Source organism: Acidimicrobiales bacterium (assembly GCA_041394185.1).
In the GTDB taxonomy this organism is placed as follows: Bacteria; Actinomycetota; Acidimicrobiia; order Acidimicrobiales; family Poriferisodalaceae; genus JAAETH01.
Genome location: JAWKIQ010000001.1, coordinates 1,265,467 through 1,322,945, shown reverse-complemented (window position 1 = coordinate 1,322,945; position 57,479 = coordinate 1,265,467). Strand labels below are relative to the sequence as shown.

The 57,479-nt window shown below is 66.1% G+C and carries 55 protein-coding genes (2 of these 55 only partly in view); 32 read left to right on the top strand and 23 right to left on the bottom strand.

The annotated features are described in order from the left end of the window. The 3 genes from R2770_06220 to R2770_06210 all read left to right on the top strand — a co-directional run. Window positions 1-233 carry the 3' portion of a TIGR01777 family oxidoreductase gene (locus R2770_06220; GenBank protein ID MEZ5280049.1) on the top strand. It extends 649 nt beyond the left edge of the window, so only the last 233 of its 882 coding nucleotides appear in the window; its start codon lies off the left edge, out of view; the stop codon is at window positions 231-233. A gap of 109 nt (window positions 234-342) precedes the next feature. Beyond that, window positions 343-1,311: a hypothetical protein gene (locus R2770_06215; protein ID MEZ5280048.1), complete on the top strand. Its 969-nt coding sequence runs from the start codon at window positions 343-345 to the stop codon at window positions 1,309-1,311. Between the two features lie 98 nt (window positions 1,312-1,409). After that, window positions 1,410-7,163 (top strand): SdrD B-like domain-containing protein, encoded by a 5,754-nt coding sequence (locus R2770_06210; GenBank protein ID MEZ5280047.1) that lies wholly within the window; start codon window positions 1,410-1,412, stop codon window positions 7,161-7,163. Window positions 7,164-7,181: 18 nt separating this feature from the next. On the opposite strand, the gene R2770_06205 is transcribed toward R2770_06210, so the two are convergent. Then, entirely contained in the window at window positions 7,182-7,880 is a 699-nt protein-coding gene (locus R2770_06205) for a hypothetical protein (protein MEZ5280046.1), read from the bottom strand. A 108-nt stretch (window positions 7,881-7,988) separates the two neighbouring features. On the opposite strand from R2770_06205, the gene R2770_06200 reads away from it, so the two are divergent. Continuing rightward, complete coding sequence (locus R2770_06200) at window positions 7,989-8,465, top strand: peptidylprolyl isomerase (protein MEZ5280045.1); 477 nt, start codon at window positions 7,989-7,991, stop codon at window positions 8,463-8,465. Next, window positions 8,462-10,084: a cation:proton antiporter gene (locus R2770_06195; protein MEZ5280044.1), complete on the top strand. Its 1,623-nt coding sequence runs from the start codon at window positions 8,462-8,464 to the stop codon at window positions 10,082-10,084. The genes R2770_06200 and R2770_06195 overlap by 4 nt, the downstream gene beginning before the upstream one ends. On the opposite strand, the gene R2770_06190 is transcribed toward R2770_06195, so the two are convergent. From R2770_06190 to R2770_06180, 3 genes are all read right to left on the bottom strand, one after another. Then, window positions 10,077-10,379 carry a helix-turn-helix domain-containing protein gene (locus R2770_06190; GenBank protein ID MEZ5280043.1) on the bottom strand — a complete coding sequence of 101 codons (303 nt, stop codon included), beginning with the start codon at window positions 10,377-10,379 and terminating at the stop codon, window positions 10,077-10,079. The two genes, R2770_06195 and R2770_06190, sit on opposite strands and share 8 nt — an antisense overlap. Window positions 10,380-10,417: 38 nt before the next feature. Next, window positions 10,418-10,915, bottom strand: coding sequence for a YbaK/EbsC family protein (locus tag R2770_06185; protein ID MEZ5280042.1), 498 nt, complete (start codon window positions 10,913-10,915; stop codon window positions 10,418-10,420). A gap of 108 nt (window positions 10,916-11,023) precedes the next feature. Further along, the gene (locus tag R2770_06180; protein MEZ5280041.1) at window positions 11,024-12,295 is read right to left on the bottom strand and encodes a lytic murein transglycosylase; all 1,272 of its coding nucleotides are present in this window, start codon (window positions 12,293-12,295) and stop codon (window positions 11,024-11,026) included. A gap of 122 nt (window positions 12,296-12,417) precedes the next feature. On the opposite strand from R2770_06180, the gene R2770_06175 reads away from it, so the two are divergent. After that, window positions 12,418-13,293, top strand: coding sequence for a crotonase/enoyl-CoA hydratase family protein (locus R2770_06175; protein MEZ5280040.1), 876 nt, complete (start codon window positions 12,418-12,420; stop codon window positions 13,291-13,293). Window positions 13,294-13,312: 19 nt separating this feature from the next. Here the strand turns inward: R2770_06175 and R2770_06170 are convergent, their stop codons facing one another. Further along, window positions 13,313-14,050 carry a GDSL-type esterase/lipase family protein gene (locus R2770_06170; protein ID MEZ5280039.1) on the bottom strand — a complete coding sequence of 246 codons (738 nt, stop codon included), beginning with the start codon at window positions 14,048-14,050 and terminating at the stop codon, window positions 13,313-13,315. A 61-nt stretch (window positions 14,051-14,111) separates the two neighbouring features. On the opposite strand from R2770_06170, the gene R2770_06165 reads away from it, so the two are divergent. The 4 genes from R2770_06165 to R2770_06150 are packed head-to-tail and all read left to right on the top strand — an operon-like array spanning window position 14,112 to window position 17,996. Continuing rightward, on the top strand, window positions 14,112-14,876 hold the full coding sequence (locus R2770_06165; GenBank protein MEZ5280038.1) for an inositol monophosphatase family protein: 765 nt from the start codon (window positions 14,112-14,114) through the stop codon (window positions 14,874-14,876). Then, window positions 14,873-16,069 (top strand): AI-2E family transporter, encoded by a 1,197-nt coding sequence (locus tag R2770_06160; protein ID MEZ5280037.1) that lies wholly within the window; start codon window positions 14,873-14,875, stop codon window positions 16,067-16,069. The genes R2770_06165 and R2770_06160 overlap by 4 nt, the downstream gene beginning before the upstream one ends. After that, window positions 16,069-16,860 (top strand): SDR family NAD(P)-dependent oxidoreductase, encoded by a 792-nt coding sequence (locus R2770_06155; GenBank protein ID MEZ5280036.1) that lies wholly within the window; start codon window positions 16,069-16,071, stop codon window positions 16,858-16,860. The genes R2770_06160 and R2770_06155 overlap by 1 nt, the downstream gene beginning before the upstream one ends. A 44-nt stretch (window positions 16,861-16,904) precedes the next feature. Continuing rightward, window positions 16,905-17,996: a hypothetical protein gene (locus R2770_06150; GenBank protein ID MEZ5280035.1), complete on the top strand. Its 1,092-nt coding sequence runs from the start codon at window positions 16,905-16,907 to the stop codon at window positions 17,994-17,996. On the opposite strand, the gene R2770_06145 is transcribed toward R2770_06150, so the two are convergent. Beyond that, window positions 17,962-18,861 carry an HTTM domain-containing protein gene (locus R2770_06145; GenBank protein MEZ5280034.1) on the bottom strand — a complete coding sequence of 300 codons (900 nt, stop codon included), beginning with the start codon at window positions 18,859-18,861 and terminating at the stop codon, window positions 17,962-17,964. The genes R2770_06150 and R2770_06145 overlap by 35 nt on opposite strands. After that, a complete protein-coding gene (locus tag R2770_06140) occupies window positions 18,858-19,262 on the bottom strand; it encodes a hypothetical protein (protein MEZ5280033.1) in 405 nt (134 codons plus the stop codon). The genes R2770_06145 and R2770_06140 overlap by 4 nt, the downstream gene beginning before the upstream one ends. Window positions 19,263-19,373: 111 nt before the next feature. Here R2770_06140 and R2770_06135 point away from each other — a divergent pair, with 111 nt between their 5' ends. Together R2770_06135 and R2770_06130 are read left to right on the top strand one after the other, a co-directional pair. Next, entirely contained in the window at window positions 19,374-20,576 is a 1,203-nt protein-coding gene (locus R2770_06135) for a hypothetical protein (GenBank protein MEZ5280032.1), read from the top strand. After that, on the top strand, window positions 20,573-21,139 hold the full coding sequence (locus R2770_06130) for a MarC family protein (protein MEZ5280031.1): 567 nt from the start codon (window positions 20,573-20,575) through the stop codon (window positions 21,137-21,139). The genes R2770_06135 and R2770_06130 overlap by 4 nt, the downstream gene beginning before the upstream one ends. A 27-nt stretch (window positions 21,140-21,166) precedes the next feature. Here the strand turns inward: R2770_06130 and R2770_06125 are convergent, their stop codons facing one another. From R2770_06125 to R2770_06110, 4 genes are read right to left on the bottom strand one after another with little or no spacing between them, the layout of a single operon-like run. Then, the gene (locus R2770_06125; protein MEZ5280030.1) at window positions 21,167-21,739 is read right to left on the bottom strand and encodes a DUF4031 domain-containing protein; all 573 of its coding nucleotides are present in this window, start codon (window positions 21,737-21,739) and stop codon (window positions 21,167-21,169) included. After that, a complete protein-coding gene (locus R2770_06120) occupies window positions 21,736-22,542 on the bottom strand; it encodes an SDR family oxidoreductase (GenBank protein MEZ5280029.1) in 807 nt (268 codons plus the stop codon). The genes R2770_06125 and R2770_06120 overlap by 4 nt, the downstream gene beginning before the upstream one ends. Before the next feature lie 53 nt (window positions 22,543-22,595). Further along, window positions 22,596-23,660, bottom strand: coding sequence for an ATP-dependent DNA ligase (locus tag R2770_06115; GenBank protein ID MEZ5280028.1), 1,065 nt, complete (start codon window positions 23,658-23,660; stop codon window positions 22,596-22,598). Window positions 23,661-23,664: 4 nt separating this feature from the next. Further along, window positions 23,665-24,738 (bottom strand): DUF3524 domain-containing protein, encoded by a 1,074-nt coding sequence (locus tag R2770_06110; GenBank protein MEZ5280027.1) that lies wholly within the window; start codon window positions 24,736-24,738, stop codon window positions 23,665-23,667. Between the two features lie 112 nt (window positions 24,739-24,850). On the opposite strand from R2770_06110, the gene R2770_06105 reads away from it, so the two are divergent. Together R2770_06105 and R2770_06100 are read left to right on the top strand one after the other, a co-directional pair. Beyond that, complete coding sequence (locus R2770_06105; protein MEZ5280026.1) at window positions 24,851-25,651, top strand: hypothetical protein; 801 nt, start codon at window positions 24,851-24,853, stop codon at window positions 25,649-25,651. Continuing rightward, window positions 25,648-26,193, top strand: coding sequence for a M23 family metallopeptidase (locus R2770_06100; protein MEZ5280025.1), 546 nt, complete (start codon window positions 25,648-25,650; stop codon window positions 26,191-26,193). The genes R2770_06105 and R2770_06100 overlap by 4 nt, the downstream gene beginning before the upstream one ends. A 10-nt stretch (window positions 26,194-26,203) precedes the next feature. On the opposite strand, the gene R2770_06095 is transcribed toward R2770_06100, so the two are convergent. Both R2770_06095 and R2770_06090 read right to left on the bottom strand, forming a co-directional pair. Further along, window positions 26,204-26,791, bottom strand: coding sequence for a hypothetical protein (locus R2770_06095; protein ID MEZ5280024.1), 588 nt, complete (start codon window positions 26,789-26,791; stop codon window positions 26,204-26,206). Window positions 26,792-26,836: 45 nt separating this feature from the next. Next, window positions 26,837-27,580, bottom strand: coding sequence for a lysophospholipid acyltransferase family protein (locus tag R2770_06090; GenBank protein MEZ5280023.1), 744 nt, complete (start codon window positions 27,578-27,580; stop codon window positions 26,837-26,839). Window positions 27,581-27,765: 185 nt separating this feature from the next. Between R2770_06090 and R2770_06085 the strand changes: the two genes are divergently transcribed. The 6 genes from R2770_06085 to R2770_06060 are packed head-to-tail and all read left to right on the top strand — an operon-like array spanning window position 27,766 to window position 33,696. Further along, on the top strand, window positions 27,766-28,209 hold the full coding sequence (locus R2770_06085) for a hypothetical protein (protein ID MEZ5280022.1): 444 nt from the start codon (window positions 27,766-27,768) through the stop codon (window positions 28,207-28,209). Window positions 28,210-28,244: 35 nt separating this feature from the next. Next, window positions 28,245-28,667: a helix-turn-helix domain-containing protein gene (locus tag R2770_06080; GenBank protein ID MEZ5280021.1), complete on the top strand. Its 423-nt coding sequence runs from the start codon at window positions 28,245-28,247 to the stop codon at window positions 28,665-28,667. Further along, window positions 28,664-30,124 carry an HAD-IB family hydrolase gene (locus tag R2770_06075; protein MEZ5280020.1) on the top strand — a complete coding sequence of 487 codons (1,461 nt, stop codon included), beginning with the start codon at window positions 28,664-28,666 and terminating at the stop codon, window positions 30,122-30,124. Before R2770_06080 ends, R2770_06075 begins: the two co-directional genes overlap by 4 nt. Then, window positions 30,121-31,572, top strand: a complete 1,452-nt coding sequence (locus tag R2770_06070) for a wax ester/triacylglycerol synthase family O-acyltransferase (protein MEZ5280019.1) — start codon at window positions 30,121-30,123, stop codon at window positions 31,570-31,572. Before R2770_06075 ends, R2770_06070 begins: the two co-directional genes overlap by 4 nt. 11 nt (window positions 31,573-31,583) lie before the next feature. Next, entirely contained in the window at window positions 31,584-33,065 is a 1,482-nt protein-coding gene (locus R2770_06065; protein ID MEZ5280018.1) for an AMP-binding protein, read from the top strand. A gap of 58 nt (window positions 33,066-33,123) precedes the next feature. Then, window positions 33,124-33,696: a phosphoribosyltransferase family protein gene (locus R2770_06060; GenBank protein ID MEZ5280017.1), complete on the top strand. Its 573-nt coding sequence runs from the start codon at window positions 33,124-33,126 to the stop codon at window positions 33,694-33,696. On the opposite strand, the gene R2770_06055 is transcribed toward R2770_06060, so the two are convergent. Further along, the gene (locus R2770_06055; protein ID MEZ5280016.1) at window positions 33,693-34,616 is read right to left on the bottom strand and encodes a sugar kinase; all 924 of its coding nucleotides are present in this window, start codon (window positions 34,614-34,616) and stop codon (window positions 33,693-33,695) included. The two genes, R2770_06060 and R2770_06055, sit on opposite strands and share 4 nt — an antisense overlap. Before the next feature lie 25 nt (window positions 34,617-34,641). Between R2770_06055 and R2770_06050 the strand changes: the two genes are divergently transcribed. Continuing rightward, complete coding sequence (locus R2770_06050) at window positions 34,642-35,892, top strand: aminotransferase class V-fold PLP-dependent enzyme (GenBank protein MEZ5280015.1); 1,251 nt, start codon at window positions 34,642-34,644, stop codon at window positions 35,890-35,892. Further along, window positions 35,892-36,350, top strand: a complete 459-nt coding sequence (locus tag R2770_06045; GenBank protein ID MEZ5280014.1) for a GNAT family N-acetyltransferase — start codon at window positions 35,892-35,894, stop codon at window positions 36,348-36,350. Before R2770_06050 ends, R2770_06045 begins: the two co-directional genes overlap by 1 nt. 121 nt (window positions 36,351-36,471) lie before the next feature. Here the strand turns inward: R2770_06045 and hrpA are convergent, their stop codons facing one another. After that, window positions 36,472-40,209: an ATP-dependent RNA helicase HrpA gene (gene hrpA / locus R2770_06040; GenBank protein MEZ5280013.1), complete on the bottom strand. Its 3,738-nt coding sequence runs from the start codon at window positions 40,207-40,209 to the stop codon at window positions 36,472-36,474. Window positions 40,210-40,300: 91 nt separating this feature from the next. Here hrpA and R2770_06035 point away from each other — a divergent pair, with 91 nt between their 5' ends. Next, on the top strand, window positions 40,301-41,614 hold the full coding sequence (locus R2770_06035; GenBank protein ID MEZ5280012.1) for an LLM class flavin-dependent oxidoreductase: 1,314 nt from the start codon (window positions 40,301-40,303) through the stop codon (window positions 41,612-41,614). Further along, entirely contained in the window at window positions 41,614-42,408 is a 795-nt protein-coding gene (locus tag R2770_06030; GenBank protein MEZ5280011.1) for an alpha/beta hydrolase, read from the top strand. The genes R2770_06035 and R2770_06030 overlap by 1 nt, the downstream gene beginning before the upstream one ends. On the opposite strand, the gene R2770_06025 is transcribed toward R2770_06030, so the two are convergent. Continuing rightward, entirely contained in the window at window positions 42,401-43,075 is a 675-nt protein-coding gene (locus R2770_06025) for an alpha/beta fold hydrolase (protein ID MEZ5280010.1), read from the bottom strand. The two genes, R2770_06030 and R2770_06025, sit on opposite strands and share 8 nt — an antisense overlap. A 77-nt stretch (window positions 43,076-43,152) precedes the next feature. On the opposite strand from R2770_06025, the gene R2770_06020 reads away from it, so the two are divergent. From R2770_06020 to R2770_06000, 5 genes are read left to right on the top strand one after another with little or no spacing between them, the layout of a single operon-like run. Continuing rightward, window positions 43,153-44,187 (top strand): Gfo/Idh/MocA family oxidoreductase, encoded by a 1,035-nt coding sequence (locus R2770_06020; GenBank protein MEZ5280009.1) that lies wholly within the window; start codon window positions 43,153-43,155, stop codon window positions 44,185-44,187. Continuing rightward, window positions 44,177-45,031 (top strand): hypothetical protein, encoded by an 855-nt coding sequence (locus R2770_06015; GenBank protein MEZ5280008.1) that lies wholly within the window; start codon window positions 44,177-44,179, stop codon window positions 45,029-45,031. Before R2770_06020 ends, R2770_06015 begins: the two co-directional genes overlap by 11 nt. Further along, on the top strand, window positions 45,028-45,660 hold the full coding sequence (locus R2770_06010) for a hypothetical protein (GenBank protein ID MEZ5280007.1): 633 nt from the start codon (window positions 45,028-45,030) through the stop codon (window positions 45,658-45,660). Before R2770_06015 ends, R2770_06010 begins: the two co-directional genes overlap by 4 nt. Then, entirely contained in the window at window positions 45,657-46,619 is a 963-nt protein-coding gene (locus tag R2770_06005) for an AAA family ATPase (protein MEZ5280006.1), read from the top strand. Before R2770_06010 ends, R2770_06005 begins: the two co-directional genes overlap by 4 nt. 44 nt (window positions 46,620-46,663) lie before the next feature. Further along, on the top strand, window positions 46,664-48,502 hold the full coding sequence (locus R2770_06000) for a DUF58 domain-containing protein (GenBank protein MEZ5280005.1): 1,839 nt from the start codon (window positions 46,664-46,666) through the stop codon (window positions 48,500-48,502). Here R2770_06000 and R2770_05995 read toward each other — a convergent pair. Further along, window positions 48,489-49,433, bottom strand: coding sequence for a hypothetical protein (locus R2770_05995; protein ID MEZ5280004.1), 945 nt, complete (start codon window positions 49,431-49,433; stop codon window positions 48,489-48,491). The genes R2770_06000 and R2770_05995 overlap by 14 nt on opposite strands. Next, window positions 49,430-50,329: a fumarylacetoacetate hydrolase family protein gene (locus tag R2770_05990; protein ID MEZ5280003.1), complete on the bottom strand. Its 900-nt coding sequence runs from the start codon at window positions 50,327-50,329 to the stop codon at window positions 49,430-49,432. Before R2770_05990 ends, R2770_05995 begins: the two co-directional genes overlap by 4 nt. 165 nt (window positions 50,330-50,494) lie before the next feature. Between R2770_05990 and R2770_05985 the strand changes: the two genes are divergently transcribed. Beyond that, window positions 50,495-51,007 carry a GGDEF domain-containing protein gene (locus R2770_05985; protein ID MEZ5280002.1) on the top strand — a complete coding sequence of 171 codons (513 nt, stop codon included), beginning with the start codon at window positions 50,495-50,497 and terminating at the stop codon, window positions 51,005-51,007. Window positions 51,008-51,026: 19 nt separating this feature from the next. Here the strand turns inward: R2770_05985 and R2770_05980 are convergent, their stop codons facing one another. The 5 genes from R2770_05980 to R2770_05960 form a co-directional block, all read right to left on the bottom strand. Further along, a complete protein-coding gene (locus R2770_05980; protein MEZ5280001.1) occupies window positions 51,027-52,613 on the bottom strand; it encodes a gamma-glutamyltransferase in 1,587 nt (528 codons plus the stop codon). 162 nt (window positions 52,614-52,775) lie between these two features. Next, window positions 52,776-53,366, bottom strand: a complete 591-nt coding sequence (locus tag R2770_05975; GenBank protein ID MEZ5280000.1) for a hypothetical protein — start codon at window positions 53,364-53,366, stop codon at window positions 52,776-52,778. A gap of 113 nt (window positions 53,367-53,479) precedes the next feature. Further along, window positions 53,480-53,773, bottom strand: coding sequence for an HU family DNA-binding protein (locus R2770_05970; GenBank protein MEZ5279999.1), 294 nt, complete (start codon window positions 53,771-53,773; stop codon window positions 53,480-53,482). 129 nt (window positions 53,774-53,902) lie between these two features. Continuing rightward, on the bottom strand, window positions 53,903-54,673 hold the full coding sequence (locus R2770_05965; GenBank protein ID MEZ5279998.1) for a glycerophosphodiester phosphodiesterase: 771 nt from the start codon (window positions 54,671-54,673) through the stop codon (window positions 53,903-53,905). Continuing rightward, window positions 54,670-55,578, bottom strand: a complete 909-nt coding sequence (locus R2770_05960; GenBank protein MEZ5279997.1) for an ABC transporter substrate-binding protein — start codon at window positions 55,576-55,578, stop codon at window positions 54,670-54,672. Before R2770_05960 ends, R2770_05965 begins: the two co-directional genes overlap by 4 nt. A gap of 62 nt (window positions 55,579-55,640) precedes the next feature. Between R2770_05960 and R2770_05955 the strand changes: the two genes are divergently transcribed. After that, window positions 55,641-57,218, top strand: coding sequence for an AMP-binding protein (locus tag R2770_05955; GenBank protein ID MEZ5279996.1), 1,578 nt, complete (start codon window positions 55,641-55,643; stop codon window positions 57,216-57,218). An 85-nt stretch (window positions 57,219-57,303) separates the two neighbouring features. Next, window positions 57,304-57,479, top strand: partial view of an alpha-glucan family phosphorylase gene (gene glgP, locus R2770_05950; protein ID MEZ5279995.1) — the 5' end (the start) only. The gene runs 1,987 nt beyond the window's last position; the window shows 176 of its 2,163 coding nt (coding positions 1-176); it begins with the start codon at window positions 57,304-57,306; its stop codon lies beyond the right edge, outside the window.

The window sequence follows — 57,479 nt, the reverse complement described above, 5'->3', positions numbered from 1 at the left end:
TGACCTCTCCCAACGCAGCCTCGCAGTACGAGATCGCCAAAGAACTCGCCAGCCAGCTCGGCCGGCCGTCGTTCGTGCCCACTCCGCGGTTCGCGCTCGAGCTGCTGATGGGCCAGATGGCCGAGGAGCTGATCTTTCAGTCGTGTGCCGCCTCGCCCAGTGTCTTGCTAGGCGACGGATTCGTGTTCGGCGAGCCCGACTTGGCCTCGGGGATAGCCTCGGCTCTCGACTGAGAAACAGCCAACCCAGAGCCGCCCGATTCAGAAAGCGTTATCTGATGGGTTGCTGATGCCGACTGGATACTCGTGAGTCCGCCCTGCGGGCGACACGAGAGGCATTGCAATGAAACAGCTCGGGAAATCCAAACGCTTCACGGCGTTCGGGCTCCTGGTGTCGGCGGCATTGGTGGGCGGTGCCTGCACCGGGGGCAGTTCGAACGAAGCGTCGCCACCAACGTCCAGTCCTGGCGAAACGGGGTCGTCCGCGCCCACAAGCACAGCGCCCGACGACTCAGCGCCCGCCAGTCTGCCCCGCGCCGATGATGTCGAGGCAGGCACAAGCAGCGTAGAGCTGCTGTTTCCCGACGTTCTACTGCTCTCCGACGGCGGATCCATCCGCCAGATCCGAGGCGACGACGAGACGACGTTGGCACGTGTCGAACCCCTGCAGCCGGGGGCAGATCCCGCCGACTCCGAAACATTCGGCCGCTTCGACAGCGGTGGTGCGCGCACGGTCTTCGCCGAGCTGACTTCGTCGGGTTCGACGCGAATAGTCCGCATCGGATCGGACGGATCGAAGACTTCGCTGGGGCCGGGGCAAATGCCGTCCACAGACGCCGATGCCAGCTTGGTGGCCTTTGTGCGCGGCTCATCGCTGGTGTTGGCTTCGGGCGATGGCGTAGAGGTGGCTTCGGTCGAGGTCGCGGACGACATCATCGACACCGACTTTCGCTCCGACGGTTCGGCCGTCGCTGTCGCCATCCCTGGGCAGATCCTGGTGTTCGATGTGACGCACACCTCGATCGGCGAGTCGACTTCGGTTCAAGTGTCAGGCGACGTCACGGCGGTGGCCTGGCGGGACGCACAGACCCTGAGCGTCGGCACTGGAGGCCCCGCGTCGGGCCTGATCGTTCTGGATGCGTCGGGTCGATCGGCGTCGGTGCTGGACCTCCCCGCCGAGGTGGCCGATGTCGACTGGTCACCCGACGGGTCGGCAGCGTTGGTCACCTCGACAACCGGTGAGCTGTGGTGGACGGTCGGGGGAGCGTGGGGTCCCGTGGACGCCCCGTTCGCCAATGCGGCGATCTGGTGACGGCTTCGCAACGAACTTGCAATGACGAATTGGCTCAAGCGGCAGGGCTCGCGGGGCCGACCCTCGGAGCGAACCCCTGCAACAGGACTCGAATGACGATGTCTAGCAAAACGACAACCAAACAGACTTCTCCCATCACCCACAAGCTGTGGGCGCTGGTGGTCGGCTGTGTGCTGGCCAGCGGCTTTGCTGTCGCGCCATCATCTGCCCAGACGGGCCAGATCAGGTCTCAGGGTGTGCAGGATCCGTTGACGATCCAGCAGATCGTCTTGAACGACAACGGGGTCTACCGGGCCCAGAACAGCCCCGCCACGTCGGTGGTCGACGCCGACGACGATCCGGTCGAGATAGTCAGCATCACCGTCAACGACGGCGGACAACTGCGGGTACTCGACGACATCAACCTCGGCCCGGTAACCATCGAGGACATCAACGTTCCTGCCAACCAGAGCGGCTACTGGGTGTATGAGAACGGAACCACAACGGCACGGTCGTCTTCGGGGTTTGCCAGCGCCCTCGCCAGAAACCTGGTCAGTGCCGACCTGCGCGACTACCAGATAACCGATCACGTCAACGTGACCTGGCCGGGCGACTGGGACGCGATGTACGGTGCCCCGTTCCACAACGACGACTTCGTGATCGTGGCCGAGCGTTGGGGCAACTCGGACATGGAGCTGGGCGCGCTGGATAAAAACGGCGAGCTGATCGCCGGTTCCAGTCGCATATCGGTTGCTGCAGGTGGGTATACCTGGAACACGGGGTACGCGCCGGGTAACCGCCCCGATCAGCCGATGTGGATGTCGGTGTTCGACATCGAGGCATTCGGGGTCGACACCGAGACCACACCCATCTTCGGCTTCCGCTACTTCAACGGTGGTGAGGCCGACATCAAGATCTGGGGCGCCAGCTACGAGCCCTTCACCGTTGCCTGCCCCCCTGGTGCGCCGATCAACGACGTGCCCGCAGCCCAGACCGGCCAGTGGACCCGGGTCAACTCGACGACCTATCGCGCCCCGTTCGGCGAGACCTTTGTGACCGCCCGCATCACCGGTGTGGCCCAGATGCAGACCGCGGTGATGGACCGGCTGGACACCAGCGACTACTCGATCTCCACGGTTCGCGATGCCGACGCTCTCGAGGTCATTCACTGGTTCCCGAACGACGCAACCCTGACCTTCGAGTTCGACGATCCGGTGGTGCAACCGTCGATACACCTCGCCCGCATTGGCGGCTATTCGGGTTGGGGCGACACGGTGTGGGCTCACAGTTCGCGCGTCAACCTCGGCGGCGGGCTCACCTGGACCGAAACGGCGGCCAATGGTCCGCATTTCGAAACCACCTCCACCAGGGTGTGGCGAACCACCGGGACGCTTCTGGACCCGGCGCTGCGCACCGGCAACGTAGGGGCCTGGAACTGGGGCATGGCCGGCGGCTCGGTGGAAATCTCCGGAACCGTCAGCTCGATTCCCCTCACCCTGACGGCCTTGGGCTTCGCCTTCGAGGATGGCACCGGTGACGGAATCGAGTACGTGCTGACCAAGCCCGCAGTCGAGGGCTGCGGCGGCATCAGCGACGTATCGGCGACCAAGACCGCCAACAGCCGCCGCGTCAGCCTGGGCGGAGAGATCGAGTGGAATCTCGACACCGTTGCCACCGGCACCGCCGATGTCGAAGAGCTCGTGGTCGTCGACACGATTCCAGACGGCCTCGACGCGAAGCTGCTGCGCACCGGCCGTTGGACGCCATCGGCGCCCAGGGCTCGGTTCTCGGTTCGGGTCGATGGTGCATGGACCACACTGGCCACCGTCACCGGCACCGCGGATGCGTCCTACGCTTTGCCGTACGGGGTCGATCAGGTGAAGGTCGAGTACCTCGACAACGTTCCGACCGACTTCGAGGTGACCACTCCGGCTTCGATCGTCACCGAGGTGGTCAGCGCGGCTGCCGGAGGCCAGGTTCCAGCCGTGTGTTACGCGTTCGAACGCAACGGTCTCGGCCTGGCGGCAATACCGGCCGACATCGACAACCTCCAAGCGGCCGACATCGTGCCGCTGACCCGCAACTACAAGACCAGCGCAGCCGCCTTCTGGCCGCTCAAGCAAGACATCGTCGTGTGGGCCGAGGCCGGCGGCAAGTCGGGCAACGCAATGTACGTTGTCGACCCACAGACGGGTGCCGAGACGGTCGTAACCGAGGCCTTCGGTGGTCAGTTCGCAGGCTTCAAGGGTGTCGAAGGTGCAGCCTTCGAGGTGCTCGCCGGGGGTGAAGAGGCCCTGTGGGTCATCGTCGAGACAAGTGATCACTACATCTACCGGATCGACCCCGAAACAGGTGCTCCCATCGCAGGAAGCACCATCGGCCCGATCTCTGGGCCGCTCGACAAGCCATCGAGCATCGCCGTCGACCCCGACTCGCACACGATGTACGTGACCGAGGCGTCTGGCACCCGCAGGCTGGGCACCGTCGACCGCACCACTGGCGCGACGACGGCGCTGCACGTGCTGACGGGCAACCCCGACGTCGGAGGCCTCGACTTCGGCAACGACGGGCTGCTGTACGCAGAGCGCGAAAGCGGATCCGACGTCGAATTGATCGCGATAGCGCTGGGCGACGGCTCGCTGTCGGCAGCGGCGCTGCCCGTAACCGGGTTCGGCGACGTCGACGCCATCGCGTGCAACGGCGGCACGAAGCACTTCCACGAACTCGACCGGTCGGTCGAGAACTGCGCGACCTGGTCGGCCACCGACATGTCGACTCGGGCCGAATGCGAACGAGTCGAGGTAGAGGAGGTCAAGGCGTTCCCGTTCCTGCAGGTCTGGAACGAGACCGGTTCGGCCGCACCTGGCGAACACCTGTCGTTCAAGGTGCGGGTCGAGAATCTCGACTCGGCTGCACAGCCCTATGTCGAGCCGTTCGTCGGCGTTCTGCTGCCAGCTGGGCTCGAGTATGTCGGCTGGGCACCGATAAGCATGGCCACTGCTCCCTTCATCACGGTGATCGAAGACCACAACTCGACCGGCCGCACGCTGGTTCGGTTCGACTTCGACGGCACGTCTTTCGCCCCGGGTGATCTGTTCGATCTGAGGCTGATCACCAACGTCGCCGACGGCGCTCAGGCTGCTACGAAGCCCATCGAGTTCGCCACGGCGACCAACGACACCGCGTACCCGATCGAGTGTGTCGGCGACACCGCAGCCGATGTCACCGACATCGACACCGACGGCATATTGGCCGAGGCGCTGTGCGTTGCCAGCGCGCAGTTCGAAATCGATTCGCTGTTCTCGATAGAGGCAACCGCCATGTCGAGGGGCACCGACGGGCTCGAATTCGTCGACTACGACGGCGCCACGTCGCCTGATGGCGACTTCGCCAATCTCGAAGACGTCTCGACGGCTCTGAACACCAGCCTGCTGACATTGCCAGATCTGGACACGGGCAAGCGCGCCGACGGCTCGTCGATCGCACTTGGTGAAGACGATCCAGAGTGGACGGTTTCCAACAACCGCAACTCGAACCAGAGCCCCGCCGAGGCCGTGGGGCAGTGTGCGACGGGCTTCCCGGCGGCTCCGGCGGTTCCGCTTTGGGACAGAGACTGCGACTCACGCGATAGCCGGTGGTTCCAGCGCAGCTTCGTGCTGTCGGCCACCAGCGAGCCGGGTGAGCTGGTTCTGGAGGCCAACGCATGGCTCAACGGCGAGTTCACCTTCTATGTCAACGGTGTCAGGCAGAACCAGTCGGGCTCGGGCTTCGACAACCAGCTGGTGTTGACGGGGCCGTTCCAGGCCGGCGTCAACTTGGTCGAGGTCGAGGCCGACGGAAACAGCAACGACCACTCGCTGGCCATCGACTTCACCTGGGCCCGCGTCAGCGACATCGTCACCAGCGGCAGCCGACGGGTCGACCTGAACGAGTCGGCGTCTCACACCCAGTCGTCTACTTATACACCCAGCCTGGGCGGCGCGGCGTCGAACGCCGGTGACGGGAACTCCAACGGCAACTACTGGAATGGCTCGGTCACTCACACCGGTTCGACGTCGAACCAGTGGTGGCAGGCCGACCTGCACACGGTGGCAGCGATCGACGAGATCACCATCTGGAACCGCACCGACTGCTGCGCCTCGCGCATCGCGAACGCTGCTCTGTTCTTGTCGGAGGTGCCGTTCACCAGCAGCACCATCAGCGGCATGCGCAGCCAGAGCGGCGTGGTCGAGCTTCCGATCGACTCGGCAGCCCTGGTCAGCGGCAGCACAACCGTGTCGGCCAACGGCACCCTGGCCCGCTACGTGAGGGTGGCTCTCAACGGCCAGTACCTGCACATGGCCGAGGTCGACATCTACGGCCACATCGTCGAGGTTCCAGACGTGTTGGCAGTCGACGACGACTGGACGGTGTCAGACACGCTGAACGGACCGAGGCGCCCAGCGGTGCACGCTCCCTTCAGCGCAACGTGCTTCACGCCGTGGAACGAGATGCCGGGCAACGCCGAACCGATCTGGGCCGATGATTGCCGCAACGTCGGTACGACCTTCCTGCATCGTGACATAGAGATCACCGCCGACGACGACCCGTCGACGTTGATCGGCATGTTGAGCTACGTCGTCGACAACCAGGTGACCGAGGTGTTCGTCAACGGCGTGCGCCAGGGCGTCTCTGGCTCGGGCTGGTCGGTCATGAACACCGCCGAACTCGAGGGTCCGTTCATCACAGGCACCAACACCATCACCATCCAGGCGACCAACCTGGACGGTTCCGGTGCCGTTGCGGCCGCGCTCGATTGGCGCCGTCCAGCGGTGGGTTGCCCCGACGACGAGGGTTTCACCAGCCGACCCTGTATCGCTCAGGTCGAGTCGCACGAAGAGGCCACCCTCAGGTTCGACCTCGACAACGTCGGCAACACCGGCGGTGGCGGAGCGGTCATCTACGGCAACTTGCCGTTCTTCGGCGATACCACACTGATCAGCGGTGAGGCCCGCAACTCGGACTTCGCTCCGACGCTGACCGACGCGGTGCAGATCATCAGCCAGCCGGCGTCGGCGTCAGTGACGGTGCAGTACTCGACCTCTACCAACCCTTGTCGGCCCGAGGTGGGCGGCCAGGCGCCAGGTACGTCGTGGCCCACCGGCTGCGACATGGACTGGGGCGACGCACCAGCCGATCTGTCCGAGGTGAAGGCGGTGCGGATCGTGGTCGACACACCCACCGGATCGTCGTGGGTGGGCGGCGAGTCGCTGCGAATCGAGATGGATGTCCGGGCCGCACAGGGCTCGTTCAACCGTGACGAATATGCGTGGATGTCGTGGGCCTATCAGCTCGAGCTGGCCAACGGCACCAAGCTGACCCCTGTCGAGGGGCTTCCCGCCGGCTTGGTGATTCCGCAGTCCGACAACGGCATAGGCGACTGGATCTGGCTCGACGCAAACCGCGACGGCATCCAGGACCCCACCGAAGAGGGTGTCAACGGAATCGAGATCGAGCTCTACGACGTCGATCGCAACCTGGTTGCCTGGACTACCTCGCAGAACCTCGACAACGATTCTGCGAAGCCGGGCTACTACTGGTTCGGCGACCTCGAACCGGGCCAGTACTTCATCAAGCTGGTGAAGGTTCCGATCTCGTGGAACACCATGAGCCCAGACATCGGTGACGACTCGGTAGACAGCGACATCGACCCTCTCACCAACGAGAGCACCCTGATCACCGTCGATCAAAACGGCTTGATTCGCACCGTCGACGTGGGCTTCTTCATCCCACAGGGGCCCATCGTTTGCGAAGACTCGACCGATGCCTTCGATCCGACCGACACCAACGTCGACAGGCGTGAGGTTCCGGACGCCTCGGAATGCCCGAACTGATTCGATCGCTGCGCCAGGTCAGCAGCCCGGGTATTCGACCTCGGGCAGCTGACCGGTGCGGTAGCGAATCACGACCCCCTCGGCGTTGGTCTCGAAGATGATGCGCAGGTTCGCGTCCTTCTCGTCCACCGGCACATAGGCGAGGTCCTCGCCGCCGGACGACGCGTTGGGCGTGGCCTCGATCTTGTCACCGAACAGGGCCAGGATTTCGTCCTTGGTCGAGCCGATGCCGGCGCCCGAGCGGGTGGTGATGACGCTCGGCGACTCGATGTCGATCCGCGACACCCGACCGTAGGTCACTACGAAGCTGACGCCCGGCGGGCCCCCCGGCGCGGTGTGATAGCGACAGGTCTCGTCACCGGGCACATCGGGCATCGGTTCGAGGGCGACTCCGAGCTTCTCGGCGACGACCTCGACCGTGTCGCCGACGTATACGGGCCCCAGCCCGATGGTTGACACCCTGGCAGACTCGGTCAGCTCGGCACCCTGACCACGCTGAGGTGCGGTGGTGGTGCTGGCGACCGGTGCCTCGGTGCTGGTGGTCGTGGTCTCGACCGGCGCTGCAGTGGTGGTCGACTCCGCAGCTTCGGCGGCGGTTGTCGTGGTCGTCGAGGTCTCGATGACCGTCGAGCCCGAGTCGTCCGAATCACCGCAGCCCACAAGCGCGGCCGTGGCGACAAAAGTTCCTGCGACCAGAAGTAGTTGACGTCCCCTCATTGCCACGAGGGTACGAAACGCCGGGCCGCGATAGGGCGCGGGCCTACATCAGATCCCCAGATCGGGGCGATGTCCACGAAACAGCCGATTGCCTGCCACCATGTAGCAATGTCAAAACCCCCCGAATTCAACGTCGACCTCAACATTCTGTACGAGGTGACGCTGTCTACGCCCAAGGGCGAGATCGTCATGGAGCTCGACCCGCAGCTGGCGCCCGCCACCGTCAACAACTTCATCAACCTGGCGCGCGACGGCTACTACACCGGGCTGACCTTTCATCGCGTCGTCCCGTCGTTTGTGGTCCAGGGCGGATGCCCCGACGGCACCGGCAGGGGTGGGCCCGGCTATCGCTTCGCAGACGAGCCGGTGAAGGCCGAGTACACACTCGGAGCAGTAGCCATGGCCAACGCAGGCCCCAATACCAACGGCAGCCAGTTCTTCATCTGCATCGACGACTGCACCCGCAAGCTGGACAAGCTGTACAACCTGTTCGGCTACGTGACGTCCGGCATGGACGTCGCATTGGCGATATCGGTCGGTGACACCATGGACTCGGTAGTGGTCGAGGAGAAGGCCAGGCCGTGACCGACGGCCTCGCAGCATTTGCGCTGCTGGCCTGGCTCGCCTACTTGGCGAGCCGCGTGCTCGCCCGTCGCAACCTTCCCGAGCTGATCGGCTTCCTGCTGGTCGGAGCGGTGCTTGGCCCTTCGGCCCTGGGGCTGGTGAGCGAAGAAGATCTCGTCAGGCTGCAGCCCGTAACCGAGATCGCTCTGGCCGTATTGATGTTCGTCATCGGCGAGCGGGCCTCGGCCAGGGCGCTGAAGGCCGCCCGGTGGTCGGTCACCGCAGGCGTGGCCCAGTTCGTGCTGTCGGGGTTCGGGGTGTTCTTCGCCGCCGAGTGGGCCGGAGCCGAGCGCTCGGTCGCGCTGATGCTGGCAGCCTTGGCCGGCGCCGGCGCCCCTCTGACAATCGCGCACGTGGTCAGTTCGGCCAAGGTCTCCTCGCCCTACACACGCGGCCTCGTCTCGACGCACGCTGTCTCGGACGCCCTTGCAACCACGACGTTTGCGGCGATACTGCCAGTGGCGACCCTTTTGACCAACGAGGACGCCAGCGTGTGGTCGGCAGCGGCCGACTTCGTTCAGCTGGGCATCGGGGGAGCGCTCATCGGTGTCGTGGGTGGCCTGCTCATCGCCCGGTTGGGGCATCAGATCGAGACCTCGGGCGAGTTGTTGCTGTTCGTCGGCGTGCACCTGCTGCTCGGCTGGGCCGTGTCGCAACAGGTCGAGATATCGCTTCCGCTGGCAGCCCTGGTCGCCGGTGCAACCGCGGCGTCGGTGTCGCCGGTGTCGTTCACCCAACGGCTGTTTCGCACCATCAAGTCGATCGAGCAGCCCCTGTATCTGTTGTTCTTCGCTCTGGCGGGCGCTTCGATCCATCTCGAGGATGTACCCGAAGTCGGCGTCATCGGCCTTGCCTACATTGTGGTGAGGGTCATCGCCAAGGTGGCCGGCGCCCTCATCGGCGGGCCTGTCGGCGGCCTCGGGTGGCGGGCGTCGCTGCGCCTGGGCGTCGATCTGACCCCGCAGGCGGGTGTGGCTGTGGGTTTGGCGGTCTTGGCATCTGAGGCCATCCCAGGGCCTGGCGTAGAGGCTGCCACGGTCGTTTTGGGCAGCGTTGTCCTGTTCGAGCTGATCGGGCCCCTGCTGGTGATGCGCAACCTGGGCCTCGAGAAGCGCAGCACCACGGACGATTCCAACACATCGGTTCCCGAGGTCAACTTCGACGAGGTGCCCGAAAAGGTGTTGGTGGCTGCACCGTCGGCCGTCGATCCGCCCGAGTGGTTGTTGAACGCCGCGGCTCGCTGGCACGCCAAGGTGTACCTGCTGGTGCCCGGTGACGACGAGAGTAAACACGTCGAGCGTGTGGAACGTCTGACCGAAGCTGGGGGATGCGAGTTCGAGTTCGTGGCCCTGACGTCCGAATCGTTCACCGGTGCAGTGGTGAGAGCCCAGGCCTCGACCGGTGCCGACCTGGTCGTGCTGTTCGGCACCCGCCAGCTGGGCAGCACCAGCCGCCTCGCTCTGATGCCCGCAGAACGCATCGCCCGCCAGCTGGCGGTTCCGGTGTTGACGTTTCCGGTACCCGAAGCCGGCCCTCCAGAGCCCGAACCCGGGGCTGGCAGATTCTGGCCGTTCAGCTGACAGGACCACCCGGCCCTGAGGCGCCCCGCGTGGCGGTGGCCGCTGCAAGAGAGTCGGCGACGGTGTAGCCACGCGTGGTCAGCTCCCACGCCTCGAAGTCGTCTTGTTGAACCAATCCGGCCTCGTCCAGCTCGACCAGGCGTCGGGACAACACGCTGGGCGACATGTTGTCGCACCGCTTGCGCAGTTCGTTGAACCCCAGCGCTCCGCCCGACAATTCGAACACGATACGAGGGCCCCAGCGCCTGCCTAGCGCGTCCAAGAGGTCCAGCTGGGCGCGGTCTGGAACCGTCATTGCGCCAAGCTAGCCCGAGGCGCGCGGTGGTGTGGGGCTCAGATAGGGGTGGCCAGCTGCCACACCACGGCGGCGCTGGCCTGAGCGAGGTCCTTCGACCCGATCTCGAAGATGGTGTCCGGCCTGCCGGCGGCTGCGAACACGGTGTCGTGCTCGAGCAGGGTGCGGTCCATGAACACGGGTAGGTCGGTTCCGAAGGGAGCAACGCCGCCGATGGCGAAGCCCGTTGCGCTGCGCACCTCGTCTGCGGTTGCCCTCTGAACACGCCCGCCGCCGGATGCCGCCGCAAGAGCGGCTTCGTCGAGCTGGTTGACGCCGCTCACGAGCACCAGCACAGGTTGGCCACCGACCTTGAAGACGAGGCTCTTGACGATACGCGACACGTCGACGCCGACGGCCTGAGCGGCATCGTCTGCGGTGTGGGTGGTGGAAGCTTGCACAAGTGGGGTGATGGCCACACCACGTTCGGCTGCAGCCCTCACCACACGCTCGACAGATGACTCGGTCTCGGGCATGGCCTTGGCACGATAGGTCATCGTCAGATCAATGTCATGTCCCTGGCTGTGACAGTGGTCACTGCCAGAGACCCTCGCTCGACCCACTGTGTGTGGCAGGCAGGTCGGCAACCGCCGCTTTGCGGGTTTTCAGGGTCGCTTCAGGGTGATTCCGAGTTCGGTGTACGTGTCGGCATTGGCTCGCACCGCTCGGACGTAGACCTGCGAGTTGTTGTAGGTGAGGATGGCCGAAACCACGTTGGCTTCGACGTCCAGCGGGCCCCTGCGACACAGATATCTCGCAGCCGCCAGCGCCGCGTCGTAGATGTTCTGCGGGTCGCTTCGCCCGTCGTTGTTGGCGTCTGCTGCAAAGCCGGCCCATGTCGACGGGATGAACTGCATGGGCCCGACGGCGCGATCCCAGGTGGTGTCGCCATCGAGCACTCCGCCATCGGTATCGCCGATGACGGCCGTGCCCGAGCTGCCATCGAGAGCAATTCCGATGATCGGTTTTGAGGTGGTGCCGTCTGGCAACAGCACGGCACCGCGGTATGTGCCGTGGCGTGACTCGACCCGGCCGATGCCGGCCAGCAGAGTCCAGTCGAGGGCACACTCGGGTTGTTCGGCCGATACGAGAGCTGCCGCCGTGGTGTAGGCATCGAGGGCCACCACGGTGAGGTCGGTTCCCGAGAGGCGAGACTTCTGGCGCTCGTCTCTGATCAGCTCGATCATGGCGTCGAGCCCGCCCTCGGTCGCAACCACCAGCGTCTGTGTGGCGCTCTGTTCAGCCTCGAGCTGGGCGATGCGCTCGGCGACCGAGAGTGTGCTGTCGTTCGCAACCCGAACCGCGTTCTCGGCATCGCCCAGGATGGTCTTGCTTCTGGTCAACTCATGACGCCGTGCGGCGGCAACCGTCTCGATCACCAGATTGCGTCGCTCGTCGTCGGCCGAGCCGCTGTTGACACCGTCGAGCACGCTCAGATCGGACTCCGAGCCCTCGAGCACGTAGCGCATGACCATCAGGTCGGCCATCTCCGACCGGGCCCGCTCGACCGAGTCCCTGGCGTCGTCGATGCGCGTCTCCAGCGCTGGTATGCCCTCGCTCAACTGGCGCTGCGCCGAACGCAGGTCTGCCAGTTGGCGGTCGATCTCGTCGAGCCGAGCGCGGCCGGCATCAATCGTGTCGAGCGCCCGCTCGTAGTCTTCGACGGCGCTGCGATATCCGATGCTCTCCAGGCCCAGTTCGCCGAGGTTGGCGTGCCTCAGCTCGACCTCGGTGGGCGAGTCAGGCGACGCGATCGTGCCGGCCGGGGCTTCTTGTGCCGACGCCTCGTCGCGTCCTGCCGCCAGGCCGACCAGGGCCGACGCGGCAATGACCCCGGCCAACAGGGCCGATATCGCCTTCGGGCGCGACAGGTTCACCAGGGACACGTCGACCGCAACGCATCGTGGTTGCGGTCTCGGACCATCTATTCGCCCTGTTCGCCCTGTTCGCCGAGGTCGATAATTGAGTATGGACCGAGCGGTTGGGCCACACTTCTGGCATGCCCACGATCGATGTCAGAGACCGCATAATCATCGAAATCGACGGCGGCGTCGCCGACGTTCGAATGAACCGACCGGACAAACTCAACGCCCTGGACGGCGAGATGTTTGCCGCGTTGGTCGAGGCCGGTGACATGCTGCGGGAGAACCCCGAGGTCAGGGCCGTAGTGCTGTCTGGCAACGGCAGGTCGTTTTGTGCAGGGCTCGACTTCTCGCGGTTCCAGGAGATGGCAGAAGGTCCGGGCTCGTCCGATGCGGACGAACAGGCCAGCGGTTCTGGCTCGGTCGCCCGCATCACAGGCCCGATGCCCGGTCGGATCACACACATGGGCCAGCAGGCCGTGTGGACGTGGCAGGAGATGGACCAGCCGGTGATAGCGGCCGTCACAGGGCACGCGTTGGGCGGCGGATGCCAGCTGGCTCTGGGAGCCGACATCCGCATCGTTCACCCCGAGTCGGTGATGTCGGTGCTGGAGATTCGCTGGGGCCTGGTACCAGACATGAGCCTGTCTCAGATCCTGCCCCGCTTGGTGGGATTCGACGTGGCCAAGGAGCTGTATTTCACCGGGCGCATGATCGGTGGTGCCGAAGCCGTAGAGATGGGCCTGGCAACGCGCACCAGCGACGACCCGCTGACCAGCGCACTCGATCTGGCGCGCGAGATCGCGGGCAAGAACCCCGATGCCATCAGGCGCGCCAAGAAGCTGGTCAACCAGTACGGAAACGTCGACGCGGCTACCTCGTTCGCAAACGAGCGCGAATACATCGGCCAGTTGATCGGCAGCCCCAATCAGGTCGAGGCGGTCGCGGCCTTTTTCCAAAAGCGCGATCCGCAGTTCCGCGACGTCGGCTCATCGGGCATCCCAGCGCCGTAACAGACGCCTGCTCGCCCGCTCAGAGGCAGGCCGCAGCAGCCGTCGACACCACCAGGTCGGCGTAGAGATTCTGCCCGTCCTGGTTCAGGTGGTAGCCATCGGACAGGTGCAGTTCCGGGGGCCCCGACAGATCTGACCACCGAGCCACGACGAACCCGTGGCGCTCGGCGGCCGCGTCGATGGCAGAGTTCACGACCGCCAGGCCGTCTTCGAACACCTGGGCGTTGACCCACACAGCGCAGGTCTGGCCCAACAGCGCGATCGCCTCATCGATGCGTTCGCCATAGTCGGGCGGGCCCGCCCAGTCGTTGGTGCCCAGACCCACGATGACGATGTCGGGCTGCGCCTGGCCTGCATGGCGCAACGCCGAAGTGGCTCCATAGAGGCTTCGGCCGGTCTCGGCATCGACTACGAGGTCCACGCCGAAACCATCCTCGAGCTCGTCGGCGGCCGACAGCGTCAGTGAGTCGCCCACCACGGCGATGGTCCGCCCGGCGAAGGGCGACGCCGACACGACGACATCGGAGCTGCCTCGAACATCGGACGCATCGCTGACCACCGGGGCGATCTCGGTTGTCTCGGTAGGTTCAGCGGTGGCGACCAGGCTGGTTTCGGCGCTGGGAAGAGCCGCTGGTTGGCTCAGCGAACTGGCCGGCGCCGGAGTGGTGAGGATCAGTGCCCACGCGCCCAAGATGACGCCGCACGCAGCACACAGTGCAGCTGCGGGAAGAACCGGTAGCGAGGTCGGTCTCGTCACTGGCGGCGAGGGTACCGCCATGGACGCCTTCGATCGACGGCACTCGTGCCAAGATTGGGGTGTGGACACACAATCGCTCCTGGAAGCCGCGGTTCACGTCGCCCGTGCAGCAGGTGACGTGACCCTCGACTACTGGCGGCGCCCCGACCTGATCGTCGAAGGCAAATCGGACGGAACCGAGGTGACCGCCGCCGACCGGGGCGCCGAGGCGGTTGCCAGGCAACTGATCGGTGAACACTTCCCCGACGACGCAATTCTCGGAGAAGAAGACGGTCTCGTTGGAGGAAGCAGCGGACGAACCTGGATCGTCGACCCCATCGACGGAACGTTCGGCTTCGTTCGTGGTGTTCCCCTTTACGCGACCCTGGTGGCACTGGTCGATCAGGAGGGTCCTGTGGTGGGCGTTATCCACCTGCCCGCCCTGCGACGAACCATCTGGGCCGGGCGCGGCCAGGGCTGTTTCGACAACGGCAGGGTGGCCAGGGTCAACTCGAACTCGTCGGTGCAGGGCGCGCTGGTGTGCACCTCCGACTGGGCTGCTGCCAGCCCCGAACAGATCGCAGCCGTGCGGGCCAGCGGCGCACGTATGCGCACATGGGGAGACGCCTACGGCTATGCCATGGTGGCGGCCGGCGAGGCCGAAGCGATGGTCGATCCGATCTGCTCGGCATGGGACCTGGCTCCGATGCCGGTGATATTGGCCGAGGCCGGGGGGCGTTTCACCGACCTCGAAGGCAACAACAGCTTCGACTCGGGCAACGGCCTCGCCACCAACGGCCTGATCCACCAGCCACTGCTGGACGTCCTGGCCGGGCGAACCGCGTGACCACCGAAACCACATTCGACGACGGTGACAAAGACCGTTCGATGCCGCCGTGGTTGCCCCGCGCCATAGCCATGGGCGCGTTTGCGTTCGCCGTGGTTTTCTCGCTGGCCTGGCTGGTGCAGCGACTGAGAGGCCTGCTGGTTCTTCTGCTGATGTCGCTGTTCTTCTCGTTCGCTCTGGAGCCGGCCGTCAACTGGTTGCACCGCAAGGGCATCAGGCGCGGATTCGCGACCCTGCTGGTGTTCCTGGGCGTGGCCGTGGGCGCCGTGGCGTTCCTGTGGGCAATGGGCGCGGTGCTAGCCGACCAGATAGCGATCCTGGTCGACGAGGCTCCTGGCTACATCACAGAGGCCCAGGCCTGGTTGGCCGAGCGCGGCGTCGAGGTCAACGTCGACGACCTGCTGCAAGAGTTCCAGGACGGTGGGGCGGCGGCGTCGTTCGCCCAGGATCTGGCCGGCAACCTGCTCGATGTCGGCACCACCATCTTGTCGGTTCTGTTCCAGGCCCTGACGGTGGGCCTGTTCACCTTCTACCTCACCGCAGACGGCCCCAGGCTGAGGCGCTCGATCTGCTCGATCCTGCCGCCACGCCGCCAGCGCGAAGTGCTGCAGATCTGGGACCTGGCCGTGTCGAAGACCGGTGGCTACATCTACAGCCGGGTGGTGTTGGCGACGCTCTCGTTTGCCTTCCACTGGGTGGTGTTCGTGTTGATCGGCGTGCCCTCGCCGCTGGCGTTGGCCATGTGGGTTGCCGTGGTGTCGCAGTTCGTGCCCGTCGTGGGCACCTACCTCGCCGGGATCTTCCCGGTTCTGCTCGCACTGCTCGAAGAACCCATCTCCGCGCTGTGGGTGGTGATTGCAATCGTCTTGTATCAGCAGATCGAGAACTACCTGTTCGCCCCGCCCATAACTGCGTCGACGATGGAGATGCACCCGGCCGTTGCGTTCGGCTCGGTTGTGGCGGGCACGAACATCCTGGGTGGGGTGGGCGCCCTCCTGGCCATCCCGGCCGCTGCCGTCATACAGGCATTCGTTGCCAGCTACGTGCAGCGCCACGAGCTGATCGAGAGCGGGCTGCTGACCGACGACGGCATGGCCCGGTCCAGGCTGACGCCCGACCGAACCGGCGAGATACCAATCATCGACATCACCAAGGGCCCGCCACCCGAGCGGCCCCAGCAGGGGGATACCTGATGGACAGCTTCGACTTCGACGAGATCTTGCGCGCCCGGCGCCTCGACGATCGAGTTGCGGTGGTCACCGGTGCAGGCAGCGGCATCGGCAGGGCTACCAGTGTGGTGTTGGCGGCACTGGGCGCCCGCGTTGCGTGCTGGGACGTCGACTCCGAAGGGGTCGAGCAGACCTGCGCGCACATACAGGCGCAGGGCGGCACAGCCCTGGCCGCGCTGGTCGACGTCAGCGATCCGGCGGCCGTCGAGGCCGCAGTCGACCAGGTGCGCGACGTACTGGGGCCCGTCGACATCTTGATCAACAACGCCGGCGTGTCCATCCCCGCCGGCATCGGATCGGACGCTTTTCAAGCTTCGTGGGAGCGGTCTTTCGCCGTGAACCTGACGGGTCAGGCCAACACCGTCCGGGCGTGTCTGGAAGATCTGGCCAGGGCGGGCGACGGACGCATCGTCAACATCGCCAGCACGGAGGGTCTGGGGGCCACCGCCGGCATGCCTGCCTACACGGCCAGCAAGCATGGTGTCATCGGGTTCACCAAGTCGCTGGCGGTCGAACTCGGGCGGCTGGGCGTGACCGCCAACTGTGTTTGCCCGGGGCCAATCGAAACCGGCATGACCGCTCCGATCCCGGCCGCCGACAAGGAGGTGTTCGCCAAGCGGCGGGTGCCACTGCGCCGCTACGGCCAACCCATCGAGCTCGCCAACGCCATCGCCAGCCTGGTGTTGCCCGCGTCCTCGTACCTGAACGGTGCGGTCGTTCGTGTCGACGGCGGCATGTTGGTACGCAATGCGTGAAGCGTGCGACCGCAACGCGTCAGTATTCGCCTACCCTTTGTGAGATGCGTAACTCCAAGCTTCTACGCCTGATCGCCGCGGTGGTGGCCGCACTGTTCTTCCTGGCCGCCTGCGGCGGGGGCGACAGCGACGATTCGGCCGACTCAGACACGTCCTCGACCGGCGACTCCAACGGTGGGGCCTCCGACGACGCTGGCAGTGGCGACTCCGACAGCACGGGGTCCGATGACTCCGACAGCGACGCATCGTCTGACGACATGTCTGGTTCGGCCGCCAGCTCGTGGTGTGACGGCGCTCGCGAAATCAGCGAACTGGCCGACGCCATCGACGCCGAGAACCTCGGCATGATCGCCACCTTCGAACGCCAGATGCGCGAGTTGCTGCCGATGCAGATCGCCCTGGCTTCTCAGGCCCCGGACGAGATCGCAGCCGATGTCGAGCTGTTCGTGGATGGTCTGGTGCAGATGCAGCAGACGCTCGAGGAGGCCGACTACAACATTCTCGACGTGAACGAGGAAGACATGGCCGTGCTCGACTCGCCCGAGCTGAACGCCGCCAGCGATCGCATCGAGCAGTACAACGAACAGGTCTGCGGTATCGATCCCGACTCTGGATCAGACAGCGATCCGTCGGTCGGCATCACCGACGCCGACATCGAAGCCATGCTCGATTCGCAGCAGCGTGACCAGATCCTCGCCCCGTTCATCGAGATGGGCCTGACAGAAGATCAGGCGGTGTGTGTGGTTCGGTCTGTGTTCAGCAGCGGAATTGCCACCACACCAACCAACCCCGAGTTCTTGTCGACCTTGGAAGACTGCGGCCTGACCCTGGAAGACCTCGCGCGCATCGGCATGGCCATGGATGACGGCGACGCGTCGGGGCCCGGCGTGGTCGACTCTGACGCAATGGAAACGCTGATGGCGGCTCTGCCGATCTTCGCCGGCAACCCCGAGATGGTGCCGATGATCGTCGAGGGCCTGGTGCAGGGCGGCATCCCCGAGGAAGCAGCCCAGTGCCTGGGCGACGCTTTGTCGGCGCCGGACGCTGCCGAGCGCCTGGTCGACATGGCTGAGGTGGCGGCGGTGCTCGACGACTGCGGAGTCAGCGTCGAAGATCTGCTGAGCTTCGCCGGCTGATCGGCCTCAGCCGACCAAGCCGCTGGCCAATCGCCTCTGCGTCCACGAACGACAAGAAGGCGATCCCCAGCAACTGGTAGGGGAACACGATCGCCATCAACGCCAGCACGGCGACGTGAAACAACCATGCCATCACCACCCAGGCGTGTCGGACGCGCCTGAAGCCCAGCAGTGCCATCGGGGCCGCCAGCTCGAGAGCCAGCGCCCCGATGGCCATGGGCGAGAACAGCCACGCCTGGGGCACCACGAAGCGTGCCAACGGGCTGGACGGGTCGCCCAGCAGGTGCTTGCGGAGGTTGTCGTGTGCGATATGGCTGCGCAGCACATCACCGCTGATCCAGTCGGCCCCGCCGATTCTGAGCTTGGCCCAGGCTGCGATGACGTAGGTCGACACGGTCACTGCGCTGATCAGCCAGAGCGCCCACGTGTAGTCGGATTCGTCGCTTGCCCGGGGTCGGCGTGTGGTCGAGCGTGCGTCCAGCGACCAGGCGTCGGCTGCCGGTGTGAAGGCCAGGATGCAGGCGTGGAGCACCACGAGGTTCTCTGTGTGAAGGACCTGGCCCCAGCTGAGGCGGTGCGACAACACGACCAGCACGGCCAACGCCGCCGCCGGCGAGCAGATGCGATAGTGCCAGCCGGCCGCTGCCGCGCCCGAGGCGAGCACCGCAAGCGCGACTAACGCGGCCAAGACCGGGGACTGCAACGGGGTGTTGAGCCATGCCACACCGCCGATCGGGTCGAAGCGGGCAGGGTCTAGCTCTGACGTGTCGACGATGGTGGGCGAGCGCACGGCCACGTACACGGCGGCGTAGGCGAACACAGCGACCCGAACCACCGCAAGGCGCTGGGCCAGAGCGGCAGTCATCGCGCTATCTCGCACGCGCTGTGTACGACGGTGTCACGAGGTTGGCGGTTGCCCGCGTACCACTCGATGGCGTCGATGGTGTCGGTCTTCACCAACACCGAAACAACTTCGGCCGGCCCGTTTCGTGCGACCCGGTCCGCGACCAGGGCGCACAGGGCCTCGGTGTCGCCCGCTCTCACCGCCTGGCGCACCGTCGAGCCGGCGACGATCACCTCGTCGGTGCCTGCGATCAGCTGGGGCGACAGGCGGATCTCAGAACCCGACCGGTCCACACCCACCACCAGGTCGACGTCGGACACCGTCTCGAGCAGCGACGAGAACATCGGGTAGGTCGATAGCGGGAACGAGTCTCTGGGCGGCGAACGCACGACAGGCAGCCACACGGCTGCGAGCACCACCACGCTGACGGCCAGCTTCGTCGCCCTTCGTCTCGCTGGGTCTGCCGGCCACACAAGGGCATTGTTGCACCTCGGGTGCTGGCAGCCGGCCGCCGCCCACCTAGCCTGCTGGCGGTGAGGTTTGTGCTTCAGCGGGGACGTGGCAGGTCGGCTTCACGGCCGATGATGCATCTCGTCGCCTGGGCGGTCGGACTGTCGGTGTTTCGTATCGGCCTGGTCGCGCCGCAGAATTGTCCCGAGTTGAGCGTGGCCGACCTCGACATCGCCATCGCAGCCACCGCCGATTGGGCCACCTCGAACCTCGAAGAAGATGGTGTCTTCGCATACCGCTACAACAGGGTCACCGGTGAAGACCTTGGTGGCTACAACGTCACCAGACACGCGGCCATGACCAACGCCCTCTACCAGGTGGCCGCCGCACACGAAGACCTTCGATGGCTGGAGCCAACCGACCGTTCGCTGCAATACATGCTCGACAACCTCATAGACACGACCGCACAGGGGCAGCCCCAATCGGTGGCGTTTACCGTCGGTGGTGCCCGACCACGCATCGGGGCGTCGGCACTGTTGATCACCTCGCTGGCACATCGAAGGCTGGCCACCGGCGACACCGGCTATGACGATCTGATGCGCCAGTTGGGACGGTTCCTGCTGGGGCAGATCGAACCCAACGGAGCGATCGCGGTCGAGTGGGATCCGGCAACGGGCCAACCCGTGGCGGGGCAATACGGAATATTCGCCACCGGTGAGGCTTCGTGGGGGCTGGCCATGCTCGAGCGGATGTTTCCCGGCGAAGGGTGGGGTAATGCCGCCATCGACATCGTGGGTTATGTGGTTCACGACCGACGGCGGCACGAGGGCCTGCTGCTGCGGGCGCCCGACCACTGGATCGCCTACACGGTGGCCGAGTTGGGCGATCGGTGGCAGCCCACGCTTGACGAGACCGAGTATCTCGAGCGCCTGGCGGGCGACTTCGCCGTGATGATCAGGGTCGAGTCGCAACGGTCGGGTGAAGGCATCCAACGTTGGGTCAGGTTCGACCAGGCGCTCGGAGCCGGCGTTGGGGCACTGGGGGAGGGGCTGGCCGGCCTGTCCCGCACCCCGGCGCTGGCGCCCATGCGGCCCGATCTCGAGCGGCATCTGTTGTGCACCGCAGCGACGCTGGTCGAGCGTCAGGTCCAGCCTCAGGATGTGCGCACAGACGCCGGGCTAGAGGTAGGTGCCTGGTTCACCGACGACATCACCCAGGTCGACGATCAGCAGCACACCCTGTCGACGCTGATCTTCGCTCGCGAGGTCCTGGAGGGCCGCCCGTGACAGCCAGAGCACTGTTGTTGACGATCATGGCGCTCGGTTGGTGGCGGGTTCCCGCCGCGCTCGGGTGGTCGCTCGACTCGGCCGAAACCCACAGGCGGGCCAGATCGGTCGCGGTCGGGTGCGCGACGGTCGTGGGTGTGGCGATGACGCTTCTGGCCTGGCTGTCTGGCCCGATACTCGATTGGCTCGAGGTCGACACGGAGACCTTCAGGATCGCCACCGGCCTGGTGGTGGCTGCGGTTGGTTTGGCGCGCACCCTGGGCTGGGGCAGCCGGCCCGAGCAGGCCGCTTATTCGAACGGTCGAGCGGGTCTGGCGCACAATCTGTGGCCGGTCGCCTATCCGGTGTTGTCTGGCCCGGTGACGGTGGCGGCGTCGATCTCGGTGGGCAGCGACCACGGCGTCGCCCTGGTGCTCGCGGGAGCGGTTGTCGGCGTGGGCCTCACCTGGTTCGCAGGGGGTTTGCGAGGTGGTGGCTGGGCGGGCCATGTCGTTCGCTTCGCAGGTGTCGTGCTGATGGTGCTGGCTACGGCCCTGATCTTCGACGGTCTGCGCGACGTTTGACGCAGCATTCGGGTGCGTCGGGGCGCCTCACCCGGGTTGGATACGCTCGGCCACGAACGGGCCATGCCCGGCGACGAACCAGTGCGGCAGCCTGGGCCCCAAGGCTGCCCGTGCTGTGCCGACGGCAGCTTCGCGCAATGACTCATCTGGCACCGCAACCATGGCTGCGACCTCGCTTGGCCGAGCAAACGCCGACAGCTCGACCTGGCCGAGTTCGTCTATCAGCGCCCGCCCCAGGGTGACCGCCTCGTCGCCCGCCGCACCCAGCGGAGCGCACACCTCGGCCAGATGCTGTTCGTGGTCGATCTGAACCCTGGCCGCCAGCCACTGCCAGCCCTCGGAGTGTCCGGGTTTGACCCTCAGCCCGGCGCTGCGCAGCGCTCGCACGATGTCTCGTGCGTTGACAGACACGGCTCCGGCCTTGATCGCCCGCAGGCGTTCGTCCTCGTCTACGTCGTAGTGGTCGCCCTGGAACGCCACCCTGCGCTTTCCGATGGACACCGCAAAGTGGTGCAGCTCGTCGTGGGAGGTGTCCGACACCATGTGGGCCCACCGCCTGCCGCGCCAAGGCCAGATGGCGGCATCGACCAGAATCGTCATTGCCGACCGCTGAACCCGACCGTGATGTCTGGCCCCCGCCGCAGCGTGTGTCCTCCGTCGACCCCCACGATCTGGCCGGTTATCCACGAAGACTGGGGGCCGGCCAGGAACCCGACCAGGTCGGCGACGTCCTGGGGCTGGCCCAACCGGCCCAGGGGCATCAGCGACAGATACTCGTCGACGATCGCCGGGTTCGACGCCAGCGCATCGGCCAGCTCGGTGGGCACCAGTCCAGGGCGCACGGCGTTGACCCTGATGCCCTTGGCTCCCAGCTCGTCGGCCGCGTTGCGCACCAACATCTCCAGCCCGGCTTTGCTGACGCAGTAGGTGGTCATCAGCCGGTGGGTCAGGCCGCCCGCTATCGACGACACCGCCACGATCGACCCGCCTTGGGTCATGGCGTTTGACCCGTGCTTGATGCAGGCCAGAACGCCAGTGAGGTTCACGGCGAGGGTGCGATTCCACTGTTCGATGTCGATGCTGCCGACCGGCCCGGCCCCGCCGCCGGTGCCTGCCGCCGCCACCACCACGCCCAGCCGACCGGTTGTTTCGGCTGCTGCTGCCACCGCAGAGGCCACATGGTCTTCGTTGGCGACGTCGCCGCTGTGGAAGGTGACCTGGGCGCCGCCGCCAGCCTCGGCGCTCAGCGCCCTGGCGGCATCACGAAGCTTGTCTATTCGCCGCCCCATCAGCGTTACGGCAGCTCCGTCGGCCACCAGTCGCCTGGCGCAGGCCATACCGATGCCCGATCCGCCGCCGGTCACCAGGGCCGCCACGCCCGCAAGGCTGTTGTCGTTGCTCACTGAGGCTCACTTTCGAGTTCTGGAATCGTTTGGCGCAGCACGTGTGGGCCTGCTCAAGACAACACTTCGGACAGGCCCACCGGAACGGGTTCTTCGAGCTGGTCGAACCGGCACGAAAGCGCGTCGCGATCTGGCCTCCATCGCACGAACCTGGTGGTGCCGCGGAACCGCCCGTTGAGGGTCGCCTCGTACTTGACCTCGACCACAAGCCGGCAATCGAGCGGAATCCAGGATTGGTCGCCCTTGGCCCCGCTCCACCGGTGTGGCGAGCCCGGCATCACCCCGTGTTCGTGCGCGGCGGGGTCCATCCAGTGAGCCCACGGGTGAGCGGAAGGATCGGCCAGTACGTGTGGCTCCAGAAGCTCCAGTAGCTGGGTTCGGAACTTGGCGGCGAAGCTCGCGGCCACACCCATGTGCTGCAGCCGGTCTTGTTCGTCGTACATGCCGACCACCAGCGACCCGACACCAGCGCCGTCCTTGTGCATGCGGTAGCCCGCCACAACCACGTCGGCGGTGCGGGTGTGCTTGATCTTGAACTGAACCCGCTTGTTGGGCTCGTAGACGCCGTCGAGCGGTTTGGCGATGAGGCCGTCGAGGCCCGCACCCTCGAATCTGCGGTGCCAGACGACGGCCGTCTGGTGGTCGGTGGTGGCGCGCACCAGGTGTATCGGGTGCTCGAAACCGGCGGCGATGGTCTCCAGCGCAGCGCGGCGCTCGCGAAACGGTCGGCCCATCAAGTTGTCGTCGCCCAGCGCCAGCAGGTCAAAGGCCACGAACTGAGCCGGCGTCTGCGCGGCCAGCAACTCGACTCGAGATTCGGCGGGGTGGATTCGCTGTTGCAGGGCATCGAAGGCCAGGTGGTCGTCGAGGGCCACGATTATCTCGCCGTCGACCACGGCTCGTTCGGGCAGGCACGAGCGCAGCGGCTCGATCAATTCGGGGAAGTAGCGGGTGAGGGGGCGCTCGTTTCTGGAGCCCAGATGAACATCATCGCCGTCGCGAAACACGATGCAGCGAAACCCGTCCCACTTGGGTTCGAACGACAGGTCTGACCCCTCGGGGATGGCCGCAATCGCCTTTGCGAGCATCGGCTTGATCGGGGGTGTCACCGGCAGCATCGTCCTATCGTGCCAGGCCGGCGATGGCTTCGTCGTAGAGAGGGCCGATCCGGCTCCAATCGAAGCGCCGCACGTGGGCCGCCAGAGTGGCGTCTGGTGCGGGTGGGTCTGCGCAGAAGGTGATGATCTGGGCCACCAGGTCGTGCGACCGATGCAGCAGGCGTTGGGGGTGGTCGACCAACTCGGGGTACGAAAGCGCCTGGGGTAAGAGCGGGTGACAACCCGCAGCCATAGCCTCGACAGCGGCCACCCCGAAGAACTCGTGGAGCGGGTCGCCCACCACCGCGTCGCAGGTGTGGAGCAGTTCGAGATAACGAGAGCGCGTTGCCGTGCCGGCGTGAACGACCCGCTGGCCCAGGCGTTCGCAGGCCGACAACAGGCCCCTGTCGTCGTCGGGTGGTTGTTCGCCGGCCAGCACGACCTCGAACCGGGCGCCCGCAGCGGCCGCGCTCGCCAGCGCCGCCACGACCCGCTGGGGCCGCTTGTCGGCATCCCAGCGCTGGTTGAACAGCAGGCGCACCGACCTCGATGGGTCGCTGGCGGGCCGCCGGTCGACCGCTATCTGACTCAGATCGACACCCACCGGCATTGTCGACGACCTGGCCGCTAGCGAGCTGGTGTCGTGGGGGCACGTCGACAGATACAGGTTGCGGTGGAAGTCGCTGTTGAACCAAACAGCGTCGGCCGCTGCCATCGAACGCCACTCGATGTCGACCAGATGCCGGTCGCCGGGTTGCAGTGAAGGGTGCAACAACTGCGACTCGTGCTGGTACTGAACTATGGCGGCGTCGCCAACAGCGCGCCTGGCCAGGCCGAGCAGCGCAGCGGTGTCGGTGAGGCTGCTGACCACGACGACGTCGGGGGTTCCGTGCCGGCTGGCCGCGGCTTCGAGCTCGTCGGCCAGCTCGGCGGTGCCTGACAACATCCGATGGCGCCACGTGCGTGGTGCGGTGGCTACCAGTTCGATGCGGTGGCGGCTGACCGAGCGCCACCCGTCGGCCCAAGCACGGTGCGACCCGCCGTACCACGGCACTACGACGATCACCGACGATGCTGTGTTTTTCGAGCGGTTGGTCATGGTGGGCGTTTCGAACTGATGGACGTCATGGCGTCGTGCCGAGCGGGATTATCTCGCCGATCGCGGCGAAAGCCACCACCGGCACGGCCGGGCCTGTTTGAATAACCCGTCGATGAGAGCACCCCAGGCGTCCCGCAGCCCAATCTCGGTTCTGGCGCTGATATTCGCGGTGGTGTTGGCGGTGGCAGGGGTGGCCACTGCCGCGGACGGCCCCAAGGTCGAGCCGTTGGACGGGTCGCAGCACTATGGCGACCTCGACGGCATCGAGTTGGTCGACGAGGTGGTTGCCATCGCCGAACTGCCCGGGGGTGGCGGCTACTGGATGGCGGCGTCCGACGGAGGTGTGTTCGCCTTCGGAGACGCACCATTCAAGGGGTCTATCGGTGGCGTGGTGCTTGACGAGCCGGTGGTCGGCATGGCGCCCACCGCCAGCGGCGAAGGCTATTGGTTGGTTGCCACCGACGGTGGGGTGTTCGCCTTCGGAGACGCCGGCTTCTACGGATCGATGGGCGGCATCGCACTGACCGAACCGGTGGTGGGTATGGCCCCGACCCCCGACGGCCGTGGCTATTGGCTCGTGGCCTCAGACGGCGGGGTCTTCTCCTTCGGGTCGGCCGCCTTCCACGGCTCGGCAGGCGCCATCGACCTCGACGAGCCGATCATCGGCATGGCCGCTTCCCCCGACGGTGGCGGCTATTGGTTGCTGGCCAGCGACGGCGGGATATTCACATTCGGGCCAACCGCAGAGTTTCACGGTTCGGCGGTTGACCCAGCCCGCTCACTCGATGCCATCTCGATCGGTACCGACGGCTCGGGCGGCTACTGGGTGGTCAGCGCCGACTCGCAGGTGCATTCGTTCGGCCGGTGCAGCGCACCCCATCGGCAGCGGCGGTCTGCAGGTCTGAGTCGGTGATCGGAGCATCGGTCAGCACCTCGGGGGTTTGGTTGCTGACCGTGCCCATCGACGTGCCACTGCCGGGCTACACGTCGTCGGCAACCGCCATCGATGGGGCCTCCATCGCCGAACAGCTGGCCTTTGCGCAGGCATGCGATCAGGTCGGCGAGCTACCCGACTTCGTCAAGCCGGTGGCAGGTCCGCTGTCGTCGCGCTTCGGCATCAGGACCCACCCCATCTGGGGCATCCCGATCCTTCATGCCGGTGCCGACATCGCCGCCGCGGGCGGCACCCCGATCGTGGCCGCTGCCGATGGCACCGTCGTGGCCGTCGACAGTCGCAGCGCCTACGGCAATACGGTCGTACTCGATCACGGCGGGCGAGTGGCCACCATCTACGCCCACCTGTCGAGTGTGGCCGTCGAGGTCGGTCAGCAGTTGTCTTCCGGCGAACAGTTGGGTTCGGTGGGCTCTACCGGGTTCGTCACCGGCGCCCACCTGCACCTCGAGTTGCGGGTCGACGGCGAACCGATCGACCCCGCACCTCATATGGGCCTGTGAGGCTGGGCGCTCAGCCCAACACGTGCTCGGCAGCGAACGCCTGGATGGCGTCGTCGGGCCTGGCATAGTCGGGTATCGGGCTGGGATCGCCCTCGGAGTACGACGAGAACATCGGACAGCCGTCGGACACCGCGTCGAGGGTGGTGCTGGCGATGACCTCACCGGTGGTCGCGGCTCGAAGCTGCACGTCGTAGCTGGCGTCGAAGGTCTGCACGGCCCACTCGATGCCATCGTCTTGATAGCCCTCGCACAGCTCGGACGCGGTCTCTGAGGTGCGGCTGAGGCACAGCACCATCTCGATGGTCGCCTCGTCGCCGAACTCGGGCTGCCATTCGTCGGGAACCACGCCGAACGCCTGGTTGTATTCGGGGTCGACACCGGCGAACACCAGCAGCGGGCTGGCACCGGTGGCCGTGCCCACGGCCGATCCGCCCTCCTGCGGTATGCCGCGACAGACCTGCTCGAAGTCGCTGCTGAAGAGGAACTCGGAGGCCGCGGTTGTGTCCGACGACCCATCCGATGACGATCCGCCCGAAGAGGCGTCGTCATCGCCCCCTCCGCAGGCGCCTGCAACCAGGCCGAAGACGAGCAAGAGCACGAGTGCTGAACGTCGCATTTGAGTTCTCCCAGACAGATGTGGACCTCAGGTCGCAGTGCGAAGCGCCTCGGCCGAAGTCGTTTTCTCTTCTGTGTTGGTGTCGGCCGCACCGGCGTATCGATCTACGTATTCGCGCCCCGAAAGTTCACGAATCTCGAACATGATCTCGTCGGTGAACTCTCGATAGGTGCGGGCATCGGCACCACGCTTGACATATCGATCGGGCTTTATGGGCCTGCCGAAGTGGAACTCGCAGTGTTGGAACAGCTTGGGAAACGCGGCGTCGGGCGGCTGGATCTTGTCGGTGCCGACTATGCCGCAGGGTATGACCGGTGCCCCAGTGCGCATCGAGATGCGGGCCACGCCCGTGCGACCCTTGTGTAGGAATCCCGACCGCGACCTGGTGCCTTCTGGATAGATGCCGAACAGGCGCCCCGACTCGAGCACCCCGGCCGCCGCGTCCAGAGCCGCGGTGCTGGCCTTGCCGCCGCTGCGGTCGATGGGGATCATTCCGGTGGCGGGGAACAGGTACTTGGTCTTCCAGTCGTCGAGATATTCGGCCTTGCCGACGAACAGGATCTGTCGGGGGAGGATTCCCATGAGCAGGGCCGAATCGAGGAACGAGATGTGGTTGGGGGCGATGATCGCCCCACCGTTGGCCGGGATGTTCTCGAGCCCGGTGATCTTGGTGCGCCACAAGTGCCGGGACGCGGGGCCCAGCATGGCCTTTACAACTGGGTAGTACTTGCCGGTGCGATCGTCGATGACGGGCCGGGAGTCTGGGCTCACGCCGCAATCGTACTTCACGAGCGTTCGGTCCCGCCTGCCCGACACAGCGCGCAGGTGCAAGCCGCGCGATTTGTAAGAAAAGTTCGCACCTGCGTGATTTTCCCGGATCGAGTCCCTATGCTTGGGATAGTACGCACGAGCGTGGCCGGCACAGATTCCGGCCAGATTCAAGGAGGAGGCTCCACATGGCTACCGAAACCCCCATCGAAGAGAACCCAGTCGTCGACGAGAGCAAGGCCGAGAATGCAACCGATGTGGTCATGGAGCGCGTCGGCAAGGTCCAGGACAAGATCGTCGGCCTGAACGAGAAGGCTTCCGAGGTTCTCGCCGAGAAGGCACCGAAGCTCTCCGAGGTCACCGGCAAGGCCGGAGACCTGGCCTCGAAGGCGCACGAGCGCTTCAACGAGGTCACCGACAAGCGCAAGGAAAAGGCCGGTGACGTGTTCGGCAACCTCGCAGAGCGTGGCAAGAAGTTCGCCCAGAAGGCCGGCGAGATGAACCGCAAGTTCACCTCGGGCCTGATCGATGCTTGGAAGTCCAAGCGCGGCGAGACAGACGAAGTTGCTGCCAGCGCTGACGCGGCCGAAGATGTTGCCGACGAGACCTCCGAGGCAAAAGCTCAGTCCTGAGTCTTAGGCCGATTCGGGTCGTACCTGGAGACGCGATGGCTGATCAGCCACGACACGACGAGACCGCCCCCGACGAATGGGGGCGGCTCGGCGCGTTCATCCGAAGTCAGAGAAGATTGAAGGAGCTGAGCCAGCGCGAGCTCGCCAAGCTCACCAACCTCTCCGACCCCTATGTTTCGCAGATCGAGCGAGGCATGCATCAGCCATCGGTCAAGGTCTTGAAGTCGCTGGCGACGGCGCTGAACATAAGGGTCGAGACGATGCTGGTTGCTGCCGGTTTGCTCGACTCCAGGCCGACCAACGAAGACGTTCTCGATACCGAGACCGCTATCAGGGTCGATCCGAGGCTCAGCGACGAACAGAAGCTGGCGCTCTTGAGCGTGCACCGTTCGTATGTGACGGCCAACGAGGCAATCAACAGGTCCGCGCCGGGCGCGGTCGAGGAAGGACAGGCATGACCACCGCGCCAGGAGCTGCATTCTTCGACCTCGACCGAACACTCATCGGCGGGTCGTCGGGGGCGGTGTTCAAAGACGCTTTGGCAGCCGAAGGGCTGGGCCCGTCGGTCGACCTGCCGGGGCTGGGTGCCATAAACACCATCTTCGGCATCGTCGGCGAAACGCGGGTGTCGATGCGCCTGGCCAAGGCCACGGCTCGGGCGTCGGCGGGCTGGCCTGTCGACGCCGTCAAGCGGGCGGCCAAGGCGGCGGTTCCCGAGCTGACCGACCTGTTGTTCGGGTTCGTGCCGCTCGAGTTCGCCAGACACCGGGCCGAGGGCCGCAAGATCGTGGTGGCGACCTCCAGCCCCAAACAATTGGTGAAGCCCTTCGTCAAGGCCATCGGGGCCGACGCAGTCATCGCCACCAAGTGGGCCAGCGAGGACGGCAAGTTCACCGGCGCCATCGACGGGCCGTTCGTCTGGGAACGCAACAAGTGGCGGGCCGTTCGCGACTGGTGCCGCAGCAACGAGATAGACCCGGCCGACTGCTGGGCGTACTCCGACAGCTATTTCGACGTGCCGATGCTGGCCGGGGTCGGGCACCCGGTGGCGGCCAACCCCGACCCACGCCTGGCAGCGGTGGCGGCCCTGAAGGGCTGGCCGGTGCGTCACCTGGGCAAACCCGAGGGTGTGCCCACCGTCAGCGGACTCGAGATCCAAGACTTCGCCAGGGCCTTCGGCCGGCCCGAGCTGATGCCAGGCGTGCGCCTTGACATCTCCGGCGTCGAGAACGTGCCCAGCAGCGGGCCGGCGTTGGTGGTGGGCAACCATCGCAGCTACTTCGACCCCACCGCCATAGCAGTGATGCTGGCGATGTCGGGGCGCTCGGCTCGATTCCTAGGCAAGAAGGAAGTGTTCGATGCGCCGGTGGTCGGCCAGTTGGCCAGTGCAATGGGTGGCATACGGGTCGACCGCGGCACCGGCTCCAGCGAGCCGCTCGACAAGGCGATCGAAGCCCTGCGAGCGGGCGAGCTGGTGGCGATGATGCCTCAAGGCACCATTCCCCGAGGGCCCGCCTTCTTCGACCCAGAGCTGAAGGCCCGCTGGGGCGCGGCCCGTCTGGCGTTGGCCAGCGGCACGCCGGTGATTCCGGTGGGTCTGTGGGGAACCGAAAAGGTCTGGCCCCGGTCGGCCCGCATGCCCAAGCTCGATCTGATCTCGCCGAAGACGGTCACGGTGCGCGTCGGCCCGCCGGTCGACCTGTCGGCATTCCCCATCGGTGACCCTTCGGCCGAGACGCCCGAGATTCTCGACGAGATCACCCGCACCATCATGGCGGCGATAGTCCAGGAGCTGCCGGTGGAGGCGACCATTCGCCACATCCCCACAGAAGAAGAGCTGGCTGCCACGTACCCGCCTGGTTACGCCGGCGATCCGTCTGCTGAAACCGAACGACGACCCGGAACCGACACATGAGTCAAGAAAACGATCTCGAACTGCCGTCCGTCATGAGCGACACCGAGGCGCTCATGTGGAACATCGAGAAAGACCCGTGGCTGAACCCCAGCGGTGCCATGGTGACGTTGCTCGATCGTCCCATCGACCGCGACAAGTTCGCCAGGCGCATCGCCAAGGCCGTGGTTTCGATACCGAGGCTGCGCCAGCGCGTAGACGCCCCGCTGGGCCGTCTGGTGGCGCCCAGGTGGGTCGACGATCGCGAGTTCGATCTGGGGCATCACCTTCGGTTCGTCGCGCTGCCGTCAAACGCCGACACCGACGAAGACCTGTGGGCTTTGGCGTCGCGCCTGGCTCAGGTGCCCTTCGACCGGACCCGTCCACTGTGGGAGATGCACGTGGTCGAGGGATTGTCCGGCGGCAGGGGAGCGCTGATCTCGAAGCTGCACCACTCGGTTGCCGATGGCACCGGCGCCATGCGAATGTCGCTGGCATACATGGATCTCCAGCGCCGGGTGAAGATCGACGATGCGATCGACCTGGGCGCCGCTCTGGCAGCGATGGCCTCAGAGGCCGCATCGAGCACCTCAGACGACCTGCGATCCGAGCTGACGGGCGGCGTAGGCCAGTTCTTCGACAAGGTCGCCAAGCCGACGCTGGGCGCGATGCGTGCGGTTGCCGGCGAGGTTGCCACCTGGGGAGCCGACCGTCACCGCATCGGCGACGCCGCGGAGACCGCCAAGAAGCAGGCCGGCGGTCTCGTCGACCAGTTGCCGTTCGGCGACCATCGCGAGCCGGGTTCGCCCCTGTGGGCCGAGCGCAGCCGCAAGCGCCACCTCGAGGTGCTGGGCGTTGACCTGGCGGCGGCAAAGGCTGCCGCGGCAAACCTGGGCGGAACGGTCAACGACCTGTTCGTGGCCGGCGCAGTAGAGGGTGCGGTGGCCTATCACCTGGCCCGAGACGTCGAACTCGAGCGCCTGCACGTGAGTTTTGTGGTCAGCACGCGCGGCAAGGGCGACCGCTCGTCCAACGCCTTCACCCCTGTGCCATTCGACGCCCCGGCCGGCCCGATGGAGGTTGCCGAGCGGTTCGCCGCCATGCACGACCTGATGTCCGAGCGGCGCAAGGCCACCTCGGGCGGCGGGGGGCTGATGGCCGCGGCGGCCGGCGCCGCAAACCTGTTGCCCACCTCGGTCATGACCCAGCTGGCCAGGCGCGAGGCCGCCTCGATCGATTTCGCGACCTCGAACTTCAGGGGTTCGCCTGTGAAGGCATACATAGCCGGCGCGCGGGTCGAGGCCTTGTACACGCTGGGCCCCGTGGCCGGCACAGCCTTCAACCTCACCACCCTTTCCTATTGCGGCAGCCTCGACATGGGGCTGCACGTCGATCCGGTTGCAGTCGAGAACCCGGCGGAGCTGAAAGAATGCATCGCCGGCGCCTACGAGTCATTGCTGGAACACGCCTGAACGGAGGCGAAATGAACGCAGCATCGATAATCAAAGACCAACAGTCAGACCTGATCGCCCTGATCGACCGGGCCGGGCCGGTCAGCTACGGCGAGCTCCGCGACCGCGTCGCGGCCACGGCGGCCGGGCTGGCCGATAGAGGCATCGTGGCCGGTGACCGCGTCGCCATCCTCGCCAACACCGAGACCTCGTTCGTGACCGGCCTGCTGGCCGTGTTCGCACTGGGCGCCGTGGCGGTGCCGGTCAACCCTTCCAGCCCGGTTCCAGAGGCCAGCCGACAGCTCAACGCTGTCGAGCCCCGGGCCCTCATCGCCGGTCATGGCAAAGGCGAGCTGGGCTTGGCGATCTGCGAGCGGGTGCCGTCGATCGAGTTCTGCGGCAAGCCATTCGGCTGCCAGGTCAAGCACCTGCCCATCATCGGTGTTGCCGGGGCCGCTTTCGCGCCTGTGGATGTCGACCCCGACAGCGAGGCCGCGCTGATGTTCACCAGCGGCACCTCGGGCGAACCACGTGCTGCCGCGTTGTCGCACGCCAACCTGTTGGCCACACAGCAGCAACTGCGCAAGCTGCTGGGCGAGGGCGGCACCCGCCAAGCCGTCGCCCTTTTGACGCTGCCGCTGTTTCACATCTATGGCCTGAACCTGGTGCTCAACTCGCTGCTGGCAGTGGGTGCCACCATCGTGTTGCTCGAAGAGTTTCACCCGGCAGATGTTCTGGAGGCGGTCGATCGTTACAAGCCGACCGTCATACCCGGCGTGCCACCGATGTGGGCCGCCCTGGCCTCGGCGCCGGGAGCCAGCCCCGAACGTTTCGCGTCGGTGCGTTATGCCACCAGCGGCGCTTCGCAGTTGCCGATGGCGACCTATCAGGCCGTGCGCGAGCGGCTGGGCCTGGACCTGGCAGAGGGTTATGGCCTGACCGAGACCGGTGGGCTGGTGACCTCCAGCCTGGGCGGCGCCAACAAGCCGGGGTCTGTGGGCAGGCCTCTGCCAGGCGTCGAGATGCGCCTGGTAGACGAAGGCGTCGATGTGCCCGTCGGCGACCGCGGCGAGATCTGGGTGCGCGGCGAGAACGTCACCGGCGGCTACTGGCGAGACATGGAGGCCACCGGCCGGTCGTTGACCTCCGATGGGTGGCTTCGTACCGGCGACATCGGTGTGGTCGACGACGAGGGCTACCTGTATTTGGTCGATCGGTCCAAGGACATGATCATCGTGTCTGGCTTCAACGTCTACCCGGCCGAGGTCGAGGAAGTGTTGCTGTCGTTGCCGGGTGTCGAGCTGGCGCTGGTGGTGGGCGAGGACGACGACCGCACTGGCGAGGCGGTGGTGGCCCACGTGCAGCTGGCCGCGGGTTCTGAGCTGACGCCCGAGTACATCATCGATCACTGTCGCGATCATCTGGCGCGTTACAAGACGCCGAGCAGGGTCGAAATCGTCGACGAGCTGCCCACCACCTTGACCGGCAAGAGGGTCCGCCGCCTCGTCAAGTAGGCGGCCAGATAGGCACAGCCGCCTCGTCAAGTAGGCGGCCCGGCTAGCATCGCTGGCCGTGAACGAGTCCGAAGTCGATCAGTTGGTTGCCGAAGCCGTCGAGTTGTTGAGGGCCAAGGCGGTGCGGGTCTTTGACGAGCCCATAAGGCTGGCCTCGGGCGCCATGTCGCGTCATTTCGTCGACGGCAAGGCCGGCCTTGCTGCCGCACCCGACCTGAGGCTCGCGTGCCGTGCCATGGCGGCCTTGTGCGAGCGTGCCGGCATCACCTTCGACGCTGCCGGTGGGTTGACCCTGGGCGCCGACCATCTGGCGGTTGGGTTGGCGATGGTGACCGATCGTTCGTGGTTCTTCGTGCGCAAGGAGCCCAAGGACCGCGGTACCGGCCGCCAGATCGAAGGCGCCGACGTCGGGCCCGGAATGAGGGTGCTGGTTGTCGAAGATGTCGTGTCGACTGGTGGGTCGATGTTCAAGGCGATCGACGTGGTTCAGGCTGCGGGAGCCGAGGTTGTTGGTGCCGCCACGCTGCTGAACCGAGGCGAGGTCGCCGTCGGCGAACTGCGGCGTAGGGGCATCCCGTTCGTGGCGTTGTCGTCGTACGCGGACTTCGACATGGCGCCGGTCGGCGCCTAGAGGAACGACGCCAGACGCCGATCGATATCTGGTCGGGCGCCGGTGTGTTCGATGACCCACGCAGCCACCTTGGTGGCGTAGGCGGCGGCGTCGACAGCGGGCCTGCCCTCGAGGTAGCGGGCCAGGAACGCCCCGGCGAACGAATCGCCCGCACCCGTCGCATCGACCAGGTTGTTGGTGGCGGGCGGTATGTGCGCGGCTTCGCCGTTCTGGTACACCAGCGCTCCGTCGGCGTCGAGCTTCAAGATGATGAGAGCGCTGGGGTACAGGTCGTCGAGTCTGGCTGCGATGGCGGTGGGTTCTGACTCGCCGGTCAGCACAGCGCCTTCTTCCTTGTTGGGCAAGAAGATGTCGATGCCCAGGTCGGTGGTGACTTCGAGGAAGTGGTCGACACCCATCTCGCCGATCATCTGGAACGAGCCTGGGTCGAACGACAGCGTGGCCCCGGCCTGCTGGGCGACCCTGGCAGCCTCGCGCGACGCCTCACGGGGTGGGTCTGTGAAGAACGACCAGGCCGTGAGGTGCAGGTGCGACGCCTGCCGCAGTATCGGTTTGGGCAGCTCGGATGGCAGCAGGAAGAAGTCGGCACCATGGCCAGACACCATCGAACGCTCGCCAGTGTGGTCGACGAACACGGCAACCGAGCCGGTGAAGTGGGCTTCGGACTCGACCAGGTAGGCCTTGACGCCTTCGAGCTGGAGGTTCTCGTGGGCCATCTGGCCCATTCGATCGCGGCCGATCTTGCCCACGAACCGGGTCGGCATGCCGCACCGGGCAGCCCACACGGCCACGTTGGCGGCGCTGCCGCCTGGCAACAACATCACCTCGCCGAACGTGTCACCGCCCTTCAGTAGCTCTGTGTTGGTGCGTATCAGCACGTCCCAGGCGAAGTCTCCGATTGCGCAAAGCTCTGCGTCCACGGGAGCCGAAGCTAGCGTGCCGGAGATGCACAGTTCGCTTCGGCTCGACATCGACTTCGTACGTTCACAGTTCGCGGCCTTCGAAGATCCGGCTTTGGCCGGTTGGGCTCACTGCGAGAATGCAGGAGGCAGCTACGTTCCAGACCGGGTGGCCGACATCTTGTGCGGCTTCTACCGGTCTTCGAAGGTGCAGCCCTATGGCCCTGCGGGTCCGGCGAAGGTGGCCGGTGACGCCATGGACCGCGGCCTTGCGGCGGTTTCGGCAACCCTCAACGCTCCGGCCGGTTCGGTGTCGATAGGGCCTTCGACGACACAGAACACCTATGTGGTGGCGCGTGCCCTTCGACCTCTGTTCGACGACGGCGACCGGGTGATCGTGACCAACCAGGATCACGAGGCCAACATCGGATCGTGGCGCCGCTTGTCCGAGACCGGCATCGAGGTGGTCGAGTGGTCGGTCGATCCTGACACTGGCCTGCTCGACGTCGCCGATCTGGAGGCGTTGTTGACCGACCGCACGCGGCTGGTGTGTTTCACCCACGCGTCGAACCTGGCAGCCACCGTCAATCCGGTGGCCCAGGTTGCCGACCTGGCCCACGCGGCGGGTGCGTTGGTGGCCGTCGACGGGGTTTCGTATGCCCCTCACGCCGCCATCGACGTGGTCGACCTCGACGTAGATCTGTACTTCTACAGCACCTACAAGACGTGGGGTCCCCACCAGGGTGTGGTGTATTGCCGGCCCGACTTGCTGGACCGTGTGTCGAACCAGGGCCATTTCTTCAACGGCGGCCTGGCGACCAAGCGGCTGGTTCCGGCCGGGCCCGATCATGCCCAGGTTGCTGCCGTGGCCGGCATGGTCGACTACTACGACGATCTCTACCAGCACCACCATCCGGGCGGCTCGGCGCCGGCCGGTTCGTTCGAGCGCATCGCAGCGGTCTACCAACTCTTCGGGGCGCACGAGCAGGTGCTGATGGGTCCGTTGCTCGATTTCCTCGCCCAGAGCGACGTCCGCCTGGTCGGTTCGCCGTCTACCGATCACACCGTGCGTGCGCCCACCATCGCCTTCGTGCCACGCAGGGTGGCACCTTCGGTGGTTGTCGAACACTTGGCTGCTCGGTCGATCGGTGTCGGACATGGCGATTTCTACGCCAGACGTCTGGTAGAGGCGATGGGAATCGACCTCGCCGAGGGCGTGGTTCGTGTTTCTCTGGTGCACTACAACACGGTGGAAGAGGTCGACCGTGTCATCGCCGCACTGGACGAGGTGATCTGATGTTCGATATTCGAATCGACGACCTGTCGGGCGAACCGATACGCGATCTGTTGCGGCGCCACGCGGAGGGCATGTTGGAGGCGTCACCTCCGGGGGCCTGCCACTTCTTCGACATCGATCGGCTGAAGGACCCATCGGTGACCGTGTGGTCGGTGTGGGACGGCAATGAGCTGGCGGGGTGCGGCGCGCTCCACGAGATCGAAGCGACTCACGGCGAGCTGAAGTCGATGCGCACACACGATCTGCACCTGGGCAAGGGCGTGGGTCGAGCGGTGCTGGCCCACATCGTCGCCGAAGCGCGCCGGCGCGGCTATCGGAGGCTGAGCCTCGAGACGGGAAGAGGCGAGCCATTTGCCGCTGCCATCCACCTGTACGACAGCTTCGGGTTCTCTGATTGTGGTCCCTTCGGTGACTACACGGAATCCGATTTCAGTCTGTACCTGACCCTCGAACTCTGACCGTCGGGCTCTGGCCCGCGGAGGTCTCGGGGCTGATCGCGCCCGCATCTTTGCGACAAGCGGCCGTGCGTCGCCGTTCCAGATCGAAGTTGTCGCAAAGATGCGGGCAACAACGACCAGCTCAGGTCAGTAGTGCCCAGTCGAGGGCCTGGGCTATCCGCTTCTCGCTGACGGGTCCCTTGGCCCCGACGGTCTGTGCAAACTGGGCGACTCGGAACTCTTGCAGCATCCATCCGATGTCTTCGAGGGCCGGCCGCATTCCGATGGAGCCGACGATTTCGCCCCAGCGGGCTTCCAGGCGACGGCATGCCACCAGGGCTCGGTGGTCGCGGGCTACGTCGTTGCGCACGCGGTCGAGCCTCACCTCGATGGCGTCGAGGTATCGGCCGATGTCGGCCAGCCGGGCCAGGCCCACACCGGCGATGAATCCGTCGTAGACCAGACGGTCCAGTTGGGCGGTGGCGTCGGCGACGGTTGGGGCATAGACCTCAGACGTCGCCATGTCGGCCATGCGAGCGCGAAGCCTGCGGTTGGACGTCAGGATGGCGGTGGTCGTGAGCACGACCGACTCGATCACTTCGGTGGCCCGGTCGTCGACGGTGGATGCCAGCTGTCGATAGTCGCTGTCGGTCCACGGCAGAGCCGTCTGCTCGATCAGATGATCGAGTGCACAAGCGACACAGTCTTCGAACCAGGCCTCGGTCGATGGGTGCGGACCCACGGCCAGACCCAGCTTGAGGTCCTGGGTGAACAGGTGGCGAACCGATCGGGCCGGGGTGCGCAGCCTCATTCGCAGCAGGCGGCGTATTCCCAGCCACATGGTGTCGACCTGCTCGCCGGCGGAGGCGACCAAGCGCACGCCGACCGACTCTCCCTCGTCGAACACCGTCGGATAGGCGGTGGCAGAACGGCCCGCGTCGCCCACCTCGACCGTGCGTGGCAACTCGCCGAAGGTCCAGTCGGTGGCGCCCGAGCACTCGATTGGGTGGCGCTTGCGCTGCAGGCGACGCTTGAATCGAACGGCCAGCTCGTCCTTCAGGGCCGCCAGGTCGAGACCGGATGCGAGTTCTGTGCTCTTGGCGTCGACCACCCTGAATCGCATGCGCAGGTGATCGGGCACCGAATCCATGGTCAACAGGTCTGCGGGAATCGGTTCGCCGGCGCGACGACCCAGCTCGCGGCGCACGGCGTCGACCAGTCGCACGCCGGGTTGAGCTTCCAGGTCGGCGAGCAGCTGGTTGACCGTGTCGGGCACCGGCACGAAGCGGCGGCGCCATTCCTTGGGCAGCGCCCGCACCAGGTGGGTGACTATCTCGTGACGTCGCCCGGGCACATGCCATTCGAACTCGGCCGGGTCGAGGGCGCTCAACAACGCTTCGTCGACCACCACGGTTGCACCGTCGTCTGGCAGCCCGGGGGCGAAGACGTATTCGATGGGCAGTTCGGCGTCGCCGTGTCGCCAGGTCGAGGGGAAGTCGTCTTGATCCAGTTCGTCGGCCGTGTCGATCAGGTCGTCGACGTCGAGGTCCAGCAGGTGCGGAGACTTCTTGCGACGGCGGCGCCACCACGCGTCGAAGTGGGCGACGGTTGTGATGTGCTCGGGGATGCGCTGGGCGAACCAATCGACCAGATCCTCGTCGCCGGCCAACAGGTCACCTCGGCGGCTGCGGGCCTCGAGGTCCAGAACCTCGCGGATGCGCTGCATGTTGCGGGCCACGAAATGGTGGCGTTGGTGCCACTCGCCGCCCACCAGGGCGTGGCGGATGAACATCTCGCGGGCCAAGTCGGGGTCGACGCGGCCCAACTGGACCGGCTTGTTGTCGTGGATCGTCAGCCCAAAGATGGTTGCTCTTTCCAGGGCGCTGGCCGAGCCCCGAACGGCGTCCCAGTAGGGGTCGCCGTAAGACCGCCGAACCATGTGGTCGCCGACCTCGACCAGCCAGGCAGGGTCAATGCGGGCGGCCGAGTGGGCCCACACCCTGGTGGTCTCGACCAGCGCAGAAGCCATGATCCATGGGGGAGTGGCGCGAAACAGGACCGATGCCGGCGACACCGAGAACCGCGACCCGCGAGCACCTCGATAGTCACGGGTTTCCGGATCCTTTTGCCCGACCAGCGACAACATGCCGGTCAGCAGGGCCTTGTGAACGTTGTCGGGATGGGCCTGCCCTTCGGCATCGGACACGTCGGCGACGTCGACACCTATCTGGCGCAGGGCGCGGCGCAGCTGGCCGTGCACCTCCTGCCACTCGCGGATGCGCAGGTAGTTCAGGTATTCGCTGCGGCACAGGCGCCTGAAGCGGCTGGAGGATCCGCTGGCGCGCTCGTCGCGGATATATCGCCACAGTTCGATCCAGCCCAGCAGATCGGAACCCTTGACCCGGAACCTGGCGTGCGCCTGGCCCGCGGCCTCCTCCTTGCCCGTCGGGCGCTCGCGGGGGTCTTGCACCGACAGAGCCGAGGCGATCACCAACACTTCGGCGGCGCAGTTGTGCTCGACGCCGGCCAGAATCATTCGGGCGATGCGGGGGTCGACGGGCAGGTGTGCGATTCGACGGCCCAGCTCGGTCAGCTCGGCTTCGTGTATCGCGTCCAGCTCCTCCAGCAGGGCATAGCCGTCGCGTATCGACCTGGTGTCGGGAGGGTCGACGAACGGGAAGTCGGCAACGTCGCCCAGACCCGCATCGAGCATCCGGATGATGACCGCAGCCAGGTTTGTGCGCTGGATCTCGGGTTCGGTGAACTCTGGCCTGCTGTCGTAGTCGTCCTGGCTGTAGAGGCGTATGGCGATGCCAGGGCCCAAGCGGCCGCACCGGCCGGCGCGCTGGTCGGCCGATGCCTGGCTGATCGCTTCGATGGGCAGGCGCTGAACCTTGGTGCGCCGGTTGAACCGGCTGATGCGGGCATAGCCGGTGTCGACCACGTAGCGGATGCCCGGCACGGTCAGCGACGTCTCGGCCACGTTGGTCGACAGCACGATGCGGCGGCCCCGGTGGGGTGAGAAGATCTTCTGCTGTTCGGCCAGACTCAGACGGGCGAACAGCGGCACGATCTCGGTGTTGGGCAGCTCCAGAGCCTCCAGCGCTTCGGCTGCGTCGCGGATGTCGCGCTCGCCGCTGAAGAACACCAGGATGTCGCCGTCGCCCTCGGTGTACAGCTCCTCGACCGCCGCACACACTGCGCCGGGCTGGTCTAGGTCTTCCCACCCCGAGGGCGTCTCGGGCTCGCCATAGGGGCGATAGCGGACCGCGACGGGGTAGGTGCGGCCCGACACCTCCACAATCGGGGCGTCGGCGAAATGGGCGGCGAATCGCTCGGTGTCGATCGTGGCCGAAGTGATGATCACCTTCAGGTCGCTGCGTTCGTCGATCAGCCGCCGCAGGTGTCCCAGCAGGAAGTCGATGTTCAGCGAGCGCTCGTGGGCTTCGTCGACGATGACGGTGTCGTAGGCCCGCAGCTTGGGGTCGCGCTGGATCTCGTTCAACAAGATGCCGTCGGTCATCACCTTGATGCGGGTCGAGTCGCCGACCCGATCATCGAACCGCACGGCGAAGCCGACCGTGCCGCCCAGTTCCTCTCCCAGCTCGGCGGCAACCCGTTGGGCCACCGAGCGCGCCGCTATGCGGCGAGGTTGGGTGTGGGCGATGCGCCGCGGTTTGCCGCGCCTGGTAGGGCGGCCCCGGCCCAGCTCAAGGCAGAACTTGGGCAGCTGGGTCGACTTGCCCGAGCCGGTTTCGCCCGCGACGACAACGACCTGGCTCGACTCGATCACTTCGAGAAGCTCCAGCCTGCGCTCGGTGATCGGTAGGTCGGGGTACTCGATCTCGGCGCCGTCGTCGAGGGTGACGGTGGTTGGCACGGCTCACCAGGGTATGGAGTAAGTTCGCAGAATACGGAGTCGCCTCGGGGGTTCGGGGCGTTCGTAAATACCAGCGACGAGGGGGAAGCTCGTGAAGTTCGTTTGGTTCAACCTGATGCCGTGGCCCGATCTGCCGGACGATTTCCGGGAGAACCATCGGTCGGTTTGGGTCGACATCGACTCGAAGTTGTTCGATCCCGAGCGGGCCAACAGCCTGTACCACGAGTACATGGACCAGCTCGAGTTCGCCGACGAGATGGGCTTCGACGGTATCGGCGTCAACGAGCACCACCAGAACGGTTACGGCATCATGCCGTCGCCCAACATCATCGCGGCGGGCCTGGCCAGGCGCACCAGCAACGCCGCCATCTGTGTCATCGGCAACTCGATAGCGCTTTACAACCCACCGATACGGGTGGCCGAAGAGTTCGCCATGCTCGACGTCATCTCGGGCGGGCGGCTGGTGGCCGGCTTCCCGGTCGGCACACCGATGGACACCAACTTCACCTACGGCCAGATTCCCGCGTTGACCCGCGACAAGTACGACGAGGCCCACCGGATGATCATCCGGGCCTGGACCGAGGAAGAACCCTTCGCTTTCGACGGCAAGTACAACCAGTTGCGCTATGTGAACATCTGGCCCAGGCCAATCCAGAAACCTCACCCACCCATCTACATCCCCGGCGGCGGCTCTATCGAGACGTGGGATTTCTGCCTGGATCACGACTACAACTACTCGTACCTGTCGTTCAACGGCTACAAGGCCGGCCGGGCCCTGCTGGAGGGCTACTGGGAGAGGGTTGCAGCCCGCGACAAGGACGAGTCGCCGGGCCGGGCGTCGTTCGCCCAGATCATCTGTGTCGCCGACTCCGACGCCCAGGCCGAGGAGTTGTACGCCGAACACATGCTGTACTTCTTCAACCGCTGCCTGCACGTCTATCCCGGCTTCGCCGACCCGCCCGGCTATCGCACCGTCAACACGATCAAGGCCGGCAAGCTCAACCAGCTGCGCAAGGAAAACCAGGAGATGTTCCAGCGTCTGACCTGGAAAGACCTGGTCGAGGGAGGGTTCGTCATTGCCGGCGGGCCCGACACGGTGCGCGAACAGATGGAGTCGATGATCAAGGACATGCGCCTCGGCACGGTGTTCTGCCTGCTGCACATGGGCAACATGCCCGACTGGAAGACCCGCTACAGCACCCAGTTGTTCGCCGAGAAGGTCATGCCCCAGCTGAAGAACCTGTGGCCAGAACTCGAGACCGACACTCGCTGGTGGCCCACTCCGATGAAGGACAGGGTCAGGCCCGAGACCACGGTCGAGTCGGCCCGCACGCCTTCACCTGGCCCCGACGCCATGCGCGATGCCATGCGAGACGCCGGCGCAAACGACGGGGGGAGCATCTGATGACCCTCGAGACGAAGCGCATCACCACCCGGCGGGGCATCGAGGGCGACGTCCTGGTAGGCGGAACGGGGCCCGACATCGTGTTCTTCCACGGAGCGGGCGGCACGATGGCGCAGGACCCGCTGCTCAATACCCTGGCCCAGTCATTCACCGTTCATGCCCCGATCTGGCCCGGTTACGGAGCCGACGAGACCGAGACAGCTATAGAGGACATGCTCGACTTTGCCCTGCACGGCTGGGATCTGGTCGACGCACTCGACCTCGCCGGGCCGCCGGTGTTGATGGGGCATTCGATGGGCGGCATGATCGCATCTGAGATGGCGGCGATCGCACGCAACGACCTCAGCCGGCTGGTGTTGTTGTGCCCGGCGGGAATGTGGCATGACGATCATCCGGTACCCGACATCTTCGCCATGCTTCCCTTCGAGCTGGCAGAGGTGTTGTGGCACGACCCGGTCGCCGGCGAAAAGATCATGACCGGCGGTGTCGACTTCAGCGACAACGCGGCGCTGCAGGCCTTCCTCGTCGGCAATGCACGGCGGCTGGGCACCGCTGGCAAGATCTTGTTCCCCATTCCCAACCGGCGGCTGTCCAAGCGTGTACACCGCATCGGTGTACCCACCCTGCTGGTTTGGGGCCTCAGCGACAGACTGTTCCCGCCCGATCCCTACGCGACCATCTGGAACGACAGCATCGCAGGGTCGCAGCTGGTGACGTTTGCCGAGGCCGGGCACATGGTTCCGGTCGAACAATCGGCTGCTGTCGTCCAGGCGGTTGCGGATTTTCTCAGCTGAGGTGGCCCAGCACGGCGTCGATGAAACCGAAGTCCTTCGGGGTGGCGAAGTGGTCGACACCTCGCAGTGAGTGCAGCGTGGCGTTGGGCAGAGCGTCGACGAGAGGGTCGGCGGGTCCGGCGAAGTCTTCGGTGCCAAGCACCACAGCGGTGGGTGCGGTCACCAGGCCCAATTCAGCGGACCCCAGAGGAGGATGCGGTCGGCGCATGAAGGCCGCCAGCGCCTTTGGGTCTTGCCCAGGTTCTGAGGCGTAGCGCCCGAACGCCTGAGCGTGAGGATCGTCGGCGTCTGCCTCGCCCGCAACGCCCTTGGCGATGCGCTCACCGCGCTCGGGGTCGCGTTCGAACAGGTTGTTGCCCACTCCGGCCACGACGAGCTTGCCCCAACGTTCGGGCTGCATCGATGCCATCACCAGCAGGATGCGTGCGCCGGCGGAGAAGCCGACGCCGTCCAATGGTCCCTCCGGCAGCGTCGCCAGCAGGTCGGCTTCCAGCGTGGCGTAGTCGGCTGGGTCGTGGCTCTTTAGCTCGCTGGTGCCGTGGCCCGGAAGGTCGATGGCGATGCACTCTCGACCAAAATCTGCCAATAGGTCCATGAGGCCCGTGGGCTTCCATGTAGACCGGACCGAGCCGGTGAAGCCGTGGAGTAGGACGACCGGGTTTGCCATGGCCCGACCCTAGTCGGACCCGGCGCAGGTTCGGGCGGTTGGGCCAAACCACCGCCGAGACAACTAACGTGACCGGCGTGACGATCTCGGTCGGATTCCTGGGGGCGGGAAACATCGCCACCTACCACTCGAAGAGCTTGCGCGCCTCGGGCGCAGACGCAGTCTGGGCGGCCGTGCACGACCCCGACACCGAGCGGGCAGAACGCTTCGGCGCTGCCACCGACGCGTCCGTTTGCGACACACCAGAGGAGGTCGTAGACCGAAGCGACGCCGTCTACGTCTGCACCTGGACCAGCGAACACGAGCGACTGGTGGCGATGGCCGCAGATGCCGGCAAGGCGGTCTTCTGCGAAAAGCCACTGGGTACCAACCTGGCGCAGGCCCAGCGCATCGTCGATACGGTCGAGCGAGCCGGCGTGATCAATCAGGTCGGCCTGGTGCTGCGCCGATCACCGGTATTCCATCTACTGAAGGACGTTGCGAACCGCCCCGACAGCGGCAAGCTGCTCAGCTTCACCTTCCGCGACGACCAGTTCCTGCCGATACAAGGCCGCTACGCATCGACCTGGCGGGCCGAGGTCGACAAGGCCGGCGCAGGCGTCCTGATCGAACACTCCATCCACGACATCGACCTGCTCGAGTGGATGTTCGGTCCCATCGTGTCAGTGTCGGCCACCACCCGCTACGTGCACCAGATCGAGGGCATCGAAGACTCGATCGCGGTCAACATCGGCTTCGAATCCGGGCTCCATGGCGTGATGCTGTCGGTGTGGCACGACCTGCTCGAGCGCATCTCCAACCGCGACGTCGAAGTGTTCGGCACCAACCTGTGGGCCCGGCTGCGTGGCGAATGGTTCGGCGACGTCACCTGGACCCACGGCGGCCAAACGTTCGAGCTGACCGGCCAAGAACTGCTGGCCGAGGCGGCCAGGAGATCGCCCGGAGCCGGTCAGAACCCCGACGGCGAGTTCATAGCCGCGGTGGCCGCCGGCCGGCCGGCCTATCCCAGCCTGCGGGTTGCGCTGCGGGCTCACCAGGTGGTCGATGCCTGTTACCGGTCAGCCGCCAGCGGTGGAGCCCGCATCGAGATTCCGGCAGCCGGTGCCCAATAGTGACCGCACCAGCGAGCGGCGGGTTCGGGTGAGCCCGGGGCTGAGGCGCCTCAGCATCGGCGCACTGCTGGCCTTCACGCTGGTCGCAGCCGCCTATGGCTCAAATTGGGATGGCGAGTTGGTGTCGTTCGACTCCGAACCCACCGAGCAGGTCCAGCCCGAGGTCGAGGGACCGTCAGGCCAGGGACTGGTGTCGATCCTGTGGGGTCTGGCGGTGCTGATAGGCATCATCGCGGCCGTCGCAGCGATCTATAGGGGCATCGACCTCAAGGCTGTCGCCGGCATGATCGCACTTGGCGCAGCGGTTGCCGTGTTCGGTATGTTCCTTCGACCTGGGGATGCGCCCGCAGAAGAGACCGGAGGCCAGCAACAACAGTCGGGTGACGATGTGGAGCGTGCCACGGGCGGGGCAATCGCCTGGTGGTTGGCACTGGCAGGCGCAGGCATAGCAGCACCCGCAGCGTGGCTCGTCTGGCGTTCCAGGTCCAACGACGATGTAGCCGAAGATGAGGCGGGCACGGCATCCGACCTGGCCAACGTGGTCGATCAGCTGCGCAGCTCGGCCGCGGACGACCGCGAGGCCATCGTCTTCGCCTACTCCGACCTGGAAGCGCTGATGATGCGAAGAGGGATGGTGCGGCTTCGATCCGAGACCACCAACGAGTTCTTCGCCAGGGTGGCCACGCGGCTGGGTGCATCTGCATCCGAGGCGCTGGACCTGGCCGATATCTACCAGCGGGCTGCCATGGGCACCACCGATGATGAGGTCGCCGCGGGCGTGCTGGCCCCCGACCGGGCACGCGCAGCGCAGATCATGTCGACGTTTGACGGGGCATCGTTGTGAGCAGTCTCGGCGAGGTCGCCACCTCCGACGACGCAAGCTCGGACGCGGTGAGGTTCGTCGCGGCCGGACACGTGCCGCCGCCTCTGATGCCCGTGGACCGAGCCGACGTGTACCGCACACTGCGCCTGATGGCTTTCGTGGCAATGCTGCTGGCCGCCAGCGTCATCGCAGACCAGATCGACGCACCCCAAGCGATGCTGACGATCACGTTGGTCACCACCGCCTCGTTGATCTTCGTCGTGGGGCCCGGGCTGGTTGCCCGAGTCGGCGAGCGGGTTGCGAAGACCGACGGCCGAGACGCCGACGAGGGTGTTCTGAAGGCGTCGCGGCTGGCGATATCGAGGGAACGGCTGCAGATGGCTCGAATCGCAGTGGCTCCCAGCGACCTCACCTGGAGGGTGGTTCCCCGGCTGCGCTCAGACCTGGCGACCGTGCTGCGGGTGCGCCACGGGCTCGACCTCGACAATCCCAGGCACCGGCCTGCGATCGAAGACATCATCGGCCCCGACGGGGTGCTGTTGCTGGAAGGCGCTCCGGCGATCGAGAGTTGGCACCAGGACAGGGTGTCGAAGGCCATCCACGGCTGCCTCGCATCGGTGGCCCGCAACCGGCAGGGAGACAACGCGTGACCTCAACCCACACGGAGCTGATCGCCGAGATCGAACGCGCCATCGTCGGCAAGACCGGCGTGGTCGAGCTGGTGTTGGACGCGATTGCCGCTGGGGGCCACGTCCTGCTCGACGACGTGCCCGGCGTGGCCAAGACGTTGTTGGCGCGCTCGTTGGCCCAAGCAACCGGGCTCGAATTCTCGCGGATCCAGTTCACCCCAGACCTGATGCCGTCCGACGTAACCGGTTCTTCGGTGTGGAACCCGGCCGAGCGAACCGTCGAGTTCCAGCCCGGTCCGGTGTTCGCACAGATCGTGCTGGCCGACGAGATCAACCGGGCGCCCGCCAAGACCCAGGCCGCGCTGTTGGAGGCGATGGCCGAGGGCCAGGTCACGGTCGACGGCCTCACCCACAGGCTGCCGACGCCCTTCATCGTGATCGCCACCCAGAATCCGGTGGAACACGAGGGCACCTACCCGCTGCCCGAAGCTCAGCTGGATCGCTTCATGATCTCCGCCTCGCTCGGATATCCCGATGCAGACTCCGAACGCGAGATCGTCAGACGTCGAATCGACAGGGGAACCGCCGAACTGGTCCTGAACCCGATCGCAGGCGACGGCGCGGCCTTGGTCGCGCAACTGAGGCAGGGCGCGGCCGCGGTTCGGGTGCACGACGCCGTCGTCGACTATGCGGTGCGCCTGGTCGACGGCACCCGCAACCTAGCGGGCCTGGACCTGGGGGCCTCGCCCAGAGGTTCGCTGGCGCTGGTGGCGATGGCCCAGTCGAGGGCAGCACGCCTGGGCCGCGGATATGCACTGCCCGACGACGTCAAGGCCGTTGCGGTTGCGGTTCTGGCCCACCGGCTGGTGCTGGGGGCCGAACAGTGGGTCGAAGGGGTCGCAGCCTCGTCGAACGTCGAGAGATTGTTGTCGTCGGTCGAGGCACCAGCCCCAGAGGACTTCGTGGAGGAAGTTCGCTGAGCACCGGGCCGTCGCTTGTCAGGGCGTGGACCAGACGCTCGTCGGTGGGCGTGGCCCCGCTGGTGGCGTTGGGTCTTATGTCGGTTCTGGGCGCCATCGTCTTGCGCCAGCCGTTCCTGGTGAGCGTGGCCGCGTTCCCGCTGGTGCTGCTGTTGGTCGACGTGGTGGGCGCCGATCCACCAGACGTGTCTGTCGAGCTCTACTCGGGGCTGGCCTCTTCGCCCGAACGTACCGACGTCGAGTTCACGCTGGTGGTCGAGTCGTCGCGCGCTGGCACCCTGGAGGTGTCGTTGAACGCCCTCGGCACGGGCCGCGTCGCCAGCTTCGACGGGCAGGAAGTGACAGGCGAGCCGGGCGCCGCTCGGGCGCTGAGGCTGAGGGCCGGCGAGACGACCCGCACAGCCGTCGGCGTCGAATGTATCCGGTGGGGCCGGGCCGGGGTCGAGGTCGCGACCATCGAATGGTCCTCGCCTGTTGGTCTGTCACGCTGGTCGGTGGCTGTGGGAACCAGTGCCTGGGTGTGGGTGAGGCCCAACTCGCCGCCGGGGCGAGCCCGCCTTGGGGTGTGGCGCACCGCCCGCAGACCGGGGCTGCACACGTCGCCAGACGCCGGCGCGGGTGTCGAGTATCACTCGAGCCGACCGTTTCAGCCCGGCGACCGGTGGCGCGACGTCGACCACCGAACTTCGGCGCGCCGCGGCGGCACGTGGACTGCGGTCAGGCACGGCGAGTTCGCTCGCGACGTCGTGGTGGTGGTCGACCTCGTCGACGAGGGGTTCAGCCCCAGCGACCCCAGGCCCACGCTGACGGACCAAGCGGTCAGGGCGGCCGACGTCGTCATTCGCGACCACCTGGCGGACAAGGATCGGGTGGGCTTGCTGCTGTTGTCGGGCCGCCGCCGTTGGATAGCGCCACGCGATGGCAACCGCCAGCGTCAGCGGCTCGTGGCTGCGCTGGTGAGGTCTCGTCCGCGGGCGGCCGGCATGCTGCACACCCGTCTCGACATCGATCGGCACATACGTCCAGGTACGTCTGTGCTGGTTGTGTCGCCCCTGTTCGATTCGGTTGTGGTCGATGCTTGCCTGGATCTGCGCCGGGCCGGCCATGACGTCAGCGTGTTTGCGTGGGCTCCGACCTGGTCGAACCATGGCTCGAGACGTCGGAACGCATCGACCGCGCGCGGCTGCGCTGAGACTGATAACCGAGGCCGCCTGGGAAGACCGTCTGCGGTCGGCGGGCGCAGCTGTGACCACGATGGCTTCGGGCGATTCGCTGATCAGCAGTGTCGAGATGGCGATGGAGCGGCACCGTCGTCTGATCCAACGGCGAGGCAAGCGATGAGCCGGCTCGGGCGCATCTCCATGCAGCTGGCAGCCCTGTCCCTGGCGGCCGTTCCCGTGGTCATGACACTGGGGCACGTGGCTGACAGAGGCGGCCGCTTCAGCCTGGCGCTGACCCTGGTGGCGGCTGGGCTGAGTGCGTTCGGCATCATCGGCACTTCGGGTTCGGCGATGGCCGTGGGGTCGGTGCTGGTCGTGCTGGTGTGGGCGGCGGCCGCCCAAGGTGTTGTTGCCGGCCAAGCGGTGGCGATGGGCCTGACGCTGACCGCGTCGAGTGTTGTGGCCAGTTGGGGCGAGCGATCGCCGGCGGCGCCCGCATCGGGAGGCCTGTGGACGTCGCGGTTGGCGACCTACGCGCTGGCCACCGGAGCCTCGGTGGTGGCTGCGGTGGCGCTGTCGAACATGTTCACCGGCGGTACGGCCTCGATAACAACGGCGTTCGTGGGTGCGCTGGCAGTGTTCGGAGCGGTTGCCGTGGTCTTCCTGATAGCCGAAACCGGTGTGCGCGGGCGGCGCTTCGGTGACGACGTCAGCGATCGGTGAGGTCGATCACGTCGAGCTTGGCCCCGTGCCTGGGTCGCTTGCTGCCCGCGTATTTGACGAGGTTCTGAACCCTGGCTCGCTGCCCTTGGTAGGGCTCCAGCAGCTCGAGCATGCGGGCATCGTCGGCGTCGCGCTCGCCGGCCAGCACCCAAGCGACCTGGCCGGGCAGGTTGTAGTCGCCCACCACGACCGAGTCGGGGTCGCCCAGGCCAAGCTGAACGACTATCGACGAGGTCCACGGGCCGATGCCTGGGAATGCTTCCAGCCTGGCTCGCGCTTTGGCTGGTGGCATCTCCAGAGCCTCCTCAAGACGGTTCGCCCGGCGTGCCGCAGCGATGATGGTCTGGGCCCGCTTGCGCTCGACGTTCAGCGGGTGGAACTCGTGATAGCCCACGCTGCCCAGAACCTCTGGTGAGGGCACCAAACGCAGCTTGGCTGGGGCGGGCCCCGGCGGTTTGCGGCCCCAGCGTCGCAACATGGCCTGCCACGAGTCGCGGGCAGCTGCGGTGGGCACCTTTTGTCCCAAGACCGTGGGCACGATGTGTTCCCATATGGCGTTGGTGCGGGTCATCCGGTCGAAGCGTCGTCGCCGCATCAGATCGGCCACGATGGGGTCGCCAGGCTGCAGCCCCGCGGGGTCGTCGCGGGCGCCAAGCAGGTCGGGCACCCGGTCGGAGGCCACCTGGGCGCCGGGGCCCCACGCCTCGACGGTTGCCCCCGACGGTTCGGGGTGAATCCGCAGGGTGGCCGGCCCCACAGCGGTGTCGGTCGCCTTCCAGGTGACGGCGCCCTCGTACACCACCGGACCTGTCGACCCCTTGCCCTTGACCCGCTGCAGCATGTTGGCCGCGACGGGGTCGTATCCCAGCTCGTAGTACTGCACCACCTCCGCGGTGCGGCCCAGCGCGTCGACCGTGGGGCTGCGACTCACCCGATCGAGCAGACGGGGTCGGGTTCGGCGATGCAGGGATTCTCGATGGCGCCGACGCCGTCGATCTCGATGCGCACCGTCGAACCCGGGTGCAGCATGCGCTGGGGATCGCGGTAGACGCCGACACCCTCCGGAGTGCCGGTGGCGATGATGGTGCCCGGCAGCAACGTGAACGCGGTCGAAAGGTGGGCGATGAGCGTGGCGATGTCGAAGATCATCTTGTCGGTGTTGGACTGCTGCATGACCTCGCCATCGACGATGGTGCGCAGGTCGAGGTTCATCGGATCTGGGACCTCGTCTGGGGTGACGACCCACGGGCCGACAGGGCCGTGGGTGTCCCATGACTTGCCCATGGTCATGGTGGGGCTGGCGCGTTGCCAGTCGCGGACGCTGACATCGTTCACCACGGTGTACCCGGCGATGACCTCGTAGGCCCGCTCGGCGGGCACGTGACGGCAGCGCTTACCGATGACCACGCCAAGTTCGCCTTCGAAGTCGACCAGGTCTGGGGCAGCGGCGGGGATGTGGATGGGGGAGTGGGGCCCGGTCACGCAGGTGACCTGCTTGTTGAACACAACCGGCGTGGTGGGGTCGGGGCGACCGCCCTCGGCCACGTGGGCCCGATAGTTGAGCCCGATGGCCAGGAACTCGGGCGGTCTGGCAATGGGTGCGAGCAGCTGGGAACGCTCGATCTGGATTGTCGGTGCTGCCTCGGCGAGGCCGCTCAGCCGCTGGGTGTTCTGGTCGGCGGCCAACAGCTCGCCGAGGTCTGAGCCGACACCAGAAGCCCGAAGGTCGGCGACGGTCAGGGGCCCTTCGTCGGGGGCGTCGACGACGATGCCCAGCCCGGCGGCACCTGCGCTGGACGACGATTCGGTGAAACGGCAGATTCTCATGGACAATGAAGTTACTAGGCGCCTTGTGACCAACCTCTCAGGGAAATCTCGGATATGCCGATGGGCATGCTTGAGAACGTCGACGCGCCGTGGCACCCTGGCCACTCGTAGCGCGAGACCGAAGACTGGGCTCGAGATATGGAAGACCCCCGACAGGAGCACGAGATGCCGAACAGCGGACCTATGCCCGCTCGTACCGAGTCGCTCAGCGACCCCGTATCTGGGCTTCCCGACCACCGCTTCTTCGAGTTGGCCGTCGATCGAAAGGTCGCTCTGGCCCGTCGCACGCTAAAGCCGTTGGCCGTCGCGATAGTCGAGATCGACGACTTTGCCGGCTTCGCCCCGTATCTCCGTGATCATGCGGTGAGGGTGCTGACCCGCGTCATGCAGAACACGCTGCGCGATTCGGACACCATCTGCCAGCTTCGCGAAGGCGTGTTGGCCGCGGTTCTGGACGACACGTCCGAGACCGGTGCGGTGTGGGCCGCAGATCGCATCAGGCGAGCTCTGCTGGAGACCCCTGCACGCGAGGTCGTCACCGTGTCGGCAGGCTTGGCCTGCTATCCGAGCCATGCCATGAGCACCACCGACCTGCTCGGCGAGGCCGAACGTGCGCTCAGCACGGCCCGCGAGCTGGGCCCCGGCCGCATCGAGGTTGCGGCCATCGATCCTCAGTAGTGAGGCTCGAACCCACGGGCTAGAAGCCCTGGGCCGCTCCTGAAATCGATCGCGGATCGGCGCAACCGGTCAGCACATCGTTGCCAACGTCGATCATGTGTGCGTGACCGAACGCGCTGTCGTGGCGGCTCAGATGACGCACCCGGTGACCTCGCGCTTCGAGGCCGGCAGCCCACTGGGGCGCGTGGCCCTCGATCTCCACGACCAGACCGGCCGGGTCGGCCCAGGTGTGAAATCCGGTGGGGTTGTCGCCGTAGAGACGCCAGCGCCCCGACGCCACCGTGCGCCCCGGCGACTGCCCGTTGTGAAGCAGGCGGGCCAGCATCTGCAGCACCACCTGGGGTTGGCTGTCTCCGCCCATGGTCCCCAACACGGTTCGCAACGATCCGTCGGGGTTGGTGATCATGGCGGGCGACAGGGTGTGTGGTGGTCTGCGCCGCGGGCGATACTCGGCCCCGTGGCCGGCCCTCAGGTTGAACCCGAGCCCCCTGTTGTGCAGGAAGATCCGCGTCGAGGGTTCGGCCAGACCGCTGCCCCATCCGCCGGCGTTGGACTGTATGAGCGACACGCCCATTCGGTCCGCGTCGACGGCGCACAGATAGATCGTGTCGCCCGCCGTCCCGGGGCTGGGCAGGTCACTGGCCGCTTCGGTCGAGATGAGGTCGCGGCGGGGGCCCAGCCGTTCGGGGGCGACCAGAGCCTGTCCGTCTGCGTCTTGATGGAGCACCTCGGGTCGGTCGAACCCGGCCTGGCGTGCCGCCTCGACCAGCAGGTGTGCCCAAAGGGGATCATCGGGGTCGCCCGGCAGGTCGAGGCCGTCGGCGATCCAAGCGCCGGCCAACGACAGGTAACCCTGAGAGTTGGGTGGAGTGGTCCAAAGGGTGTGACCCCAGGCGTCGACGCGCACGGGTTCGACCCAGTCGGCATGGACGTGTTCGAGGTCGTCGCGGGTGTACTCGCCGCCGCCGAGGGCCAACAGCCCCTCGCCGAACTCGCCCAGGTAGAAGGCGTCGCGCCCGCCGTCGGCGACCGCCTTCAGGGTGCGGGCAACCCCGGGTCGCCTGACCAAAGAGCCGATCCGCAGTGGTCCGGAGGCGGTGTAGTCGGCAGCCCAGGGGTGGTGAGCGACCCGCGGCATGGACGCCACCAGCAGGGGAGCGGCGGGAAAACCCTCCGCTGCCGCGTCGATGGCGGGTTCGAGAACCTGGCCGAGCGGCAGGCGCCCGTAGCGCTGATGAAGCGCGATCCAGCCATCGACACAACCCGGCACCGGCGAGATGCGGATGTCGTCGAATAGAGGGAGTTCTGTCAGACCTTCAGACCGTGCCCGGTCTGGGTCGGCACCAGAACCCGCCCACCCCGAAGCGTTCAACACTGCTGGGGTGGAGGTGGGTTCGGAGACTATGGCCCACAGGTCGCCACCCATTCCGCAGAGGTGCTGGGTGGTTACGGCCAGCACCGCCGAGGTCGCGATGGCGGCGTCGACGGCGTTACCGCCCGACCGCAGAATGGCAACACCCGCGCCCGAGGCCAGGTGGTCGACGCTGCAAACCATGCCTCGGCGAGCGTTCACCGTCGGTACCGGTACTTCGACTGGGAGAGCCATGTCTTGCAGGCTAGACCGCACCGGCAGTGGTGTACGTGTACGTCCGCGTCCACGTCTTAGCGACAAGTGCGGTCGGCCTCGGCGGTTGTCGCTAAGAGCCGGACACCGACTGGATAGCGCCAGGCCTGACGAGATAACGCCAGAGCTGCGTGCGGGTGAGGGTCAGCAGCCCCCTGAGGCCCAGGCGGCGACGTGGGCGGCGGCAGCATCGAGCTGTTCGGGATCTGCGCTTGCGGCGCGCAGGCTTTCGAGCGCCTCGTTCACACCCGGCGCATCGGAGTCGCCCGCAATGACCGACAGGGTGATGACGGCGCCGAATCGCTCGGCCTGACCAGCCGCCAGGTACTGAGCGGCCGTGCAGCGCGCGGCTTTGAGGTCGGTGTCGGTCATGGTGTCGACGTCGGCGAGGCGCATACCCAGCTGGCCACAGGCCTCGTTGACACCCTCACCCGAGCACAGGGCGATGACCTCTTCGATGCTTGTGTCGTCGTAGATGCCGTCCGGGTCCTCCAGCACGGTTCCGTCGGCAACGGGCTCGTTGTTCTCGACCGGGGCCGCGGTGTCGTCGGTTCTGGCCGCGCCGTCTGGCGAGTCCGAAATCGGGGTTGCGGTTTGAGAGTCGTTCTGACTCTCGGTCGGCTGGGTTTCACCGCCGTCGCCAGTGCTGTCGGCGTCAGCCGATGAAGTGCACGCGGTGATGCTCACGAAGAGGAGCATCAGCAGGGCGACCACGCGCCTGTTGAGACCAAACATGGTGTTCCTGTCGACCGCAAGGCATGCCGACTTGAATGGCGCCCGAAAATCCGAAACGGCCCCGGGTGCGAAACCCGGAGCCGTCAAGTTCGGTTCGTGCAGTGAAGCAGCGACTAGCGCTTCTTCCTGGCCGACAGGAGCCATTCCTTCATCGGGGCGCTGGTGGTGAGCTTCAGCGAGCGGCTCTTCTTGATCTTGATGGTTTCGCCGGTCTGGGGGTTGCGGCCCTTGCGGGCACCGCGCTCGCCCATCGAGAACGAACCGAAACCGGGCCATGCGACCTTCTCGCCGGCCTTGACCTGCTCCGCGGTGTGATCGAAGAAGGCAGCCAGAACTGCCTCGGTGGTCTTCTTGTCGCTGCCGGCACGATCGGCAACGGCCTGGATCATCTCAGCCTTGGTGGCCATTGTTTCTCCTTGGTCTGCCGGGGTTTCCGGCTCGTCGAACGCAGTAGGACAACAGCTTTCGGCGCAAAAGTGGTGGACCCAAACCGAATTTGTGAAGGGATTCACTCAAAGAGGTCGATTTTGCCACTTTCAGTGCCAGATACCCCGCTCGATGAACACTCGACGTAGTTCGGCGGGCCGGTCTGTCATGATTCCGTCGACGCCGAGATCGAGCAATTCGTGCATCTGCCGGGGCTCGTCGATGGTCCACACGTGAACCTGCAGGCCGGCTGCATGGGCGGTTTCGACGAACCTCGCGTCGACGATCGGCACACCTTTTTGGGTCGGCGGCACCTGTGCGATGTGGCCCGGAAGTGACGGTGCGCGACGAACCATCGAACTGAGGCGCAGCTTGGCGATGCTGCGCGGCCCCAGGCCCAGGCAGATCCGATCGCCGAACCGGGCCCGGAAGCTCTGCAGGCGGCTGTCGCTGAACGAGCCGACACACACTCGATCGAGGCAGTCGAATCGGGCCAACAGCGACATCAGGGGTTCGGCCGACGAGTGTTGCTTCGGGTCGATGTTGAACCTGATGTCGGGAAACGTCTCGAGCAGTTCGTCCAGACGCGGAATCGGAGCCTTTGTTCCGTCGAGCCCCACCACGAGCGCCTGGCTGACCTCGGCCCACGTGAGGTCGGTGATGTTGCCCGTCGCGTCGGTGACGCGGTCGAGGGTCGAGTCGTGGAACGCCACCAGAACCCCATCTGCGGTGACGTGGACATCGGTCTCGATATAGCGATAGCCGAGATCGACCGCGTTCTGGAATGCCGGCAAGGTGTTCTCTGGCTGGTCGATGGCCCCGCCACGGTGGGCGAAAGCGATGGGCCCCGGATGGTCCAAGAACGGATGGGCGAGGCTCACCGCAGGATCCTACGGGCGCACGCACCATCGGGTTCGTCGCCCGACAGGATCGCGGCAACCGTCTCGACCGCCGTGGCAACGATGTGGGTGCAGCGGCTCATCAGGCGGTTTGCGTCGAGGGCCCACACCTGACATTCAGCCGGCAGGTCGACCAGGCTGGTGGTCGACATTCGGGCGGCCTCCTCGTGGGCGCCGTCCAGGTCGAAACCGCACGGCAGCACCAGGACCACCTGGGGATCGGCCGCCAGCAGGTCTGAGGCTGCGATGCGGTGGCTGGGGGTGCCGGCGCTGCCCAGGCAGTTCGCCCCGCCGGCCAATTCGACGATCTCGGGTACCCAGTGTCCGCCGATGAAGAGCGGATCGGTCCACTCGATGGTGGCTACCCGCAACGGCGTCGAACCGCGGGTTCGACCGCGCACGGCCGCCAAACGCTGGGCCACGGCTCGATTCAGGACCTCGCCGCGATCGGTGACGCCGAGGGCCGCAGCTACGGCCTCGATGTCGGCGTAGAGCCCCTCGACCGACGTTGCGTTGAGATCGACGAAGGCCACATCGGGCCCCAATTCGTGCGAGAAGTGATCGCTGCGTACGGCACACACGTCGCAGATCGTCTGGCTGACCACCAAGTCGACCTCCAGCGACGCCAACAGGCCGGTGTCGACGCCGTAAAGGGCCTGGCCCGCAGCCACCGCAGCACTGACGGCGGCGTCGACTTCGGAGGCGGATGCTTCGCCTCCCACCCCGGCAGCCGGGACGTTCGAGCTGGTCGCCACCGCCAGTCCCTCGGCCATCGGATGGTCACATTCGTGGGAGACGGCGACGATGCTGGAACCGAGCCCCAGAGCACACACGATGTCGGTGGCCGCAGGCACCAAGGTGGCGATGCGCAGGTTCTCGGAGTTCACGGTTCCAGTATCGCGAACCTCGTTGTGGTTGCACGTGGGCGCGCGATGTAGCTTCGGCCGTCATGACCGATTTGCCGCAAGAAGAAGTCCAGCTGCTGCACCCCGGCATCCACGCCGCCACCGGCCCCGACCGCGTTGCCTACGTGCTCGAACCATCGGGCATAGAGGTGACCTACGGCGAACTAGAGGCCAAGTCGAACCAGGTCGCTCACATGTTCCGCGATCTCGGCTTGCAGCGTGGCGATCACATCGCGTTCGTGGCCGAGAACCATCCGCTGTATTTCGTGTTGTGTTTCGGCGCTCATAGGGCCGGGCTGTATTACACGGCGATGTCGAGCCGACTCCACGAGGAGGAGACCGCCTACATAGTCAACAACTCGAACTCGAAGGTGTTCATCGCCACCAACTACAAGCGCGATGTCGCCGAAGCCATCGTGCCGACGACCCCAGACGTGCAGCTGCGCCTGATGATCGATGGCACGTGCACGGGCCACGAATCGTTCGAGGATCGCATTGCCGGCTACCCGACGACCCCCATCGACGACGAGTCTGAGGGGTCGGACATGCTCTACTCGTCGGGCACCACCGGCCAGCCCAAGGGCGTCCTGACCGCGCTGCCCGAGGGTGCCTACGGCACTGCACCCGGCGTGCAGGCCCTGGTGGCCGGTCTGTTCGGCGCCAGTGCCGAATCGGTCTACCTGTCGCCCGCCCCGCTGTATCACGCTGCACCGCTGCGGTTCTGTCTGGCGATGCTGCGCCTGGGCGCCAAGGTCGTGGTGATGGAGCACTTCGATGCAGAAGAGGCCCTCAAGCTGATCGAGAAACACCGGGCCACTGACAGCCAGTGGGTTCCGACGATGTTCGTTCGCATGCTGAAGCTGCCCGAGGAGGTGCGCAGCAAGTACGACGTGTCGTCGATGAAGGTCGCCATCCACGCTGCTGCGCCATGCCCGGTGCAGGTCAAGCAGGAGCTGATCGCTTGGTGGGGTCCTGTCATCCACGAGTACTACGCCGGCTCTGAGGGCAACGGCTTCGTCTACTGCAACAGCGAGATGTGGCTCAAGCACCCCGGCACCGTCGGCATGCCGCTGACCGCCACCGTTCACATCTGCGACGAGGACGGCACCGAGTTGCCTGTCGGCGAATCGGGCACCATCTACTTCGAGGGCGGCGGAACGTTCGAGTACCACGGCGACAAGGAAAAGACGAAGGGGTCGCGCCATCCCGATCATCCCGAATGGTCGACCCTGGGCGACGTCGGCTACATGAACGAGGACGGGTTCTTGTTCCTGACCGACCGCAAGGCGTTCATGATCATCACCGGTGGCGTCAACGTCTATCCCCAGGAAGCCGAGAATCAGCTGATCCTGCACCCCAAGGTGATGGACGCTGCCGTGTTCGGCATTCCCAACGACGACTTCGGTGAAGAGGTCAAGGCGGTTGTGCAACCCCGCGACATGGCCGATGCGGGCCCCGAGCTCGAGCGCGAGCTCATCGCCTATTGCCGCGAGCATCTGGCCGACGTCAAGTGCCCCCGCTCCATCGATTTCAGGCCCGAGTTGCCGCGCCATCCGACGGGCAAGCTCTACAAGCGGCTGTTGAAGGACGAGTACTGGGAGGCTGCGGGTCGCAGCATCTGACCCGTATCACTCATCGACAGGGCCGCCAAGCCGACGTGAGTTCGGCATACTGATCTGCTGTTCCGACAGTCAGGACGACCTCTCGATGACCTACCGTTCGATCCCCACCGCGCCAGGCCGCTCGTTGCCCGCGCCCATCGCCGCGCTCGATCGTCTGTGCCACAACATGTACTGGGCGTGGAACCCGACCATCCGCCGGGTGCTCCGTTCGATCGACTCCGTCAAGTTCGATGCCGGTATGAGCCCTGTGCAGATGCTCGT

What these genes read in the sequence shown, in the direction of transcription:
- R2770_06145 (MEZ5280034.1), bottom strand. Translation starts at nt 18,861, where the DNA reads ATGACTGCCGCTCTGGCCCAGCGCCTTGCGGTGGTTCGGGTCGCTGTG.
- R2770_06150 (MEZ5280035.1), top strand. Translation starts at nt 16,905, where the DNA reads ATGCGTAACTCCAAGCTTCTACGCCTGATCGCCGCGGTGGTGGCCGCA.
- R2770_06115 (MEZ5280028.1), bottom strand. Translation starts at nt 23,660, where the DNA reads ATGCTGCCGGTGACACCCCCGATCAAGCCGATGCTCGCAAAGGCGATT.
- R2770_05975 (MEZ5280000.1), bottom strand. Translation starts at nt 53,366, where the DNA reads ATGTTTGGTCTCAACAGGCGCGTGGTCGCCCTGCTGATGCTCCTCTTC.
- R2770_06065 (MEZ5280018.1), top strand. Translation starts at nt 31,584, where the DNA reads ATGAACGCAGCATCGATAATCAAAGACCAACAGTCAGACCTGATCGCC.
- R2770_05970 (MEZ5279999.1), bottom strand. Translation starts at nt 53,773, where the DNA reads ATGGCCACCAAGGCTGAGATGATCCAGGCCGTTGCCGATCGTGCCGGC.
- R2770_05985 (MEZ5280002.1), top strand. Translation starts at nt 50,495, where the DNA reads ATGCCGAACAGCGGACCTATGCCCGCTCGTACCGAGTCGCTCAGCGAC.
- R2770_06075 (MEZ5280020.1), top strand. Translation starts at nt 28,664, where the DNA reads ATGACCACCGCGCCAGGAGCTGCATTCTTCGACCTCGACCGAACACTC.
- R2770_06215 (MEZ5280048.1), top strand. Translation starts at nt 343, where the DNA reads ATGAAACAGCTCGGGAAATCCAAACGCTTCACGGCGTTCGGGCTCCTG.
- R2770_06025 (MEZ5280010.1), bottom strand. Translation starts at nt 43,075, where the DNA reads ATGGCAAACCCGGTCGTCCTACTCCACGGCTTCACCGGCTCGGTCCGG.
- R2770_06030 (MEZ5280011.1), top strand. Translation starts at nt 41,614, where the DNA reads ATGACCCTCGAGACGAAGCGCATCACCACCCGGCGGGGCATCGAGGGC.
- R2770_06080 (MEZ5280021.1), top strand. Translation starts at nt 28,245, where the DNA reads ATGGCTGATCAGCCACGACACGACGAGACCGCCCCCGACGAATGGGGG.
- R2770_06125 (MEZ5280030.1), bottom strand. Translation starts at nt 21,739, where the DNA reads ATGACGATTCTGGTCGATGCCGCCATCTGGCCTTGGCGCGGCAGGCGG.
- R2770_05980 (MEZ5280001.1), bottom strand. Translation starts at nt 52,613, where the DNA reads ATGGCTCTCCCAGTCGAAGTACCGGTACCGACGGTGAACGCTCGCCGA.
- R2770_06185 (MEZ5280042.1), bottom strand. Translation starts at nt 10,915, where the DNA reads ATGACCTATCGTGCCAAGGCCATGCCCGAGACCGAGTCATCTGTCGAG.
- R2770_06175 (MEZ5280040.1), top strand. Translation starts at nt 12,418, where the DNA reads ATGCCCACGATCGATGTCAGAGACCGCATAATCATCGAAATCGACGGC.
- R2770_06050 (MEZ5280015.1), top strand. Translation starts at nt 34,642, where the DNA reads ATGCACAGTTCGCTTCGGCTCGACATCGACTTCGTACGTTCACAGTTC.
- R2770_06210 (MEZ5280047.1), top strand. Translation starts at nt 1,410, where the DNA reads ATGTCTAGCAAAACGACAACCAAACAGACTTCTCCCATCACCCACAAG.
- R2770_06200 (MEZ5280045.1), top strand. Translation starts at nt 7,989, where the DNA reads ATGTCAAAACCCCCCGAATTCAACGTCGACCTCAACATTCTGTACGAG.
- R2770_06155 (MEZ5280036.1), top strand. Translation starts at nt 16,069, where the DNA reads ATGGACAGCTTCGACTTCGACGAGATCTTGCGCGCCCGGCGCCTCGAC.
- R2770_05990 (MEZ5280003.1), bottom strand. Translation starts at nt 50,329, where the DNA reads ATGAGAATCTGCCGTTTCACCGAATCGTCGTCCAGCGCAGGTGCCGCC.
- R2770_06110 (MEZ5280027.1), bottom strand. Translation starts at nt 24,738, where the DNA reads ATGACCAACCGCTCGAAAAACACAGCATCGTCGGTGATCGTCGTAGTG.
- R2770_06045 (MEZ5280014.1), top strand. Translation starts at nt 35,892, where the DNA reads ATGTTCGATATTCGAATCGACGACCTGTCGGGCGAACCGATACGCGAT.
- R2770_06085 (MEZ5280022.1), top strand. Translation starts at nt 27,766, where the DNA reads ATGGCTACCGAAACCCCCATCGAAGAGAACCCAGTCGTCGACGAGAGC.
- R2770_06190 (MEZ5280043.1), bottom strand. Translation starts at nt 10,379, where the DNA reads ATGACGGTTCCAGACCGCGCCCAGCTGGACCTCTTGGACGCGCTAGGC.
- R2770_06205 (MEZ5280046.1), bottom strand. Translation starts at nt 7,880, where the DNA reads ATGAGGGGACGTCAACTACTTCTGGTCGCAGGAACTTTTGTCGCCACG.
- R2770_05955 (MEZ5279996.1), top strand. Translation starts at nt 55,641, where the DNA reads ATGACCGATTTGCCGCAAGAAGAAGTCCAGCTGCTGCACCCCGGCATC.
- R2770_06105 (MEZ5280026.1), top strand. Translation starts at nt 24,851, where the DNA reads ATGAGAGCACCCCAGGCGTCCCGCAGCCCAATCTCGGTTCTGGCGCTG.
- R2770_06070 (MEZ5280019.1), top strand. Translation starts at nt 30,121, where the DNA reads ATGAGTCAAGAAAACGATCTCGAACTGCCGTCCGTCATGAGCGACACC.